General features: G+C 69.2%; 51 protein-coding genes and 1 tRNA gene (1 of these 52 running past the window's edge). 25 read left to right on the top strand and 27 right to left on the bottom strand.

Going from position 1 to position 57671, the window contains the following annotated elements:
• Nucleotides 1-651: the 5' portion of an NAD(P)H-binding protein gene (locus tag L324_RS37485; protein WP_037320236.1), read on the bottom strand. Its footprint begins 198 nt before the window's first position; the window shows 651 of its 849 coding nt (coding positions 1-651); the start codon lies at nucleotides 649-651; its stop codon lies beyond the left edge, outside the window.
• An 82-nt stretch (nucleotides 652-733) separates the two neighbouring features.
• The gene (locus L324_RS37480) at nucleotides 734-1948 is read right to left on the bottom strand and encodes an SGNH/GDSL hydrolase family protein (RefSeq protein WP_037320233.1); all 1215 of its coding nucleotides are present in this window, start codon (nucleotides 1946-1948) and stop codon (nucleotides 734-736) included.
• Nucleotides 1949-2066: 118 nt separating this feature from the next.
• Here L324_RS37480 and L324_RS37475 point away from each other — a divergent pair, with 118 nt between their 5' ends.
• Nucleotides 2067-4982 carry an ATP-binding protein gene (locus tag L324_RS37475; RefSeq protein ID WP_037320231.1) on the top strand — a complete coding sequence of 972 codons (2916 nt, stop codon included), beginning with the start codon at nucleotides 2067-2069 and terminating at the stop codon, nucleotides 4980-4982.
• Between the two features lie 323 nt (nucleotides 4983-5305).
• Here the strand turns inward: L324_RS37475 and L324_RS37470 are convergent, their stop codons facing one another.
• Complete coding sequence (locus L324_RS37470; protein WP_037320228.1) at nucleotides 5306-5701, bottom strand: hypothetical protein; 396 nt, start codon at nucleotides 5699-5701, stop codon at nucleotides 5306-5308.
• On the bottom strand, nucleotides 5694-6998 hold the full coding sequence (locus L324_RS37465) for a pre-toxin TG domain-containing protein (RefSeq protein WP_081736594.1): 1305 nt from the start codon (nucleotides 6996-6998) through the stop codon (nucleotides 5694-5696). The genes L324_RS37470 and L324_RS37465 overlap by 8 nt, the downstream gene beginning before the upstream one ends.
• A gap of 828 nt (nucleotides 6999-7826) precedes the next feature.
• On the opposite strand from L324_RS37465, the gene L324_RS43325 reads away from it, so the two are divergent.
• Together L324_RS43325 and L324_RS37460 are read left to right on the top strand one after the other, a co-directional pair.
• Entirely contained in the window at nucleotides 7827-8189 is a 363-nt protein-coding gene (locus L324_RS43325) for an isochorismatase family protein (protein WP_268871972.1), read from the top strand.
• Between the two features lie 89 nt (nucleotides 8190-8278).
• A complete protein-coding gene (locus L324_RS37460; RefSeq protein WP_152547118.1) occupies nucleotides 8279-8998 on the top strand; it encodes a DUF8017 domain-containing protein in 720 nt (239 codons plus the stop codon).
• A 277-nt stretch (nucleotides 8999-9275) separates the two neighbouring features.
• Here L324_RS37460 and L324_RS37455 read toward each other — a convergent pair.
• Nucleotides 9276-9352 (bottom strand) — tRNA-Ile (locus L324_RS37455).
• A gap of 398 nt (nucleotides 9353-9750) precedes the next feature.
• Here L324_RS37455 and L324_RS43020 point away from each other — a divergent pair.
• Complete coding sequence (locus tag L324_RS43020; protein WP_037320221.1) at nucleotides 9751-9999, top strand: hypothetical protein; 249 nt, start codon at nucleotides 9751-9753, stop codon at nucleotides 9997-9999.
• Nucleotides 10000-10023: 24 nt separating this feature from the next.
• Here L324_RS43020 and L324_RS37445 read toward each other — a convergent pair whose 3' ends face one another.
• The 8 genes from L324_RS37445 to L324_RS37410 form a co-directional block, all read right to left on the bottom strand.
• Entirely contained in the window at nucleotides 10024-10545 is a 522-nt protein-coding gene (locus L324_RS37445; RefSeq protein WP_037320219.1) for a hypothetical protein, read from the bottom strand.
• A 65-nt stretch (nucleotides 10546-10610) separates the two neighbouring features.
• A complete protein-coding gene (locus L324_RS37440; protein WP_051174347.1) occupies nucleotides 10611-11387 on the bottom strand; it encodes a polyphosphate polymerase domain-containing protein in 777 nt (258 codons plus the stop codon).
• Nucleotides 11384-11968, bottom strand: coding sequence for a DUF4956 domain-containing protein (locus tag L324_RS37435; RefSeq protein WP_037320216.1), 585 nt, complete (start codon nucleotides 11966-11968; stop codon nucleotides 11384-11386). The genes L324_RS37440 and L324_RS37435 overlap by 4 nt, the downstream gene beginning before the upstream one ends.
• Before the next feature lie 57 nt (nucleotides 11969-12025).
• The gene (locus tag L324_RS37430; protein WP_037320214.1) at nucleotides 12026-12691 is read right to left on the bottom strand and encodes a response regulator transcription factor; all 666 of its coding nucleotides are present in this window, start codon (nucleotides 12689-12691) and stop codon (nucleotides 12026-12028) included.
• Nucleotides 12688-14079, bottom strand: a complete 1392-nt coding sequence (locus L324_RS37425; RefSeq protein ID WP_037320211.1) for a sensor histidine kinase — start codon at nucleotides 14077-14079, stop codon at nucleotides 12688-12690. Before L324_RS37425 ends, L324_RS37430 begins: the two co-directional genes overlap by 4 nt.
• A gap of 15 nt (nucleotides 14080-14094) precedes the next feature.
• A complete protein-coding gene (locus L324_RS37420) occupies nucleotides 14095-14361 on the bottom strand; it encodes a hypothetical protein (RefSeq protein WP_037320209.1) in 267 nt (88 codons plus the stop codon).
• Between the two features lie 69 nt (nucleotides 14362-14430).
• Entirely contained in the window at nucleotides 14431-15579 is a 1149-nt protein-coding gene (locus L324_RS37415) for a N(5)-(carboxyethyl)ornithine synthase (RefSeq protein WP_037320206.1), read from the bottom strand.
• An 82-nt stretch (nucleotides 15580-15661) separates the two neighbouring features.
• Nucleotides 15662-16489 carry an NAD(P)H-binding protein gene (locus L324_RS37410; RefSeq protein ID WP_037320204.1) on the bottom strand — a complete coding sequence of 276 codons (828 nt, stop codon included), beginning with the start codon at nucleotides 16487-16489 and terminating at the stop codon, nucleotides 15662-15664.
• Between the two features lie 147 nt (nucleotides 16490-16636).
• Here L324_RS37410 and L324_RS37405 point away from each other — a divergent pair, with 147 nt between their 5' ends.
• From L324_RS37405 to L324_RS37380, 6 genes are all read left to right on the top strand, one after another.
• Nucleotides 16637-17782, top strand: a complete 1146-nt coding sequence (locus L324_RS37405) for a CaiB/BaiF CoA transferase family protein (protein ID WP_037320202.1) — start codon at nucleotides 16637-16639, stop codon at nucleotides 17780-17782.
• A 59-nt stretch (nucleotides 17783-17841) separates the two neighbouring features.
• Nucleotides 17842-19020 (top strand): FAD-dependent monooxygenase, encoded by a 1179-nt coding sequence (locus L324_RS37400; protein WP_037320266.1) that lies wholly within the window; start codon nucleotides 17842-17844, stop codon nucleotides 19018-19020.
• Between the two features lie 157 nt (nucleotides 19021-19177).
• Nucleotides 19178-19759 carry an RNA polymerase sigma factor gene (locus tag L324_RS37395; RefSeq protein ID WP_037320200.1) on the top strand — a complete coding sequence of 194 codons (582 nt, stop codon included), beginning with the start codon at nucleotides 19178-19180 and terminating at the stop codon, nucleotides 19757-19759.
• On the top strand, nucleotides 19750-20319 hold the full coding sequence (locus L324_RS37390) for a hypothetical protein (RefSeq protein ID WP_037320198.1): 570 nt from the start codon (nucleotides 19750-19752) through the stop codon (nucleotides 20317-20319). Before L324_RS37395 ends, L324_RS37390 begins: the two co-directional genes overlap by 10 nt.
• Nucleotides 20309-20716 (top strand): Asp23/Gls24 family envelope stress response protein, encoded by a 408-nt coding sequence (locus L324_RS37385; RefSeq protein WP_037320195.1) that lies wholly within the window; start codon nucleotides 20309-20311, stop codon nucleotides 20714-20716. The genes L324_RS37390 and L324_RS37385 overlap by 11 nt, the downstream gene beginning before the upstream one ends.
• The gene (locus L324_RS37380) at nucleotides 20713-21018 is read left to right on the top strand and encodes a hypothetical protein (protein ID WP_037320193.1); all 306 of its coding nucleotides are present in this window, start codon (nucleotides 20713-20715) and stop codon (nucleotides 21016-21018) included. The genes L324_RS37385 and L324_RS37380 overlap by 4 nt, the downstream gene beginning before the upstream one ends.
• A gap of 76 nt (nucleotides 21019-21094) precedes the next feature.
• Here L324_RS37380 and L324_RS37375 read toward each other — a convergent pair whose 3' ends face one another.
• Nucleotides 21095-21772, bottom strand: a complete 678-nt coding sequence (locus L324_RS37375) for a fasciclin domain-containing protein (protein ID WP_037320191.1) — start codon at nucleotides 21770-21772, stop codon at nucleotides 21095-21097.
• Between the two features lie 89 nt (nucleotides 21773-21861).
• Nucleotides 21862-23427, bottom strand: coding sequence for a molybdopterin-dependent oxidoreductase (locus L324_RS37370; protein WP_037320189.1), 1566 nt, complete (start codon nucleotides 23425-23427; stop codon nucleotides 21862-21864).
• A 344-nt stretch (nucleotides 23428-23771) separates the two neighbouring features.
• On the opposite strand from L324_RS37370, the gene argG reads away from it, so the two are divergent.
• Nucleotides 23772-25220 carry an argininosuccinate synthase gene (gene argG, locus L324_RS37365; RefSeq protein ID WP_037320186.1) on the top strand — a complete coding sequence of 483 codons (1449 nt, stop codon included), beginning with the start codon at nucleotides 23772-23774 and terminating at the stop codon, nucleotides 25218-25220.
• A gap of 94 nt (nucleotides 25221-25314) precedes the next feature.
• Here the strand turns inward: argG and L324_RS37360 are convergent, their stop codons facing one another.
• Together L324_RS37360 and L324_RS37355 are read right to left on the bottom strand one after the other, a co-directional pair.
• Nucleotides 25315-26607 carry an SON protein gene (locus L324_RS37360; protein WP_235783767.1) on the bottom strand — a complete coding sequence of 431 codons (1293 nt, stop codon included), beginning with the start codon at nucleotides 26605-26607 and terminating at the stop codon, nucleotides 25315-25317.
• A 118-nt stretch (nucleotides 26608-26725) separates the two neighbouring features.
• Nucleotides 26726-27919 (bottom strand): PQQ-dependent sugar dehydrogenase, encoded by a 1194-nt coding sequence (locus tag L324_RS37355; RefSeq protein ID WP_037320180.1) that lies wholly within the window; start codon nucleotides 27917-27919, stop codon nucleotides 26726-26728.
• 285 nt (nucleotides 27920-28204) lie between these two features.
• Here L324_RS37355 and L324_RS37350 point away from each other — a divergent pair, with 285 nt between their 5' ends.
• Nucleotides 28205-28555, top strand: coding sequence for a helix-turn-helix domain-containing protein (locus L324_RS37350; protein ID WP_235783766.1), 351 nt, complete (start codon nucleotides 28205-28207; stop codon nucleotides 28553-28555).
• Nucleotides 28556-29189: 634 nt separating this feature from the next.
• Here L324_RS37350 and L324_RS37345 read toward each other — a convergent pair.
• Entirely contained in the window at nucleotides 29190-32213 is a 3024-nt protein-coding gene (locus L324_RS37345) for an AfsR/SARP family transcriptional regulator (protein WP_063624630.1), read from the bottom strand.
• 291 nt (nucleotides 32214-32504) lie between these two features.
• Between L324_RS37345 and L324_RS37340 the strand changes: the two genes are divergently transcribed.
• On the top strand, nucleotides 32505-33647 hold the full coding sequence (locus tag L324_RS37340) for a CDP-glycerol glycerophosphotransferase family protein (RefSeq protein WP_051174343.1): 1143 nt from the start codon (nucleotides 32505-32507) through the stop codon (nucleotides 33645-33647).
• 314 nt (nucleotides 33648-33961) lie between these two features.
• Here the strand turns inward: L324_RS37340 and L324_RS37335 are convergent, their stop codons facing one another.
• Nucleotides 33962-35992 (bottom strand): tetratricopeptide repeat protein, encoded by a 2031-nt coding sequence (locus L324_RS37335; RefSeq protein ID WP_051174341.1) that lies wholly within the window; start codon nucleotides 35990-35992, stop codon nucleotides 33962-33964.
• 899 nt (nucleotides 35993-36891) lie between these two features.
• Between L324_RS37335 and L324_RS37330 the strand changes: the two genes are divergently transcribed.
• Entirely contained in the window at nucleotides 36892-38043 is a 1152-nt protein-coding gene (locus L324_RS37330) for a thioester domain-containing protein (protein WP_037320174.1), read from the top strand.
• Nucleotides 38044-38096: 53 nt separating this feature from the next.
• Here L324_RS37330 and L324_RS37325 read toward each other — a convergent pair whose 3' ends face one another.
• The gene (locus tag L324_RS37325; protein WP_037320171.1) at nucleotides 38097-38840 is read right to left on the bottom strand and encodes an AraC family transcriptional regulator; all 744 of its coding nucleotides are present in this window, start codon (nucleotides 38838-38840) and stop codon (nucleotides 38097-38099) included.
• A 54-nt stretch (nucleotides 38841-38894) separates the two neighbouring features.
• Here L324_RS37325 and L324_RS37320 point away from each other — a divergent pair, with 54 nt between their 5' ends.
• The 3 genes from L324_RS37320 to L324_RS37310 all read left to right on the top strand — a co-directional run bounded on the left by L324_RS37320 (nucleotide 38895) and on the right by L324_RS37310 (nucleotide 42459).
• Entirely contained in the window at nucleotides 38895-40079 is a 1185-nt protein-coding gene (locus L324_RS37320; protein WP_037320255.1) for an MFS transporter, read from the top strand.
• 89 nt (nucleotides 40080-40168) lie between these two features.
• Nucleotides 40169-41479, top strand: a complete 1311-nt coding sequence (locus L324_RS37315; RefSeq protein WP_037320168.1) for a lipase family protein — start codon at nucleotides 40169-40171, stop codon at nucleotides 41477-41479.
• Nucleotides 41480-41814: 335 nt separating this feature from the next.
• Complete coding sequence (locus tag L324_RS37310; RefSeq protein WP_235783765.1) at nucleotides 41815-42459, top strand: TetR/AcrR family transcriptional regulator; 645 nt, start codon at nucleotides 41815-41817, stop codon at nucleotides 42457-42459.
• On the opposite strand, the gene L324_RS37305 is transcribed toward L324_RS37310, so the two are convergent.
• The 3 genes from L324_RS37305 to L324_RS37295 are packed head-to-tail and all read right to left on the bottom strand — an operon-like array spanning nucleotide 42456 to nucleotide 45690.
• Nucleotides 42456-43304 carry an SDR family NAD(P)-dependent oxidoreductase gene (locus tag L324_RS37305; RefSeq protein ID WP_037320166.1) on the bottom strand — a complete coding sequence of 283 codons (849 nt, stop codon included), beginning with the start codon at nucleotides 43302-43304 and terminating at the stop codon, nucleotides 42456-42458. The genes L324_RS37310 and L324_RS37305 overlap by 4 nt on opposite strands.
• Entirely contained in the window at nucleotides 43301-44200 is a 900-nt protein-coding gene (locus tag L324_RS37300) for an alpha/beta fold hydrolase (RefSeq protein WP_037320164.1), read from the bottom strand. Before L324_RS37300 ends, L324_RS37305 begins: the two co-directional genes overlap by 4 nt.
• The gene (locus L324_RS37295) at nucleotides 44197-45690 is read right to left on the bottom strand and encodes a flavin-containing monooxygenase (RefSeq protein WP_037320161.1); all 1494 of its coding nucleotides are present in this window, start codon (nucleotides 45688-45690) and stop codon (nucleotides 44197-44199) included. The genes L324_RS37300 and L324_RS37295 overlap by 4 nt, the downstream gene beginning before the upstream one ends.
• An 88-nt stretch (nucleotides 45691-45778) precedes the next feature.
• On the opposite strand from L324_RS37295, the gene L324_RS37290 reads away from it, so the two are divergent.
• Entirely contained in the window at nucleotides 45779-47023 is a 1245-nt protein-coding gene (locus L324_RS37290; protein ID WP_037320158.1) for a PucR family transcriptional regulator, read from the top strand.
• Between the two features lie 5 nt (nucleotides 47024-47028).
• On the opposite strand, the gene L324_RS37285 is transcribed toward L324_RS37290, so the two are convergent.
• Nucleotides 47029-47796, bottom strand: coding sequence for a GH12 family glycosyl hydrolase domain-containing protein (locus L324_RS37285; RefSeq protein ID WP_152547117.1), 768 nt, complete (start codon nucleotides 47794-47796; stop codon nucleotides 47029-47031).
• A gap of 192 nt (nucleotides 47797-47988) precedes the next feature.
• Nucleotides 47989-48321, bottom strand: a complete 333-nt coding sequence (locus L324_RS37280; RefSeq protein WP_037320246.1) for an effector-associated constant component EACC1 — start codon at nucleotides 48319-48321, stop codon at nucleotides 47989-47991.
• Nucleotides 48322-48446: 125 nt separating this feature from the next.
• Between L324_RS37280 and L324_RS37275 the strand changes: the two genes are divergently transcribed.
• Nucleotides 48447-49226: an isocitrate lyase/PEP mutase family protein gene (locus tag L324_RS37275; protein ID WP_037320156.1), complete on the top strand. Its 780-nt coding sequence runs from the start codon at nucleotides 48447-48449 to the stop codon at nucleotides 49224-49226.
• 533 nt (nucleotides 49227-49759) lie between these two features.
• Here the strand turns inward: L324_RS37275 and L324_RS37270 are convergent.
• The gene (locus L324_RS37270) at nucleotides 49760-51541 is read right to left on the bottom strand and encodes an AMP-dependent synthetase/ligase (RefSeq protein ID WP_051174339.1); all 1782 of its coding nucleotides are present in this window, start codon (nucleotides 51539-51541) and stop codon (nucleotides 49760-49762) included.
• Nucleotides 51542-51617: 76 nt separating this feature from the next.
• On the opposite strand from L324_RS37270, the gene L324_RS37265 reads away from it, so the two are divergent.
• The 5 genes from L324_RS37265 to L324_RS37245 all read left to right on the top strand — a co-directional run bounded on the left by L324_RS37265 (nucleotide 51618) and on the right by L324_RS37245 (nucleotide 55359).
• Nucleotides 51618-52259: a TetR/AcrR family transcriptional regulator gene (locus L324_RS37265; protein WP_037320154.1), complete on the top strand. Its 642-nt coding sequence runs from the start codon at nucleotides 51618-51620 to the stop codon at nucleotides 52257-52259.
• A 74-nt stretch (nucleotides 52260-52333) separates the two neighbouring features.
• A complete protein-coding gene (locus L324_RS37260) occupies nucleotides 52334-53263 on the top strand; it encodes an SMP-30/gluconolactonase/LRE family protein (RefSeq protein WP_037320152.1) in 930 nt (309 codons plus the stop codon).
• 304 nt (nucleotides 53264-53567) lie between these two features.
• Nucleotides 53568-53735 carry a hypothetical protein gene (locus L324_RS37255; RefSeq protein ID WP_037320149.1) on the top strand — a complete coding sequence of 56 codons (168 nt, stop codon included), beginning with the start codon at nucleotides 53568-53570 and terminating at the stop codon, nucleotides 53733-53735.
• Entirely contained in the window at nucleotides 53732-54082 is a 351-nt protein-coding gene (locus L324_RS37250; RefSeq protein WP_037320148.1) for a VOC family protein, read from the top strand. The genes L324_RS37255 and L324_RS37250 overlap by 4 nt, the downstream gene beginning before the upstream one ends.
• Nucleotides 54079-55359, top strand: coding sequence for an MFS transporter (locus L324_RS37245; RefSeq protein ID WP_037320146.1), 1281 nt, complete (start codon nucleotides 54079-54081; stop codon nucleotides 55357-55359). Before L324_RS37250 ends, L324_RS37245 begins: the two co-directional genes overlap by 4 nt.
• A 68-nt stretch (nucleotides 55360-55427) precedes the next feature.
• Here the strand turns inward: L324_RS37245 and L324_RS37240 are convergent, their stop codons facing one another.
• Nucleotides 55428-55847, bottom strand: a complete 420-nt coding sequence (locus tag L324_RS37240; protein ID WP_037320144.1) for a histone-like nucleoid-structuring protein Lsr2 — start codon at nucleotides 55845-55847, stop codon at nucleotides 55428-55430.
• Between the two features lie 435 nt (nucleotides 55848-56282).
• On the opposite strand from L324_RS37240, the gene L324_RS37235 reads away from it, so the two are divergent.
• A partial coding sequence (locus L324_RS37235) for an XRE family transcriptional regulator (protein ID WP_037320141.1) occupies nucleotides 56283-57671 on the top strand: 1389 nt, incomplete at its 3' end.

Here is a 57671-nt window from a genome sequence, read left to right as displayed (position 1 = left end):
CCGGAGCGGGCGGTCGAGCGCTTCGGCCAAGAGCGCGATCTGCTCCGCGTGGGTCAGCGATTGCGGGCCGGTGACCGGGTAGGTCCGGCCGGCGTGGGTGTCGTCGGTGAGGGCTTCCACGGCGATGGCCGCGAAGTCGGCGGGGTGGATCGGTGCGCCGGCGGCCTGGGCGTACGGACCTCGGACGACGTCGCCTGCCCGCACCTGCCCCGGCACGTCGAACGCCCACTGGATGGGGTTGGCAGCGGACAGTTCCAGGCGCAACATCGTCCACTCCAGACCGGACTCGCGGAGCTGCCGCTCGATGTCGTGGTGGAAGGCGGCGACGGCGTGGGGCTGCTCGGCCGCGGTGTCGTCCACCGAGCCCGAGGACTGGAAGACGATGCGCCGCACGCCCGCTTCCTTCGCGGCGGCCAGGAACGCCGGTGCGAAACCAGGTACGACGGCCAGCAGGAACACCGTCGACACACCGCGCATCGCGATCGCCAGGGACTCGGGGTCGGCCAGGTCACCGGCGACGATATCGGTGGTGGCCGGGAGGCCGGTGTTCTCCGCGTCGCGGGTCAGGGCGCGCACCGGGTGGCCGGCGGCGGTGAGCTGGCCGACGATCTCACGGCCGACGGGCGCGGTGGCGGCGGTGACGAGGATCATGATGGTTCTCCTTCTGAGTGAACGGGATCGGTGAGGAAGGGGACGCGACACGTGGGCGGGTCGCGTCCCCGCGAAACTCGGGTCAGAGGCTGGAAAGGTCGATGGCGTCGGCCATCGCCTGCAAGCCGGCGTCGTTGGGGTGCAGCCGGTCGCCGGCGTCGAACTCGGCCCGCAGCGCGGCCGGGTCGGCGGGGTCGGCCAGGACGGCGGCGAAGTCCACCACCGCGTCGTACTCGCCGCCCGTGCGGATCCAGTGGTTGACCTCGCCGCGGACCTGTTCGCCGCGCGGGCTGTCCAGCATCGAGCCCTTCATCGGGGTGACGGTGCCGCCGATGATCCTGACGCCGCGGTCGCGGGCGGCCCGGATCAGCTTCCGGTGCGCCTGGATCAGCTCGGCGCTGGTGACCTCCGGGTCGAAGCCGATGTCGTTGAGCGCCTGGGTGACGACGACGCTGCGCACGCCCGGCTGGTCGAGGACGTCGCGGCGGAACCGCGACAACGCGCTGTCACCGCAGCAGTCGGAATCATCGAGCACCCGGTTGCCCGCGATCCCCGCGTTGAGCACCGCCAGCGGCACACCGGACGCGACCAGCCGTTCGGCCAACTGGTCGGGATAGCGGTTGTCGGCGTTCTTGGTGGCGCTGACGCCGTCGGTGATCGAGTCGCCGAACGTGACGACAGAGGACCGGGCCGGGCCGCCCGCGATGTCCACACCGGACAGGTAGTACCAGGAGTGGCTCTCGGCGGTGTACGCCCTTCCGGTGGCGTCGAACCGGTGGTCGCCCTTGGTGCGGTACGTCGTCGCGGTCGCCGCCTCGTGGAAGGTCGCCGGTCCGGTGGGCTCGGCGAAGTACAGCGTGACCGCCAACCGGTCCAGTGCGGACGTGGGCAGCAGCGTCGCGTCGCTGACCGCCTCCGAGCCGACCGGGACCACTGTGGACTGCGAGCGGTCGAACCGCAGTGGGCGGACTGTGCTCGGCCGGATCGACGCGCCGTCGCCCGCGGTGGCGACGGTGGCGCCCGCCAGGCGCAGCGGCGAAGTTCCGTAGCGGTTGGACAACCGGATGCGCACCTGCGTGCCACCCCGGCTGATCCGTACGACCTGGCGGACCGACTCGCCGGCGAACCCGTCGAGCGACCAGTTCGCGCCCTGCCAGGTCGCGCCCATGGGGCGCTGCATCGAGGTGGTCCAGGTGCCGGTCCACCGGTTGGCGGGGGCCGCGGTGGCGGGGGGTGCGACGAGGGCGCCGGCGACACCGGCGGCTGCGAGGACGAGGCTCAGTTCCTTGGTTCCCATGCCGACAAATCTCGTTCAAGCACCCCCTCGGCCACATCGGGAGAACTGTCCTTATCGACCGGTCGGACTCTTTACGCGCCCGCCGCCACCTCTTTACGCCCCTGCGGGTGGTGGCATCATGGCGTCAGTGAACGTGCATGGGGTCGGGTCGGTCCTCGTCGGACGCGACGCCGAACTGGCCGCGTTGGGCGAGGTCTGCGAGGTCGCTGTCGCAGAGGGGGCGGCCGTCGCGGTCGTGGCGGGTGAGGCGGGCATCGGGAAGTCCCGGCTGGTCGCCGAGTTCACCGGCCGGCTCGGTACCGCCGCCCGGACGGTGCGCGGCGAGTGCCTCGAACTCGGCGCGGACAGCCTGCCGTTCGCGCCGTTCACGGCGGTGGTGCGACGGTTGCGCCGCGAACTCGGCGGCGACTCGATCCGGGACCTTCTGCCCGCCGGTCGGCTGAGCCTGGCGCGCTGGTTGCCCGAGCTGGGCGATCCTCCGGCCGACCAGGACGCGGCGCAGGGCCGGTCGAGGCTGTTCGACGAGATGGTGACGCTGCTGGAAGGCGCCGCGGCGCGGCACCCGCTGGTGGTCGTCCTCGAAGACCTGCACTGGGCCGATTCCGGCAGCCGGGACCTGCTGGCCTATCTGGCGCGCAACCTGGAACAGCCGGGGCTGCTGCTGGTGGGGACCTACCGGTCGGGCGAGGTCGGCGGAGCTCACCCGCTGCGTCCGCTGGTGCTCGACATCGCGCGCAGGCCCCGGGGCCTGCAGTTCGAATTGGGCCCGTTGGACCGGGCACAAGTCGGCCTGCAGCTGGCCGGGCTGCTCGGTCACGGACCTGACCGCGCGCTGGTGGCACGCGTGCACGAGCGCAGCGACGGCAACCCGCTGTTCGTGGAGGCGCTGGCCGCCGATCCGGCGAAGGGCACCCCGTCCTCACTGCGGGATCTGTTCGCCGCGGTGACCGCGCGGCTGCCTGAGACCGGGCGGTCGGTGCTGCGTGCGGCCGCGGTCGTGGGTCACGAGGTCGGGCACGAACTGCTCGCGCTGGCCTGCCGGCTGCCGGACGAGGAGCTGGAACCCGCGCTGCGCGTGCTCGTCGACCGGCGGCTGCTGGTCGTGCGCGAGGACGGGTACGCCTTCCACCACGCGTTGCTTCGCGACGTCGTGTACGGCGACCTGCTGCCCGGCGAGCGGCGCAGGCTGCATGCCCGCTGCGCCCAAGCGATCCACGACAACCCGGCGCTGGTGCCCGAGGGGCGGGGCTCCGTCGAGCTGGCCGCGCACTGGAACGCCGCGGCCGACCATGCGCGGACACTGGAAGCGTCCTGGCGGGCGGCGGCCGACGCGGGCCGCGCCTACGCCTACGAACAGCAGCTCCGGCTGCTCGACCGGGTTCTCGACCGCTGGGAAACGGTTCCCGAGCCCGCCGCCCGCCTGGGTGTGTCCCGGGCCGTCGTGCTGGACCACGCCGCGAGGGCGTGCGTCCACACCGGGGACTTCGAGCGGGGCATCGCACTGGCGAGCCGGGCGTTGGACGAACTCGACCCCGCGACCGACCCGCAGCGGCCTGCCCGCGTCCTGGCCATCCGCGGTCTGCTCAACCGCCGTGCCGGCCGCGACGGCGACGCCGACCTCCGCACCGCCCTCGCCACCATGCCCGCCGACGCGCCGCCCGACCTGCGCGGCCAGACGCTGGCCATGCTCGCGGTCACCGTGGGGCTGCGTGACCCCGACCAGGGCGGGCGCTACGCGCGGGAGGCACTGGAGCTGAGCCGCGATCACGGGCTGCCCGTCGTCCAGGCCACCGCGCTGATCGCGTCGGCCAGGGTCGCGGCGGTGCGGGGCGACGAGGATCGAGCGCTCGCCCTGTTCCGGGAAGCCGCCACGATCGCGGAGGCCACCTCCGACCACTACAACGTGCTCACCGCGCTGCTCGGCCAGGCGTACCTGCTCATGGGCACCGGCGACTACGGCTCGGCCGCCGTCGTCGCGGCGAAGGGCCGGGCGACGGCCCATCGTGTGGGACAGGCCCGGTCGCGAGGCGCCGACCACACAGGCGTTCTGGCACAGGCGCTCTGGCTGCTCGGCCGGTGGGCGCAGGCGCGAGAGGTCGTCGAAGACGCGTTGGCCGACGAACCGCCTGCCATGACGACCGCGGTGCTGACCACGCTCTTGGGCGAGGTGCTGTTGGCCCAGGGCGACCTGAACGCGGCGGCGGAGGTCGCGGCCGGTTCGCCCGCCGATCCGACCGGGCAGGGGATACCGGTGTTCGCCACCGCGTTCCGGTGCCGGCTCGCGGTCGCCCGGCGTGACCTCGACGCGGCTGACCGGCTCCTGGTCGACGCCCTGAACGACCCGGGCCTGCTCGGCCCTCGCGGCGACCCGTGGACGCTCCTGCGCGCGGGCACCCGAGTACGGCGAGCGCTGCTCGACGCGGCAGGCCGCGACCAGCAGCGGCGCGAACTGGTCGAGCGGCGCACTGAACAGCTCCAGGACGTGGCGACGCGGGTGACCGCTGACCGCCCGGTGCCCGCGGCGCACCGGGCGGCGTTCCACGCCGAGATCGCGCAGAACGATCCACAGCTGTGGGCCGCCGCGGTGGCGGCGTGGCGTGGCCGGTCCCAGCCCTACGAACTCGCCCAGGCGCTGTTCGGCGTCGCCGAGTCGGCGCTGTCGGCGGGCGACCGCGCCGCCGCGCAGGACCCGCTGCGGGAAGCCGCGTCTCTCGCCGACGATCTCGGCGCCGGGCGCCTCCGCCGCGAGATCGACCTGCTCGCGGCCCGCGGCCGCGTCGACCTCGCCTCGCCCGAACCCGCACCCTCGCTACCGCCTGCCGATCCGTTCGGCCTGACCTCCCGGGAACTGGACGTGCTGCGTCTGCTGGCCGATGGGCTGACCAACAGCCAGATCGCCGCGTCACTGTTCATCTCCGCGAGCACAGCGGGCGTGCACGTTTCCCGGATCCTGACCAAACTCGGTGCCGGCCGCCGCACGGAGGCCGCCGCCATCGCCCATCGCGCCGGCCTGCTCCGCCATCTTGACGATTGACGTCCGCGATCGTGCGCGTCCTCGGCCGGCCGCGCCGCGATGTTCCGTTACAGAGATCGATTCGCCGAGCGGGTTCTGTGTGCGGCATGGGCTTGCGGCAGCCGCTCAAGGCACGTGCCCGAGAGGTCTCGCACACGTCGACAGAACGCGGCATAGTTCGACATAGGTGATGGTCGGCGACCAGCCGTCGAGTTCCCCCGGCTCACGATGCCCACCATGGTCACCAGCCCCGGATGCACCTCGCCTGCGAGTTCTCGAACTGGATCACCCTGGCCTTCACCCGCTGACCACACCCGCACTCATTCCTGCCTCGACCGCAATGCTCATCGGGCCCGCTGGTCCCCTTTAGGGGTGTTCGACAGCCAGCACAGGCTCCCCTGAGGTGACCAATCGACTGCCTGGCAGTCGCGGATGACCCGTTCCACAGTGTCCTCAATGGACGACGTCCACGGCTCAAACCCCGTGTCGCCGATGTCTCCCACGATCATCAGGCCTTCGCGGAGCAGGTAGTCGAGCACGGTGGCGAAGAATCCCGCGAAGCGGTCGCTGTCCTCGGGGACGACCTGGATGGCGTTCCAGATCAGGGTGTCGACCGGGACCCAGTCGTCGAGAGCCCTGTCGAGCGTCGGCGCCACGGCTCGTTCGATCTCGAACAGTTCCGGCGTGGGGGCCACGGCCAGTTCGATCTCACGCAGTTCCCGCGCCCGCGGGTCATCCATCGAGATGCACCCTCAATGCATTCTTGCCGCTTGGGAAGATGTCGATTGTCTCGCCACCCGTCTTGGACGTCTGGCGCCACTGCATCGTCGTGCCGTCTTGCAGCGTGAACACGTCGGGAATCTTATCCCCCCGGCCCGGAAGCCGCTGCGCACCTGTTGTCCAGTGGTCGAACAGTGTCCGCAGGTCGACGACGGTCGACACGGTTTTGACGCCGCTGTTCTTGCCTTGGGGCAGCGCGTCGAACGAAGCACGCCAACCTTTGGCACCGTTTTTCGCCGCGAGTTCGATCGCGCGCGAGACCTTGGTCGCTCGTTCCGCGGCGAGGAGCTTCTTGAGTGCGCCACCGGCCACCGGGACAGCGGCCATGCCGTAGAGGGCGCGTTCGAACCCGTCGAGTTCCTGCTGGGTGAACGCGTCCTTCCCTACGATTGCCTCGACCGCGCTCTTCATGCTGCCGACCCCGGGAATGAAGTCCGTCACCGTCGACAGGACCGCCGCGACGTCCGGGTTGAGCGAGCCCGACTGAGTCGGGTGGCCGAAGGCTTCGTCGAAGTCGAACTTGATGCCCTTCAGTGACAACCCACCCACCGGCATCCACGGCGTGGACGTGAACTTGTCCAGGGTCCGGTTCGCCTCGGCGAGGATCTTGTTCGCCGACTCCAGATCACGCTTGGCTCCGGCGAAATCGCGGTCGGCTTTGGCCATGCCGGCGCGGATCTGGATGGCACTCTCGTTCAGCTGAGCTGCGGCCAGCGCGATACCGGCCGCGGTGGCTTCCAAGCCGCGGTTGTTGGCTTCCAGCGCGGCCACGTCGACGTGGATGTCCAGCTCCGGGAACGCTTTGACCTGCGCAATGGCGTCCTTGGCGATCGCGACCAGCTTGGGCAGCGACTTCACCACCACCGTCGTCGCGACCACCGTGTCGCGCACCTGCTGCAGTGACTCTTCGAGCTGGTCGACGGCCTGATCCACCTGGGCGGCGTCTCCGGAGTCGATCGCCTTGCCGACCGTCTCCAAGGTCTGGGTGGCCTGCTCGAGCGCGTGCCCGGCGACCTGGTCGATGCCCTGGCGCAGGTGCCCGAGCACCAGGGCGCCCAGTTCGGTGCGGGCGAGCGACTTGCCCACGGCAAGCGCCGCCTTGGCCCGGTCGGCGGCCTTGCACACCGACAGCTCCGGATGCCGGTCGCAGATGCCGGCGGCCTGGGCAGGAGCGGGTAGCGCCACTAGCATCGTGACGATCGCGGCGATGAGACCGACGATGCCCCCTCGATGCGTGGCCTGAGCACGAAAACGCACTGTTCTCCTTTGATTCCTGATCAGCGGAGAAGACGGTAAGACACGTCCACGGAAGCCCGGCGGCCAACTGGACGATTTGTGTCGGCGGGCACAAGTATGTAACGGAAAGCCAAGGGGCGGGCATTGTGAATGAAATGCAACAAATCTCGCGTGAAGAGCGCCGGACTGACCTCGTTTCCCCGCAATGCGAGCAATTGGAGAAGTTCCGGCACAATCGCTGCCAGTGTTCAGGCTGCTTTCGTGCGCGACTCTGAGACAAGAGAAGGACGACGGTAACTGGAGACGGGCGACCTGGGAGAGGCCGCTTCGCAAGGACGAGTAGCCGTGGTGATCGAGAACACGGACACCGCCGAATCCCTCGCCCAAGCGGGCGAGGAACCGGTGATGCTGCTCCTGATCGAGCTGTATCTGCGAACGAACCGGCCCCCTTGGATCGTGTCCGGAAGATGCTCAGCTCCGAACACGGCTGATGAGTGACATCGTCCGCGCCACCCTCCTGCGCCTCCACATTCCGGGGGCCAGAACATGGTGTCGCGTACCCGCAGCGGCCGATACCCGGTCGGGCTGGATTCGATCGCTCGACGACAAATTCGGAGTTGCCGACACTCACGTGAGGGAGTTCGTTATCGAGTATTCGTGCTGGCTCACCGCGGGCACCTCATTCCCGAGGTGGGAGCGGCCGAGAAGGAGTGGAAGCGGCAGGTCATGGGCTGTCGCGCCTCAGCGGGATGACGTCGTACTGGACAAGACCCGGGCCGGCTTCTCCGACTACACCGAACTCGATCCGCTGCTTCACAACCTCGGCGTCCAGCGACTCATCGTGGCGGCCTGCAGACGAACGTGTGCGTCGAAGCCACCGCCCGCGCCGCGCTGGCCCGCAACTTCGAGGTCGCCGTCCCCCGAGACGCGGTGTCAACACCTGCGGACGCCGATATGCGAGACCTCGGCTTGTTGGGAACGACTGGAACTGGCCGGGCCGGCAAGCCGACGGCAGCGTCGTCGAGCCCGCGACATCTGTGGACGTGCCGATGGCTGCGCGTGTCGACTTCGCCGTGGGAGCAGTTTGTCGCAGCCATACCGGAACCGCCGGAGGAGCAACGGGTGTTCGTCGGAGGCGACGAGATCATGGTCGTCTTCTCGCACGAGAAGACGCGTGACATCGGCTTCGGCGACTCCGCACTCCTTCGATAGTCCAGCTACACCTTCGTCGGCATGGCAAGACGTTGGCAGGATGCGGACAGCAGCGCCGGAACCGCGTGCCGGAGGGCTAGCCTGCGCTCGTGGAGCGACAGGGGCAGCAGCAGTGGTTTCCGGATTTCCCGTCCCAGCCCGGTTACCCGGCGCCTTCGCCGAAACGGCGTCGCACGGGGATGATCGCCGGGATCACCGTCGGCGCGCTGGTGGTGATCGCCGGTCTGGTGGCCGGGCTGCTGGTGTTCCTGAACAGCAGAGACGACAACGCTGCCTCACCCTGGCCTATCAGCGAGAGCAGTACCTCCCGAACCCCGTCGGCGCCCGGCTGGAAGACGCTGGAACTCGGGCTGGGCGTGTTCGTCGAGGTGCCACCCACCTGGCAGCCGGTCGATGGAACCTTCATCCCGGACGTTCGAACCCGAGGCGCGCGGTACAAACCGGGCTACTGCGCAACGAATCCGAAAGCCATCCTCGGCCAGCTGTACCTCGACCGGGCGCGTACCGCCGATCCGATGGCGGCCGCGGCGGACGCGTTGATGTATCGGGGAACGCGGGCTTTCCGCAGCGGCGGTGAGGTGTCTTCCGGCCCTGTCGGACGCCGCCCGGACGGCGGGGCACAGGTGCAGGGCACGGTCACCCCGCACGGCAGGGACGACTGCGACCCGCCGTCGACCACCTACCGGGTGGTCGCCTTGCCCACCGCGCAGGGGACGCTGCTGGTCGTGGTGTGGGGTGACCTGCAGATGCCGGACTCACCTGCCGAAGAGGACCTCACCAGGATCGCGGACAGCGCGCGCCTCGGGTGACCGGGCTCCGCCTTTCCCTTGAAAAGAACGACTCAAAACGCTCGCGCCAGTGCCGGTTCAAGATGCGCAGTGCGAAGGTGAAACCGTGGACGTCTCTGGCCTTCCGCTCGAGAACACAGAGAGGACGTAGCAAAGCTGCTACGCCACCAACCGGCGCCACAGAGCATTTCTCCTGCAATCAGCACACCGGAGCAAACGGAGCCCAGTCGCGATTGACGCCAAGGTGAAATTGCCGCCGAAGGACCGATAACTCTGCAGGTCGGCAGCGACGTGAATGTGGTGGGCCGGGTCGGGCTCGAACCGACGGCCAAGGGATTATGAGTCCCCTGCTCTAACCAACTGAGCTACCGGCCCCAACGGTGTCCCGGAACCTCCACGGGAGCCGTCACCGGCCCGCCAGCAGGTTTGCTAACGCACAGAAGTCCCAGTTCGCTCCAAGTTATCACAGCGCTCACCTGCTTCGATCGTCCAGGCCGTGTCCTGTAAGTCTGTTCGATGGGCTTCGTGATCCAGGTGGTTCCTGGCGGTGCGGGCGGATCGGCCTCGTACCGGGTCGTACTCGGCCGCATCCGCCCGTGCCGTCAGGGACCGCCTGGGCGCGAAGACCGCAAACAAGACTTGCAGGACACGGCCTAGGCCAAACAGCTGGTTTCCGCCGCGGGACGACACCGGCTCGTCTAGGTTGCAAGGACCAACGCCGAGTGCGGGCGGGGACGGTGATATCCACGCCTGCCTTTCCAGCCGCACCACGAGTGCACCGAACCTGGTGGCTCGCGCTCGGGGACACGCTGACCATCGGGATGGGCCTGAGGTATCTCGCCCGTCAGTACAGGGAGGCGCTCGTGGCGAATTTCGTCGCCATCGGGCTCGGTGTCGTGGTGGCCGTCGGCGCCGCGTTGCTACTGAGGGCAAGCGTTCGGATACTGCGGCGGGCCGGTCTGCGGATCGACGCGATCCTCGCCGACGAACTGCGCGACCGGCCCTCACCGCGACCCCGGTGACGGATTACCGTCCTCTTTGGACGGTCAGCTCCCCTGGGCCGAACCGCCGCCCGGCGGAGTTTCCCCAGTAGGCGTGAAGGTCGTCGTAGGCGGCGGCGTCGTCGTAGGCGGTGTCGGGGCCACCGTGGTGGACGGAGGAATCGGTGTCGGCGTTTTCGTCGGAGTGGGAGTCGGGGTCACCGGCGCACCGCCATAGGCCGCATAGCTGAACCAGATCGACCCGCCCACCTTCGGCGTGGTCTGGTTGAACATCGCCCGCACCTGGAACGTCGTCGCCGTGTACGACCCCTGCACGGTGTTCAGCATGTACGCGTTGAACTGTCCCGGCGTGTTCGCCGAGACGACGACCACCGCGGGGACGGCGCCGAGCCCGTGCTGCACCGTGCACATCCCCGCGCTGTCGGTCACGCACGACGTCTCCGCCGCCTGCACGAGTGGCGCCGGAGACGGCCCGACGGCACCGGACGTCCCGGCGAACACCGTGCCCCCGGCCGCGGCGACGGCCAGCCCCGCCACGGCGAGTACGGCTTTCTCCCTGGTCTTCATCCTCGTCCTCCCTCGGTTCGGGCCGGACGGCCCGAAAGCAGGGGTCGGTTGCCCCGCCCCTGGCGTTACGCCACCCCGAGCCGCCGCAGCGCCGGACGCCACCGGTTACCGCCGGTCGCCAGCCCCAGCGCCACCAGGCCCGCGCAGTACTTGCTCACCGACTGCTCCCGGATCCGCAGTTTCGCCAGCGCCTCGGTGACGGCGTTGCGCTCGGTCGCCGACTTCACCTCCACCAGGACGAGGTCGCTCCCGGCGGCGAGGTCGCGGGCGCCGGAACGCCAGATCAGCGACGTGTCGCAGGTGATCCGCGTGCGGCGGTCGGCGGTGACCAGGGTGGTCCGCCGGTAGTCCGTGATCAGGGCCGGGGTCAGCGGCCGGGGCGCGGGGCGGCCGTAGGCGGCGGTGAGCGCGTCGTCGAGGAACGTCAGCGCGGGTGACGTCAGGCCGTGCGCCGCCTCGGCCGGATGCGGGCGGCGGACCTTCACCGTTTCGTCGCGGCGGCCGCTGACCTTCAGTTCGCAGTACGTGTCGGCCGAGTCGGTGTAGGTGCGTGTGCGGATCTTGAACCGGCGGCGCCGGTCCTGCCGGTGTGCTCGGTAGATCGCCAGATCCGGCGTGTCGAAATAGGTCGACGAGTAGCCGAACGCCCGTCGCCCGTCGATCTCCAGGCAGTGCAGCGACGGGCCGATGGCGTCGGCGACGGCCAGGAAATCGTTCAGCCGCAGCACGTACTTGCGGTCCGTCCGGCTCATCAACCCGCTCGTGGCGACGACCTCGGCGAGCGAAAGCGCGGGCAGTCCCTTGGCCACGGCGGTGACGGTGGCCGTTCCGCGGGCGCTCATCGGTGCGCCGCCGGCGCGCCGTGGACGACCGGGCCGGGGTCCGGCCGGAACCGGACGTCGACGACGGTGACCTCGCGGACATAGTCCACTTCGGACACAGTGTGCCGCACGACGGTTCCGCCGAGGCGTGCCCGCAGTTCCATCAGCATGGTCTGCTCGTCGGGGTACACGGTGTCGAGCACGACCGTCCGCCGCTGCGGCCCGCGCGTGCGCGACGGGTGATCCGCGACGTACATGACCGCGAGCAAGAGGACGTTGAAGACGGCGACGACCCGCCAGTCCGCGGATGGCAGCCCGTTCACCAGTCCCAGTACCAGCGCGACGAAGTAGTACGCGACCTCCTGCTGGCTGATCGAGTCGGACCGCAGCCGGATGATCGACAGTACCCCGAACAGACCGAGCCCGAGCGCGCTCGCGGTCGACACCGAGAGCAGGACGGCGACCGAAACACAGACACCCACGTTCAGCGCGAGATAGGCGCAGGCGAGGTCACCGCGGTGATGGCGGCGGGCGTAGATCCCGTAGGCGAGGATGACGGCGACGACGAGGTCGACGGCGAGATGAAGCAGTGTCGTGGTCATGGAAACCACTGTGGTGCCTGGAGAAGAGACCGTCGTGAGAGCCGGATGAGAACCGTCTCATCCGGATTCACCGAGCCGGTATCCCATCCCCCGCACGGTTTCGATCCGTTCGGCGCCGATCTTCCCGCGCAGGTACCGGATGTAGACGTCCACCACGTTCGACCCGGGATCGAAGTCGAATCCCCAGACACCGCCGAGCAGCTGCTCCCGCGACAGGACCTGGCCGCGGTGGCGCAGCAACGTCTCCAGCAGCGCGAACTCGCGAGCGGTGAGGTCCTTCTCCTCCCCCGCCACCGACGCCTTCCGCGTGCGGAGGTCCAGTGAGAGGTCTCCGGCACGCAGCACCGCCGCTTCCAACGCCGGATTTCCCCTGAGCCGCAACCGGATGCGGGCCAGCAGCTCCTCGAACGCGAACGGTTTGGCCAGGTAGTCGTCGGCGCCGCCGGACAGCCCGGCGACCCGGTCGACGACGCTGTCCCGCGCGGTCAGGATGATCACCGGCACGGTCCGGCCCGCCGCCCGCAGGGCACGCAACAGATCGGCGCCGTCGAGGTCCGGGAGCCCGAGGTCGAGGACGACCAGATCGTGCGCCCCGGTCAGGGCCTCGGTCAGGCCCTCGGCACCGGTCCGGACCCAGCGAGTCGCGAATCCCTGCGCCCGCAGGCCTTTCTCGACGAACGCGCCGATCCGCGCGGAATCCTCCACCACCAGCACACTGGTCACCGGTCCATACCTCCTGCGACGGGGATCTCGATGGTGAACCGCGCGCCCTCACCGGGCACGGTGTCGAGCAGGACGCGGCCACCGTGTGCTTCGGCGATCGCGGCGACGATGGGCAGACCGAGCCCGGCGCCGTCGTCTCCGCTCGAATTGCTGCCGCGTTTGAACCGTTCGAAGATCCGGCTCCGCGAGTCGGGCGGGACGCCTTCGCCGGTGTCGCGGACCCAGAGCCGGGCGGTCGAGGCGGTGACCTCCGAACCGAGGGCGATCTCCTGCCCCGGCCCGGTGTGCCGGACGGCGTTGGAGACCAGCTGCAGCAGGGCCTGCGTGAGCCGTTGCCCGTCCGCGCGGACGACGACCTCCGCGACCGCGTCGAGCCGCCAGGCGCGTTCGGCCAGCGGACGGGATTTGGCGAGTGTCTCCACGGTGAGGTCGGCGAGGTCGACGTCGCCGGGCGTGACGAAGTCGGGGCTGCCGGATTTCGCGAGGATCAGCAGGTCGTCCACGATCCGTTGCATCCGGCCGAGTTCGTCGAGGACCAGGTGCCGGGTGGCCGCGTTCTCCTCGGGATCGTCACCCATCAGTTCGAGATGACCGCGGACGATGGTGATCGGCGTGCGCAGTTCGTGCCCGGCGTCGTCGATGAAGTCACGCTGCCCGGCGAAGGCGTGTTCGAGCCGGTCCAGCATGGTGTTGAAGGTGCGCCCGAGCGCGGCGACGTCGTCGGAGCCGCGGACCTCGATGCGGCGGGACAGATCGGTCTCGCCGATCTGCTCGGCGGCCAGCCGGACCTCCCGCACCGGGGCGAGGATGCGGCCGGCGACCAGCCAGCCGATCAACCCGGCCAGTACCAGCGCCGCGCCCGACATCGCGGCCATGACGCCGATGACGTCGTTGATCTCGCCCGCGGCGTGGTCGACGAACTCGACGATCACGAAGGCACCTCGTCCTGGCGAGCCTTCGATGGTCACGGGGATCACGCCGTAGCGGGCGGAGCCGACGGCGGTGGTGACCGTGCCGTACGCGGGGCTCGTGGCGCGGGCCAGTTCGGCGACGAACTTCGGATCGGTGTCGAGCCGGACCGGGGGTTCGATGGCGCTCCGCCTCGACGCGGTGCCGTCGATGATCGAGAAGAAGGTCTCGTACTTCTCCGGCAGGTTCCGTTCCAGGTGACGGCCGAGGACGGCCTCGACGGTCACCGGGCCACCCGCCGGACGGGCGTCCGGGGTGGCCAGGAAGGCGCGGAGCTTGCCTGCCTCGTGCGCGATCTCGTTGTCGAGCCGCTGGTCGAGCTGGTTGTGCAGCACCGTGCGGGTCGCCAGCAGCGACCCGGCGAGCGCCAGCAGCACGACCAGCAGGACCCACGCGAGGATCCGGGCGCGGGCGCTCATCGGCGGCGGCCCCGCTCAGTCGTCGAGGTCGAGGTCGAAGTGGTCGTCCGCGTCATCCGGGTCATCATCGGGGTCGTCGTCGTGCCCGGCCAGCCGGGGCGGCACCACCGCCGGCGGGGCACCGCCCTCACCGGGCCCGCTGACGGCCTGCCCCGCGGGGGCGACGACCGCCGGGCCGAGGTCGGGCGGGGCGGCCGCGGTGGCCGTGACCACGGCGAACGTCCCGGCGGCCGCCACCACGACGGTGGCGGCCCCGGCCAGCAGGAGGATTCGGGTTCGCATGCCTTCAGCGTGCCCGGCGGGGGTGAGCCGCCGATGAGGGTCCGATGAGAACTTTCTCATCGGACCGGCTCACCGCCGGGAGTGCGGATACTCCGGCTCACGGTTCTGGAAGGACAGGATGTCCGGGTTCCGGATCGTGCCCTCGCTGATCTCGACGGCCCGGTCGAGCGTCGGATCGGTGGCCCAGGCGGACGGGCCGCCCAGCACCTTCTCGAGATGCGGCAGCAGGGCACCGCTGATCTCCCACGTGGCCGAATCCCAGAGGTAGGAGGGACTGTGGTCGACGGCGTAATAGGTGAGGCCGCCGACGTCGAAGGTCGGCTCCGTGAACGTCGTCGGCTTCGCCCAGCTGAAACCCATGGCCTCGTCGCAGGAAACGTCGACGACGAGGCTGCCGGGCTTGAACGCCGCGAGGTCCTCTTCGCTGAGGAACGTCAACGGTGCCTTCGGATCCTGCAGGACACAGTTGACGACGATGTCGTGCCCGGCGAGGAAGTCCGCCAGCGGTACCTTGCCCTCCTCGGTGATCGCGTGACTCCGGCGGAGATCGGCCGGGCCCTTCAGATCGTGGTCGAGATGCACGATGTTCGCCGAATGGATCGGTGAACCGACCGCGGTGACGCCCCGATGTGTGAGCACGTGCACGTCGTGGATACCGTGCGCGTTCAACGCGGTCACCGAGCCCCGCGCTGTCGCCCCGAAGCCGATCACGACGGCACGGAGACGGCGGCCGTAGTCGCCGGTCGAGCCGATCAGCTGCAGCGCGTGCAGTACCGAGCAATAACCCGCCAGCTCGTTGTTCTTGTGGAACACGTGCAGACCGAAAGAACCGTCGCTCCGCCAGTGGTTCATCGCTTCGAAGGCGATCAACGTCAGCTTCTTGTCGAGGGCGAGCTGAGTGAGCTTGTCGTCCTGGACGCAATGCGGCCAGCCCCACAGGATCTGCCCGGGCCTCAGCTCGGCCAGGTCGTCCGCCACTGGTTTGGCCAGAAGGATGACGTCACAGTCGGCGATCAGTCGTTCACGGGAGCGCAGACCGGCGACGAGCGGTATCAACTCCTCGTCAGAGATGCCGAATCGCTCCCCATAGCCGTCTTCGAGGTAGATATTTCGCCGCAGAGCGGGGTCGATCCGCTCGAGATGGCGCGGATGGATCGGAAGCCGTCGCTCGTTTTCTTTGCGCGAGCGGGAAATGACGCCGAGAGTGAGCTGGTCCACTTGGGGCCCCTTAACTAGACCTCAGTCTAAGCACAACCGGTTCGGACGGCGTCGGGTCAGGGGCCCCGGAGTGGTGTCCGGCTCAGGTGAACGCCGCCGCGTTCCGCGCCGCCCATTCGCCGAAGGTCCGCCCCGGACGGCCCAGTACCCGTTCGACGTCGGGGCTGACCCGCCGCTCGTCCGCGGTCGGCGAGCCGAGAATGGCGAGCGTGGCCTCCACGACCACCGGCGGCATGAACCGCGACATCTCCGACCTCGCTTCGTCTTCGGTCAGCTCGGTGAACCGCACCGGCTCCCCCAGCGCCGCGCCGAAGGCCGCCGCCTGCTGCCGCGGCGAGATCGGCTCGGGCCCGGTCAGCACGTAGGTCTGTCCATTGTGGCCGGTTTCCCGCAGTGCGACGGCCGCGACGTCGGCGATGTCGAGCGGGTCGATCACCGGCAGCGCGGTGTCCGCGAACGGCGCGGCGACGACACGGTCGGCGCGGATCGACGGCGCCCACTGGAAAGCGTTGGAAGCGAAGCCGCCGGGACGTAGCACCGTCCACTCCAGACCCGACTCCTTGACCGCCGTCTCGAACGCGGGCGCGTGCCGTCCACTGCCGACGCCTTGGGACGACAACAGCACGATCCGCCGCACCCCGGATTCGCGCGCCGCCGAGACTACGTCCGCGACATTCCCGCCCGCGGCCATGAAATCCCCTGACGTCAGCAGGAAAACGCGGTCCGCGCCGTCGAACACCGTCTTCAGCCCGGCCGGCTCCGCGAGGTCGGCCTGGGCGGTCCGCACACCCTCGGGCACGTCCGCCGCCGAGATCCGGCGCGACACCGCGGTCACTTCTTCGCCTGCTGCGGCGAGGGTCTCCACCAGCCGCCGTCCCACGTTCCCGGTCGCTCCGGTCACCACGATCATGGTCTCTCCTTGGTCCGTTCTCCTTGACGGGACCGAAGCTACCTTCCTGGGGATAGTAGGTACCTAGAGGAAAGTAATGGGAAATCAGGCCATTCGTGACCGCGATCACAACTCGAAAGCCCTCGGCGGCCACCTAGGGTCGGGCTCATGCCCGACACCGCACTCGGCCCGCTGCGCGTCCTGGACTTCTCCCGGGTGCTGGCCGGCCCGTTCGCCACCATGCTCCTGGCCGACTTCGGCGCGAAGGTGGTCAAGGTCGAGCGGCCGGGTACCGGCGACGACACCCGCAGCTGGGGCCCGCCCTACGACGCGTCCGGCCAGGCGACCTACTTCCAGTCGGTGAACCGCAACAAGACGAGCGTGGCGCTGGACCTCGGCGATCCCGGCGACCTCGCCCAGGCCCGGGCGCTGGCGCTGGCGGCCGACGTCGTGGTCGAGAACTTCCGGCCCGGGGTGATGGACCGCCTCGGGCTCGGACCGGACGCGCTGCGCGCGGCCAACCCCCGGCTGGTCTACTGCTCCATCACCGGTTTCGGTTCGGGCGGCGGCGCGGCGCTGCCCGGGTACGACCTGCTGATCCAGGCGGTCGGCGGCCTGATGAGCATCACCGGCGAGCCGGACGGCGAGCCGCAGAAGGCCGGGGTCGCCCTGGTCGACGTGCTGGCCGGGCTGTTCGCCAGTGTCGGGATCCTCGCCGCGCTCCGCCACCGCGACCGGACCGGCGAAGGCCAGCGCGTCGAGATCGACCTGCTGTCCAGCCTGCTCGCCGCGCTGGTCAACCAGGGCAGCGCCTACACCTCGGGCGGCACGGTCCCGGCGCGGATGGGCAACCGGCATCCGAGCATCGCGCCGTACGAACTCGTTCCCTGCGCCGATCACGAGATCGCCCTCGCCGTCGGCAACGACCGCCAGTTCGCCGCGCTGTGCGAGGTCATCGGCCTGCCGGAACTGGCGGGGGAGGACCGTTTCGCGACCAATCCGGCCCGCGTCGAGCACCGCGCCGAACTCCGCACGCTGCTGGAAGAGCACCTGAGTCGCCGCCCGGCCGCCGACTGGGCCGCCGAACTGAGCGCGGCCGGGGTACCCGCCGGGGAGGTCAACGACGTCGCGGGCGCCTTCGCGCTCGCGGAGCGACTCGGCCTGAACCCGACGGTCGAACTCCCCCGGCCCGACGGCACGCCGGTCCGGCTGACCCGTAACCCGATCGGGTTGTCCGCGACCCCGGCCCGGTACGAGACCGCACCCCCGGCCGACCCCGGGCAACTCATCCTGCCCCTGCCCGGCTGGGACTGACGAACGACGGTCAGCGGCTCGTCAGCCCTTCGTCAACGGTGGCCGCGAAGCTCCCGGTCATGACGAACAAGACAGTCCTCATCTCCGGCGCCGGCATCGCCGGGCCCGCCCTCGCCTTCTGGCTCGCCCGGCAGGGCTACGCGGTCACCGTGGTCGAACGATCCGCGGGAGCGCGCACCGGCGGCCAAGCGGTCGACTTCAAGGGAGCCACCCACCGCATGGTGCTGGAACGGATGGGGATCCTCGACGAGATCCGCCGACGGCAGACCGGTGGCCACGACCAGACCATCATCGACGCCGAGGAACGACCACTCGCCGTCCTGCCCGGCGAGTTCACCGGCGGCGACGTCGAGATCCGGCGCGGCGATCTGGCCGCGATCCTCTGCGAACTGACGGATCGAGACTGCGAGTACGTCTTCGGTGACTCCATCACCTCGCTGACCGAGACCGCCGACGGGGTCGACGTCACCTTCGAACGCGGCGCCCCGAGGCGGTTCGACCTCGTCTTCGGCGCGGATGGCATCCACTCCACCGTGCGGCGGCTGGCGTTCGGTCCCGAGGCCGACTACGTGCGGTACCTCGGGCATTACTACGCCCTGGTCGAAACCGGCGAGCACGACGACTTCCGCGGCGCGGGCGGCCTTTCCCTGATGTACAACGAGCCCGGCCGCATGGCCGCCACCGGCGGGCCCAAGGCGCCCGCGTTCTTCGTCTTCGCCTCCCCCGAACTGACCTACGACCGGTACGACATGGAGCAGCAGAAAGAGATCATCACCACCGCGTTCGAAGGCGGCGGCTGGCGGCTGCCCGAACTGATGGAGGCGGTGAAGCGGTCGGACGACGTCTACCTGGACTCGCTCAGCCGGGTCGTGATGGACGGCTACCACACCGGCCGGGTCGCGCTCCTCGGCGACGCGGCCTACGGCAACACGCTGGGCGGTTTCGGCACCGGCCTCGCCGTCGTGGCCGCGTATGTCATCGCGGGCGAGCTCGCGGAGGCGGACGGGAACCACGAGGTGGCGTTCCGGCGGTACGAGGAGAAGTTCCGCGGGTACGCCAAGATCGCCCGCGGCGCCAGCGCGGGCTCGTTCCTCGCGCCGTCGACGAAACTGCGGATCGCCCTGCGCAACCAGATGTTCCGCCGCCGTCTGATGCTGCGCGGGATGCTGTGGATGACCGACAAGCTCGCCACCGACATCGTCCTCGACGACTATCCCGTGCTCGCCCGTCGCGGCTGACCCAGGGTGACTTCGGGGTGCGCGATCCGGCAGGCCGTGATCGGCTGGTCCGTGTTTCCCGCGTGACGTTTCCGGGGAAGCCGTGTCTTACAGATGCCACCGGACGGGGGTGGCGTGAAGGGAGCTTCGCCATGGCGCCACTGCACAGGTGCGCTGGATGACGACGTCGGCGAGAGAGGCCGCGCCCGCGGCCGGCGAAACGGTGCTGGACGACGCCACGCTGGTGGCGCGGGCCCGTGACGGCGAGATCCGCGCGTACGAGCAGCTCGTCCTGCGCTTTCAGGGGAACATGTACCGGCTGGCGCTGCGGATGCTCGGGAACAAGGGGGACGCCGAGGACGTCGTCCAGGAGGTGTTCCTCACCGCCTGGCGACGACTCGACCAGCTCCAGGAGGACGCCGCGTTCGTCGGCTGGCTCTACCGGATGACGACCAACCGGTGCCTGAACGTCATCCGCGCCAGGAAACCGGTGGCCGACGTCGAGCTGGACCAGCAGGAGTCCGCCGGTTCCGCCGGACGGCCGGACCGCACCGCGGAGACGAACGCGCAGCTCACGGCGTTGACCGGGGCGCTGGACGGGCTGACCGCCGAGCAACGGGCCTGCTGGCTGTTGCGCGAGGTCCACGGCCGGTCCTACGAGGAGATCGCGAAGGCGATCGGGGCGACCACCACGGCGGTGCGCGGACGCATCGCACGAGCACGAGCACAGTTGGCGGAGGTGATGGCGCCATGGCGATGAACCACGCGACTCAGGACTACCTACTGCCGTGCGGCCGGGACGTGGAACAGGTCTGGGAACGACTCGACGAGGTCGACGCCGGACGGGCGGACGCGCACGAACTCGGCTGCCCGCACTGCCAGGCGACTCAGGAGAGCCTGCGGATACTCCGCGGGCTGACCAGGGAATTCGCCGAGGACGACACCGAGCCGTCGCCGGATCTCGTCGGCCGGATCATGTCGGCGGTCCGCGCCGAGGTGCGGCGCCGCGACCTGGTGCCGCTGGCCAGCCCCGAACCGGGTGAGGTCCAGGTGAGCGACCAGGCCGTCGCCGCGGTGCTGCGGTTCGCCGCGGACACCGTCGACGGTGTCCGCGCCCGGCACTGCCGGGTCCGCCGGTCGGCGGAAGACCCCTCGGACGCGCCGGGCGTGGACGTGGAATTGAGCCTCGCGATCGCGCACGATTTCGACGGCGACTCGCTGAGCGTCGTCCGCGAGCGAGTCACCGCGGCCGCGGGCGCGCGCGTCGGCATCCGGCTCGCCCGGCTCGACCTGGTGGTGGAGGACATCTATGACGCGTGAGCAGCCATCGGCCCCGGCCGGGCAGCTGGTCGAGACGGTGATCGCCCCGCCGGTGATCGCCGCCGTCGCCGCGCACGCCGCGGCGAAGGTCCCCGGCGTGGCACGACTGGAACCCGGCCTGCGCGGGCTGGCCGGTTCGCTGACCCGGATCGCGCGGCAGCGCATCAAGGGCCTCGAACCGGCGCCGACCGAAGGGGTCCGCGCGTTCGTCGAACACGATCCGCCGGACGTGCGGGTGGAGATCGATCTCTCGGTCTCCGGGCTCGACCAGGCCGCCGCGACCGCGCAGGCGGTCCAGCGCGCGGTCAGCCGTGCCGTCACCGAGGCGACGGGGCTCGTCCCCTCCGCCGTCTCGGTGACTGTTTTGGACATCGAAATCCGTGGAGGCCTGTTGTGACCGCCCGTTCCGAACTGACCGCGTCGCTGCTCAGCGCGCTCCGCGACGTGCCGGGGCTGCGTCCGGCGACGCCGTCCACCACGGCCGCCGCGGCGAACCTGCCCTGGGACCTCGACGTGATGGCCGTCGACATCTCCGAGGACGTCGTCGAGATCCGCGTCGTCGCGCTGAGCGTGCCGATCCCGCCGCTGACGGAGACCGCGGGCGCCGTCCTGCGGGCCGTCCTGGCCGGAACCGCTTGGGAGAACGCGAGTCTGCGGCTCGTCGTGACCGATGTGGACGCCGCCGCGCTGACCCCCTGACAGTCGGCCCCTGGCAAAGGAAAAATCGCGGTGGCCGCACCCGAGGGTGTGGCCACCGCGATCATGGGGGTGGGGACTAGTTCTTGTTGGTGCCGGGGGTGAGCACCTTGTCGATCACGAAGACGGTAGCGTTCTTGGTGGGGATGTTGCCGCAGAGGACCTTGGCGCCGTTGACGGTCATGTTCTCGCCGGAGCCTTCGATCTTGACCGGGCCACCGGCGGTGTTCAGGCTCTCCACCGACTTGGCCGACTCCAGGCCCTTGGCGTCGTAACGCTTGCCGACGACGTGGTACTGCAGGATCGGGGCCAGCTGGTCCGGCTTGCCGGCGAGTTCGTTGAACTTCGCGTCACCGAGGGCGGCGAAGGCCGGGTCGGCCGGGGCGAACACGGTGATGGCCTGCTGGCTGTTGAGCGTGTCGACCAGGTTGGTGGCCTTGACCGCGGCGACCAGCTTGGTCAGCAGCGGGTTGGTCGAGGCGGCGCTGGCGACCGGCTGCGGGCCCATCGAGTCCAGCGAACCCGGCTCGCTGCCCTGCGGCAGCTTCGAACACGCCGGGCCGAACACGTCGGCGTTGGTGGTGACGCCGTCACCCGAAGCGGCGCTGGACATCGGGGCCGACATCGAGGAGGACGGGGCGGGCGCGGGGGCACTGCTGGAGCTGCCGGACGAAGCGCTGTCGTTGCTGCTGCAGGCGGCCAACGCCAGCGCGGCGACCGCGGTGAAACCGATTCCTGCGACGCGAAGCTTGCTCACGGAAAATCACTCCATTTGTTTTTTCGGGTTCTTGCCGGGTATTCGGAACTGCTACGGAATCGGATTGCCACTCTTTCGAGTGACGCCGATCACCGGGTGGTGAAAGTGATGGTGTGCCAGCCCGTCGCCCCGTCCGGAACGGTTCCGGCGCGGGCGTCGGTCTGTGTGTAACCGGATTTGTCGACCGCGCGGACGACGGCCTGGTGACTCCCCGCCGGGAGGTCGAATTCGGCCCACCACATCCGCCAGGTGTTGACTCCCACCTCACGGGAAAGCGTTGCGGGTAACCAGTTCCCGGTACCGACCCGGACCTCGACCCGGTCGATGCCGGTGTGCTGGGCCCAGGCGACACCCGAAATACGGACCTTGCCCGCCGGTACCGTTTCGAATCCTTTCGGACTGTCGATCCTGGACTGCGTTTTGATCGGGGCCTGTTCACCCCAGCCGCGGTCGAGCCAGTACGCCCGGCGCGCTTTCCAGGTGGTGATCTCCAGATCTTTGACCCATTTGGTCGCCGACACATAGCCGTAGAGACCGGGGATGACCAGCCGGGCGGGGAAACCGTGTTCGACCGGCAGCGGTTCCCCGTTCATCCCGATCGCCAGCATCGCGCCCCGCTCCGGATCGAGCGCGGCGGCGACCGGACTGCCGGAGGTCCAGCCGTCGACACTGGTGGAGAAGATCTGCTCGGCACCCGGGAGGACCTCCGCCTCCCGCAACAGATCGCCGAGATCGATGCCGATGAAGTTCGCCGTGGACACGTAGGTGCCGCCGACCTCGTTCGAGACGCACGTCATGGTGATCGTGCGCTCGATCAGCGGCCGGTCCCGGATGTCGGAGTAGCTGTACCGCGTCTCGTTGCGCACCATGCCGTGCAGGCGGAGGCTCCAGTCCTCGGTCCGGACCTGCGGCACGGACAGCGCCGTGTCCACGCGGTAGAAGTCGCGGTTCGAGGTGAGGAAGGTCGGCGTGCCCAGTTTGGCGAAATCCGCGTCGGCCGGGATCGGCGGCGCCGGGCGGACCGGCACGAGCCGACCGACGGCCGCCCGCGAGGACTCGGCGTCGCGACTCCCGGCGAGAAGCTGTCCTCCCGCCCCGGCCGCACCGGCGGCGACGACGGCCCCGGCCCCGGCCAGCAGCACCGACCGGCGCGACGGCGATGCCTCACCGTCGGAGGCCTCGTCCGTCGCGAGCACCCTCGCCGTGGCCAGGCGGTGCAGCCAGAAGAACACGGCGACCCCGGCGATCAGGCTGGCCAGCGGCGCCAGGAGCGCGGCCGTGGAGAGGTCCGGGCGCTGGGAGACGGCGAAGCCGCCCAGAAGGCCGAAGGCGGCGATCAGCACGAGCCCCGGAACGGGTGACCGGCGCGAGGCGATCCCGGCCGCCGCGGCGGCGAGCACCATCACCACGGCCATCCCGCCGAGCAGGACGAGCTTGTCGTAGACACCGAACGTCCGGACTGCGAAATCCTTCAATTCCACCGGCGTCAGATCGATCGCCCCGTTGCCGACCGCCAGGTACGGCGAGGCGTTGGCGCTGATGAACCCGGCGACCAGATGCCCGGCCGCCAGTGCCGCGGCGAGGGCCACGACGCCGAGCGCCGCCGCCCCGAGCAGCGGGAGGCGTCGATCCTGGCTCGCTCGCGAAGTCTTCATGTGAGGTATTCGCGACCGACATCGTCACGGACTGGTTTTTTCTTTTCCTGCAAGGGAAAACGCGTAGCCACAGAACGCCTCGTGGAGTATTCGAGGCGGGCACGCCCGCGGACAGGTCACGAAACGGACACGGCCGACAGCCGCCGAGCCCGAGCCGGTCGCGAGGATGGAAGCCGAAGGGCCCCTTCCCCGCATCTCACGCGGTGAAGGGCGCTTTCCTCGCATCGCATGCGAGGAAAGGCCCCTTCAGCACCGTCTCCCCGCCGGCACCCGCGCCACCCACCCGAGTTGCGCTGCCCACCCCGGCTTGCATGGTCATACACACCTATGCATATACTTCCATCATGTCCAAGGTACTCACCTCTCTGCCTGTCGGCGAACGCGTCGGGATCGCCTTCTCCGGCGGCCTCGACACCTCGGTAGCGGTCGCGTGGATGCGCGAGAAGGGTGCAGTGCCGTGCACCTACACCGCTGACATCGGCCAGTACGACGAACCCGACATCGCCTCGGTCCCCGGCCGCGCGAAGGCCTACGGCGCCGAGATCGCGCGCGCCGTCGACTGCAAGGCCGCGCTGGTCGAGGAAGGGCTCGCGGCGCTGGCCTGCGGCGCCTTCCACATCCGCAACGGCGGTCGCACCTACTTCAACACCACCCCGCTCGGCCGCGCGGTCACCGGCACGCTGCTGGTGCGCGCCATGCTGGAGGACGACGTCCAGATCTGGGGCGACGGCTCCACCTTCAAGGGCAACGACATCGAGCGGTTCTACCGCTACGGCCTGCTCGCGAACCCGTCCCTGCGGATCTACAAGCCGTGGCTGGACGCGGCGTTCGTCAGCGAGCTCGGCGGCCGCAAGGAGATGTCCGAGTGGCTGCAGGGCCACGGGCTGCCGTACCGGGACAGCACCGAGAAGGCCTACTCGACCGACGCGAACATCTGGGGCGCGACCCACGAGGCCAAATCGCTGGAGCACCTCGACACCGGCATCGAGATCGTGAACCCGATCATGGGCGTCCGGTTCTGGGACCCCGAAGTCGAGATCGCGCCCGAAGACGTCACGATCGGCTTCGAGCAGGGCCGCCCGGTGACGATCAACGGCAAGGAGTTCGCCACCGCGGTCGACCTGGTCCTGGAGGCCAACGCCATCGGCGGACGGCACGGGCTCGGCATGTCCGACCAGATCGAGAACCGGATCATCGAGGCCAAGAGCCGCGGGATCTACGAGGCGCCGGGCATGGCGCTGCTGCACGCGGCGTACGAGCGGCTCGTCAACGCGATCCACAACGAGGACACCCTCGCCAGCTACCACAACGAGGGCCGCCGTCTCGGCAGGCTCATGTACGAAGGCCGCTGGCTGGACCCGCAGGCGATGATGCTGCGCGAGTCGCTGCAGCGCTGGGTCGGCGCGGCCGTCACCGGCGAGGTCACCCTGCGGCTGCGGCGCGGCGAGGACTACTCGATCCTCGACACCACCGGCCCGTTCTTCAGCTACCACCCGGACAAGCTGTCGATGGAGCGCACCGAGGACTCGGCGTTCGGCCCGGTGGACCGGATCGGCCAGCTCACCATGCGCAACCTCGACATCGCCGACTCCCGCGCCAAACTCGAGCAGTACGCCGGGCTCGGCATGGTCGGCGGCAGCCACCCGACGCTGATCGGGGCAGCGCAGGCGGCGTCGACCGGGCTGATCGGGGCGATGGACGCGGGCGGCGCCCAGGCGATCGCCTCACGCGGCAAGGCTTCGGGCGACGACGAACTGCTCGACCACGCCGCCATCGAATCCGGCACGGACTGACCCGAACCACCGGGACGCGGAAGCGCCGGGCGCGCGGCATCGAAGCCGTTCGCCCGGCGCTGTTTCTTTCTCCGGTCCTCCTCTGGCCGGACGGCTACTTGCCGCCGACCTTCGACCGCCGCTCCGCCAGTTCGTCGACCAGCCGGGTGATCTCCACCTGGCCGATCGCCTCGGCCAGCACGGAAACCGCCGCGATGCTCTCGATCTGATACTGGACCGGCACGCCACCCGAAGCCCGCGACCGCGCTTCGGCGTCCGCCTTCTTCTCCGCTTCGACGGCCGTGAAGACGCCGCCCGCGCCGGCGTTGACGCAACTGATCGAACCCGAGCCGTTCAGCGGCAGCGTCGCCGTGTTCCGGCAGCTGCCCGCCGAGCGGCCGCCGATGGTCACGTTCGCGGTCATCGTGGCGTTGACCTGGCCGGTGACCTTCCCGCCGCTGTTCGCCGACGCGGAGCTGGACACGTTCGCGGTGACCGTGCAGCCCGCGGCACCGCACGCGACCGTGGCCGCGCCGTCCATGTCGAACCGCACACCGGTGTCGACCGCGCCGGACAACTTCCTGGTGTTCGACATCAGGTCCTCGTAGACCGCGTCGGTCTCCTGAGGTGACAGAGCGTCCACATCGGACTCACCGAGACCCGCGCCAGGAGGCAGCTGGGGCCGGGACTCCGGCCCCGGCATGGTCGGCAGCCTCGGAACGGACGGCATCCCGCCGGGCACCTGCACCGAGTACCGCAGGAGCCGGTGCGGCGCCTCCTTCGAGACGTACAGGTCACCGGCGGGCGTGCTCGCCTTGATCGCCGGGACGTCGCGGACGGTCTCGTTCTGGTCGGCGGGGATCTCACCCGCCCGCTTCAGCGCCTCGCCGAGGCGGGCGGCGAGTTTCTCCGGCGTCTCGAACTGCTGCAGGACCGGGCCGAACAGCGCTTCCTCGCCGGTGATCCACCGGTCCTTGAGGTCTTCCGCCGCCGAAGAGTCCACTCGTGCCCCGGGCAGCATCCCGTCGGGTGCCTTGAAATAGACCTTGCCGCCGACGACCAGGATCTCGATGTCCCGGCCCTGGAACGACATCGTGCCGGACGTCTCGCCGTACGCCGTGGTCTTGACGTCCGTCTTGATCATCCCGCCGACCGCGGAGGTGCTGTTCCGCACCGCCGGCGCCGAGGAGAGTCCGGCCAGCGCCTGTTCGAAGGGTTCGCGGCTCGCCTTCGACGGCCACAGGAGCCAGGTCGTCAACCCGGCGAGAAGCACCACCACGAGTCCGGCGATACCGCCGAACAGCAACCACCGCCGGGGTTTCCGGGCGGGCGGCGCCGGATCCGGCTGGGGAACCCAGCCCTGCGGCGGCGGCCACTGCGCGCCTTCGGGTGGGAATGCTTGCTCCACGTCGCCCTCCATCACTGAATTCACCAGACGGCCTCACGCTAGGGACGGATGATGAAAACTTGATGAAACGCGGGCCGGGTCCTCGGCCGCGCCGGGCGGACGCGGCCGGGGACCGGGCTCATCCCTTGCGGGCGAACGAGATCCGGTGCAGCCTGCCGGGCTGTTCGTCGGCCAGGTACAGCTCGCCGTACTGGTCGGTGCCGAACGTGGTGGCGTCGAGCGGGAACTCACCGATCCGGGCGCTTTCGTAGGTCCCGTCGGCCTTCTTGCGCACGGCCCAGGCGGTGCCCTGGCAGAAGTCGGTGGCGAGATAGGTCCCGCCCGCCAGCGCGGCGTACTTCCGGCCGCGATAGACGTGCCCGCCGATCACCGCGCAACCCTCGGCGCCGGAGATGTAGTGGAAGATCGGATCGGTGTAGGTCACGCCTTCCTTGCACCGCTCCTGGTTGAACACGACCGGCCCCTCCTTGCAGGACCAGCCCAGGTTCGCGCCGCCCTTGCCCGCGGCGAGATGGTCGACCTCCTCGAACCGGCCCTGGCCGACGTCACCGATCCACAGCGAGCCGTCGGCCGGGTCGAAGGAGAACCGCCACGGATTGCGCAGGCCGTACGACCAGATCTCCGGACGCGCCCCCGCGACGCCGGCGAACGGGTTGCCCGCCGGGACGCAGTATCGCAGCGGACGGCACGCGCGGCTGACGTCGATGCGCAGGATCTTGCCCAGCAGCGTGTCCAGCCGCTGCCCGCTGGCCAGCGGATCGGCCGCGCCGCCGCCGTCGCCGATCCCCCAGTACAGATACCCGTCCGGCCCGAACGCCAGCTGCCCGCCGTTGTGGTTGGGATACTCGGAATGCGACTGGGTGAGCAGCTCGGTGAGTTCACCGGTGTCCAGCCGGACCCGCGCCAGCGTCACCGCGCTGTCGGCCTTGCGGGTGTAGGCGACGTAGGCCCGCCGGTCCCTGGCGATCGCCAGTCCGAGCAGCCCGCGTTCGACGTCCGCGCCGTTCACCTTGTCGCTGATGTCCAGCACCGGTTTGGCGGCGAGCCCGGTTCGCGGATGGTAGGCCCGGACGACGCCCCTCTTCTCCACGACGAGGATCCGGCCGCTTCCGTCGTTGAGCGCCGTGATTGCGGTCGGATTCACCAGCCCGGTCGCGACCTCGGTCGCCGTGGCGGTCAGTTCGCTGAGCGGAACACCCCGCGCTGCCTGGGGTTCCGCGGGTTCAGCACTGCTCGCGGTCGGGAGGAGGGACCCGGCCAAGGCGAGCCCGGCCACCAGGGACAAGCCCCGGCGAAGGTGCCGTCGCGTCATGTGGACTCCAATCACCGTTGAATGGTCTGGTCCAATTCAACAGCGGCTGGAGCAGTGGTGGTACCTCCGGATGCGAGCTTCTTGTCGGTTTGTTTCCCCCGCGCACGGGGCCGCACGTCACCCCACCTGCCGGTGAACCTGCTTACAACCGGCCAAGTACACACATCCAGCGGTGTGACACTGCGATGACATGTCGTTACCTGGAATGAACGGAGAAGGCCCGGACGGCCGGGCTTGCTTTTGTCAGAGAAGAACCGATCAGCTGTGCGGGGCGGCGATGATCCGGTGACCGATGACAGCGTGGGCGACGATGCTGCCCATGATGCGGCCGAAGACACCCGCCCGATCTCGACCGGGGAGCTTGTCCGCCGTTACCGCGAGGGCGCGACGATCGAGGGTCTCGCCGAAGACCTCGGAATGAGCTATCGAAGGGTCCGGACCACCCTCCTGGAAGCCGGTGTCGTGCTCAGGCCCGCCAAGGTGCAGCGGCCTCCTACGCCGCCCGGACTCGTCAACGCCTATCTGTCAGGCCGAAACATTCGGCAGTTGGCGGAGGCCTACGGCATGAGTTACAGCCAAGCACGGCGGATCCTCCTCGCGGAGGGCGTCGCTCTCCGCCCACGAGGCCGGCCTTAGCCGCTCCTCGCCCTGGTTTCTCCGGGCGACCTGTTCGCCCGGAGAAACCAGTACGGCACGTCGCGAAGACTAGCGCTGCCGCAACATGCCGTAGACGATCCACCAATCCGCGTAGTTCTGCACGGGTTGATCGCTCCTTTGCTGGTCTGAGATACGGGAAGCCTCGTCAGGCGCCTGGATGGGCCCAATCAAAAAGCTCTGAAAAAAAGGCCGGGTTCACCGGCGAGCGTTCGACCTGCCCTATGTGTGAGGCGACGAGAACGACAGCAGCGTAGCGGGCGCGAACCACCCGGACGCGCCGCCCCGGCTTCCCCGAACACCGCCAAGGTCATCGACACGCCACACGATGGCCTGAAGTGCGGCTTTGTGTTGCGCAGCCGGATTATCCATGCCGCAAGCACCGCCTGATGGCGGTCAGTATGCGCCTGCCGATCACAGGCTGCCTTCGACCCCGCGGGGGAAGACGGCCGCGAACTCAGCGGACTGTGACGAGCCAGCCTGGCTGGGCACAGGCAATCCAGCCCAATGAGTGTCGCCGTCCAGTCAGAAAACTCCCTAAGTAGCAAATCGTCCGGAGAGAACACACCATCCAGCGATTACCAATCAGTATTGTTGCGCGACAGTGCACGTCGCCTCAGGAGAACCTCCTCCCGGTGAGGCTGCGGAGGTGAGGAGAAGGCATCGCCACGGTGTCTCCCACGTCTTCCCGAGCCGCCGGCACAAGTGGCCCGGCCGCGTCCAACTCGGCCAGCACCGTCTCGATGGCCGCCGCCTTCGCTGATCGCGCCCGCCCGCGGTACAGCTCGGCGGCCTCCCGCCACAGCTTTCGCGCGTCGTCAGGATTGCCGTGGTCGCAAACGATCTGAGCAAGGACGGCCAGTGCCCTTGCCTGGCCGGTCGCGTTTCGCGACCTGTCAGCCAAGGCGACCGCTCGGTGAGCATGACGCAGCGCCGCCCCGTCGTCGCCTTGAGCGTGCTTCAACTGGGCGAGTACGGTGTTCAGCTTCATGACCACCGGAAGGTCCTGACTCTCGTCGATCAGCGTGGAGGCGGCGGCGCACTCCTTCGCCGCTTCGGTCAGTCGTCCCAGCTGAACCAGCAACTGACTGAGCGCGACGTGCGTCCGGATCCGTACGGTGGCATCGCCGGTCTCGCCCCGGCGCCGCAAAGCCTCTCGGTACAGGTCGAGCGCTTCCTGCTCGTGGCCTCCCATGCCGACGAGCGCGTCGGCGAGCCGGTGCTCCGCGCTGGCACAGAGATTCGGATCGCCCGATTCCCGCGCCAGAGGTAATGCCTCTCGGTACATTTCGGCCGCTTCGGCGGCCCGCCCGGCATGGAAGTGCACGCGCGCCAGATTCATCATGACCGTGATCCTGCCGATCGCGATTCCGTGCGCGTCCACCAGTTCCATCGCCCGCAGCAGACATTGCTCGGCTTCGCCGTCGTCACCGGCCAGCATGTGCACGACCGCGAGATCGTTCAGACACGATGCCCAGGGAGCTATCGCCCCTTGCGCCTTCGCCGCGCGAACCGCGATGTGCAAGCCTTCGACGGCATCCGGGAAATTTCCCTGCATGAGGAAGAACTCCGCGGTCAACGCGGGAGTGGTATAGGCGATGGCATACATCTGAAAATATTCCGCCGCGGCCGCTATGGCGGTCAGTGACTTGTTTTCCCGGATGACCCACTGTCGGGCCTCTGCCGCGGTCCGCAGGACAGGTTCCGTCGACGGCAACACCATCGAAGGCAAGTCGGGAAGTCTTTTGTGCGGATATTGCAAGCGATACGCGTCGAACGCCGTCCGCAGATAGAACTCGAACATCCTTCTTCGGCATTGCTCCACATCGGACAGTCGCTGAGCAAGAGAGGCGGAGAAGAGGTGCAGAAGATCGTGGATGCGATAGCGATCCAGGTCCGCGGGATGTTCGACGAGATGGGCGGCGACCAGGATGTCGAGTGACCGTCGCACCTCCCCCACCGGGCGACCGTCGGCCGCGGCGATCGCGTCCCCGGTCATCTCGGTGCACGGATGCAGGCCGAGCAAGGCGAACACGCGCCGCTCGGCCGGCCGCAACACCTGATAGGAGAGGGTGAAGGCGGATCGCAGGCTCGTACCCGGCCAGTCTCCCTCGTCGCCGAGGTCCAGCAGCATGTCGGCCGTGCGCAACTGATGCGCCAGGGTCCCGATCCGCGTGCCCGCCCGTGAGCTGGCGCGTTCGGCCACGAGGGTCAGTGCCAACGGGTTGCCCCGGCACAACCGCACCAGTTCTTCGACGCCCTCCGCCTCGTCGCGCGCGCGGGGACCTATCCGCCGGGTCAGCAGGGAGGAGGAATACCGGTCTTCGAGGGGGCCGACCTCGATCACCGGCGGGGTCAGCTTCGCCGACAAGGACTTCAGCCGCCAGCGGGAAACGATCAGCACGGTGCACGACGACAGGACGCCCAGCAGCGGCGCGACCTGGTCGGTGCTGCGCACGTTGTCGAGGATGACGAGCATCGAGCGCCGGGCGAGCAGCGCGCTCAGTTTCGCCGCGCGCGCGATCGGGTTGACCACTTGGTCGACCGGGAAATCGAGCAAGGACAGGAGGGTGTCGATGATTTCGCCCGCGTCGGCGCGCGCGGCCTGGCTGTCACCGCGAAGGTCCAGCATGACCGCGCCGTGCCGATAGCGTCGTTCGGCGCGATGGGCCCACTTCGCGACCAGCGTCGTCTTCCCGACTCCAGGACCTCCGTTCACCACCACGACGGCACGCCGCGGCGCACCCGCCGTGTCGGTCGTGCAGGCGTCGAGCATGGCGAGCAGATCGGTTCTTCCCGCGACATCGTCGATATCCGGGGGCAGATGCCGGATCACGTGCTCGCCGGAATCCGGGGTGGGCTGCTTTCGCCGCGGAATCGTCCGGTCGGGCCGGATGAGCACTTCCTCGTTGACGGCCCGCAGTTGTTCCGCCGCCCTTGTCTCCCCCGCTTCCCGGTACCGGGCATACGCCGCACGGAAGAAGTCCGCGGCTTCGGCGGGTTGATCGGCCTCCGCCAGTGCGCGAATCTTCAATTTCGCGAAGCTCAGTTCCATCGGATGCGCCTGTTCCAGTTCCGCGAGTCTCCGCACGGCCGCCTCGGCTTGGCCGATCGCCAATTGTTCGGTGACGACGAATGCGTTCGCCGGAATCCACTCACCGCGGATCCAGCTGGTACGCCATCCCTCGGCTCGTTCGGTACGCAGATCGGACAAGGCGTCGTCCCGCCACAACCGGACGGCCGCGAGCGCCTCGATCAGCGCGCGATCGTGTTCCCCCGCCTGACGGAATCGAACGGCCTTGTCCATGGTGGTCCGGAATCCGAAGTGGTCGATCAGCGCCGGGTCGATCTCCAGCAGACAGCCCGCTTTTCCGACACTCACCTGTGCGGGCACGGATTTTTCGTGGAACGCCTGGCGGAGCCTGGCCGCGTACTGGTGCAGCGTGGAATGCGCGTTCAGCGGGGGATTTTCGTGTTCTTCCCACACCCAGTCCACGACGACGTCGAGTGGCATCCGCCGGTTCGGCGCGGTCAAGAGCGCGGTCAGCACCTGCCTCGGCCGGGGGCCCGCCCAGTTCACGTCCACATTCCCGTGCATGAGCATGGCCGTTTGCCCGAGAATTCCGAATGCGATTTCCACGAGTACTCCCCTTCCCCATGGCGAACCGGGTTCGCCACCCCTGTCCCGCCGGATCATTTTTCCACCCGGCGGCACATAAGGCCAGGTCATCGAGGTATTTGTCAAACATCGGCGATCACCGTTGATCACTTGTCAATGATCTGGCAACCGGCCGAAGCCGTTTTCTTCACGTGCACTCCCATGCTGGCTACGGATACCGAAGATCCGGCGAGGGGAAATGTCATGACCGAGTTATCGTGGGTCCGTAGTCCGGCGGGAAGTCGTGATCAGCACTGGGCGACACGCAAAGGCGTGAAATCCGTACTGGTGATGGTCCCGTACATAGTCGCCGGAAACCGGCTCCTCGATCTGCTTCCGCTCCTGGAGGCGGATCACCGGCTCCAGGTGATCTTCACGATCCCGGAACCCTGGGAGTCCTGGCGCGCCACGGACGATTTCGTGGCCGCCCAAGGCGGCGTCGTCCTGCCATGGGCCCAGGCACGGCGCGGCGAGTACGACCTCGTCCTGGCCGCCAGCCAGCGTGGCATCGACGAGGTCACCGGACCGGTGCTGCTGATCCCGCACGGCGGCGGGTTCGCGCAGTACCGGCCGTGGCGGCCGCCGGACGCCGGCCATGGCTGGAGTCCCCAGGTCGGGCTCGGCGCGGGCCAGCTGATGCGGGAGGGCCGGGTGCGCGCCGATTCGATCGTGCTCGTTCACGACCGCGAGATGGACGTCCTCGCCGAGGCCTGTCCCCAGGCGGTGCCCGCCGCGATCGTAGCGGGTGACATCGCGCTGGACCGGCTCACCGCCGGCCTTCCCTTCCGCGAGCACTACCGGCGGGGACTGGGCGTGCCCACCGACCGGCGTCTGGTGATGGTGACCTCGACCTGGTCCGATCGCTCGGCCTACGGCCGTCATCCCGATCTGTTCGAACGGGTTCTCGACGAACTCCCGCCGGAGCGGTTTCAGGTCGTCGGTGTCCTTCACCCACAGATCTGGTCACACCACAGCCTTTGGCAGATTCGCTCGTGGCTGGCCGACAGCCTGCGGGCCGGGCTCACCCTCCTCCGCCCCGAAGGAAGCTGGCGTGCCGCCTTGATCGCCGCCGACCACGTCATCGGCGACTACGGCTCCGTGACCGGCTACGCGGCCGGCATCGGCAAACCCGTTCTCCTGGCCGTGAACGGCACGCAGCCGCTGTTGCCCGGCACACCCAGCGCGGTCGTCGCCGAACACGCGCCGCGATGGGATCCCGGCAGTCCCCTGGTGCCCCAGCTGTTCTGCGGGGACACGGCGGACGTCGCCTCGCGCGTCAGTGCTCTCCTGTCGTCGCGTCCGGGCGAGGCCGCGGCGATCCTGCGCACCGAGATGTACCGGCTCCTCGGCCTGCCCGAACCCGTCAGGGCGATCCCGGTGTCGCCGGTGCGGATGGCGGAGGTGCTGCCGTGCTGACCCCGTGGACGCGGCTGCGCGTCCTTTCCTCGGCGCACCAAGGAATCCATCGCGTCGGCGCCGGTGAGATCTCGTTCCTCCTCGCCACGGCCGGTGACGGCGTACCCGCTTCCCTCGCCGACGTGCTGGTCCACTCCGGACCGCGTCGTGCCGCGGACGCCCGTGCCGTGATCGCGAGCGCGTTCGACCGCCTGCCCGGTCTCACGATCGCCGCCGTCCCGTGCCCGCCCGGGTACTGCCTTCTCGGCGACCGCACAGGGGACCTGGTCCTCATCCCTTGCGAGTCCGCCGCACTGGCCGGCGCGGGCGCGTATCTATGGTCGCTGGGCCGTCGCCGACTCCGGCGGCTGAGGTCGATCAGGTGGTGCGCTCAATGCCTCCAGCCGGGCCTGGACCCGGTCCACCAGCGGCCCGCCGACCGGACCGCACAGCTCGAGCGCTCGGGTCAGCCGGACGCGAACGGCATCGAAATCGCCTTCGAGTTCGGCGACCTCGGCGAAGGCGACCTGCACCTCGGCCTGATAGACGGGCGAGCCTGACTCGGCGAACACCGCGGCGGCGCGCTCCAGTTCGCGCTTCGCCGCGGTGATCTCGCCGGCGCGCGCCCCGATCAGCGCCAGCGCCACGCAGACCCGGGCCTCGGCCTTCCCGTCACCGATCTCGAGGAACATCTCTTGCGCGAGGCTCAAATGCCGTACGGCGTCGGCGGTCCGGCCCGCCTGGAGCAGGGCCTCACCGATCCGGCGATGCCTCAGCGCCACGCCCCGGTCGATCCCGAGTTCGCCTTCGATCACCAGGCTTTCGCTGAAGAATTCGACCGCCCGCTCGAAGTCGCCGAGCCCTTGGGCCGCCATGCCCAGCTGGTCCAGTGCCACGGACTCGTTGTGCCGGCTTCCCGCCCCTCGTGCCAGTTCCGCCGCTTTCGAGCATTCGTGTTCAGCGGCTTCGAACCGTTCCAGATCCAGATAGGCGCGGGCGAGCTGGCAGCGCAGCCGCGCTTCGGCCACCGCGTGGGAGCACCGGTGTGCCGCGGCGATCCCGATCTCGTGCGTCCGGATCCACCGCTGATAGTGCTTGCGGTACATGAACAGTTCCCAGAGGGCTTCGCACAGTTGCCAGGTCAGTTCGTCGTTCCCCAGCGCGAACGTCTCTTCGAGAACCTCGACGATGTCCGGCAGCCGTTCGTCCAGCCAGCGAAGGGCTTCCGCGCCCGTATCGAACAGGGGCGGCGAACCTTCGTATCGGGCGCGCACGGTGCTGACCCGCCATCTCATCGGGATCACCACCATGTTCGCCCGGGTCATCCGGTGCAGATACCAGTCCGCGATCCGCGGGACGACGTCGAAGCGTTCGTCGTCGGGCAGCGACTTGGCGTGCAACCGCACCAGATCGTGGAAGCGGTAGCTGCCCTCGCCGACCTCTTCGAGGAGGCTCGCGTCGGCCAGCACCTGCAGCCCGTCCGCGGCCTCGTCTTCGGGGACCCGGACGGCCGCGGCCGCGACCCCCACTTCGACGGCCTGACCCGGATGTTCGCTGATCAGCCGATAGAGCCGGGCCGCGTGCGGGGGCAGGGCGGCGTACGACGAGTCGAAGGTCGCCGTCAACGACGCCTCTCCCACCGGCGAGAGTTTCGCCAGCCGCACCCGTTCGTCGCGAAGCTCCGCCACCATCCGGGCCACCGGCCACTTCGGCCGCGACGCCAATCGCGCGCCCGCGACCCGGAGGGCGATCGGGAGGCGGCCGCACAAGGTCGCCAGCGCCGTCACGTCGGACAGTTCGGCGGCCACGCGCGATTTCCCCACCGAGCGCTCCAGCAGCTCGACGGCGTGTTCCTGCGGCAGCGGCGCCATGTCGACGAAGCGCGCGCCCTCCGCGTGCAGGCCGTCCAGCCTCAGCCTGCTGGTGACCACCACGACGCACCCCGACGAAGCCGGGATCAGCGGCCGCACCTGGGCGGCGGAGATCGCGTTGTCCACCACCAGCAGCAGCCGCAGCCCCGCCGTGATGGTCCGGAACAACGCCGTCTGCTCGGCCAGGCCGATCGGTACCCGTTCCGGCGGGACGCCGAGCGCGCGCAGGAACGCGCCAAGGGCGTCCTCGGGCGGGAGGGCCGTCTCCGGCGAGAACCCTCGCAAATCCGCGTACAGCTGGCCCGCCGGGAAACGCCCGGCGTTGCGGACCGCCCAGGTGATGGCGAGCGCGGTCTTGCCGACCCCGCCGGGGCCGACCACGACGGTCACCGCGGGCGACCGGTCGAGCGGGTCGCCCTCCTGGCAGGCGGCGGCCGAGTCGAGTGCCTCGAGTTCGGCGACGCGGCTGGTGAAATGCGCGGGTACCGGAGGCAACTGCCGGGGAATGGGAGGACTCGAAGGCGATCGCACGGCGGTTGACGACGACGCCGTACCGAAATCATCCCCCATGACCGCACCCCGAACGGTCGCCGGACGGATCCGATTTGCGTGGCCGCCATTCTTCTCGGATGAACACCGCATTCAGCGATGCCCGAAAACGCGGTTTTCCCGATGGCGCCCGCACTGAAGAAAGCATGCTCGTGATCCCCCCACACGACCGTATTCTCTTGTCCGCACACCACCCGGACACGGACCCACATCGTGCCGTACCGCCACGTCTCATCCGAGAACTCCCGACAAATCCCCGAACCTCCCTGTCTACCTCGCCGAACACGACCAACTACGGCGAGCCCGGTACATCCACCCGAAAGAAGCAAGGTTATTGCGCGATCGGAAGGTGCGGATACCCCTGAATGCAGGAGGGCCGAGTGGTATCACTACGTACTGTGATCTCGCGCACTTCGTCCCCTCATCACCGCTTCGACGGCCGCCATTGCCCACAATCCACACCTACGGCGCACTGGATAGGGACCGGAAAAAGAGAGACTACCGGAACCTTTTCACAAAGCACTTCGGACAGGCCGAACGATTTCTTTCACAGCGGGAATTCCGCCCGAATACCGTCGGCGGGGTTCGGGACGGCCGGGCCCGCGGCACGGGCGGCCGTGACACCGAGTCATCTACTCACCCAAGATCGTTCTCGTGGCGTTCACTCTTCTTTTGGGGCAATTCGGACATCGCCCCTACCCCGGAGTAGTCGGTTGTGTGACGTCGGTATGCTCCGCTCTCGCTCGATGGGATTACTGATCCCCCATGTGAGCGAGCCGTTGCGGTCGGGGCCTGTGGTCGCACACGGCGCTGGCATTCGTGGTCCGTATTCGGATGGGAGACACATGCACGGCAGGTCAGTTCTGGTTCGCGGCGGGATCGCGGTCGCCACCGCGGCCGTCGCGCTGACGATGGCCGCTCCGGCCGCCCTCGCCGACGACGGCGCGGCGCGGGGCCGGGTCGTCGAAGGCGCAGGTACCGAGGGTTTCAGCGTCAACTTCACAAGCGGGCAGCACTACGTCACGAAGCTGTTCGGCCTGAAGCTCTCCGATGGCAGCAAGCTCAAGATGTACTGCGTGCAGGTCGAGGTCGGGATGCGCACCGACCAGGACATGATCGAGCGCCCCTGGAACAAGTACCCGGACGCCGCCTCGCCGTTCAACAAGAACAACGAGAAGATCAACTGGGTGCTGCACCACGGCTACCCGGCCGTCGCCGTGAAGGCGATCGAAAGCGCGCTCGGCAAGAAGGACGTCAAGCTGACCGACGGCCTGTCCGTCGAGGAGGCCGTCACCGCGACGCAGGCCGCGGTCTGGCACTTCAGTGACGGCAAGGACCTCGACCGCAAGAAGCCGCTGCCCTACGAGAGCGCCGAAGAGTCCGCCGACGTGCTGGCCCTCTACGACTACCTCACCGGCAAGGACAACACCGGTATCGGACAGCAGCCGAAGCCGACCCTGGACATCGGGCCCGCCAAGGCCGAAGGCGCCACCGGCACCCGCGTCGGGCCGTTCAGCATCGCCACCACCGGTGACATCACCGAGCTGACGAGCAAGCTGCCCGAAGGCGTCAAGGTCACCGACGCCGACGGCAAGGAGATCAAGGCCGCCAACATCAAGGACGGCACGAAGGTCTTCATCGACGTTCCCAAGGACGCCAAGGACGGCTCCGGCTCCTTCGCGCTCAAGGTCAGCGGCCACCTCGACACCGGCCGTCTGTTCGTGGGCGAGAACTACGCCAAGGTCCCCGCCCAGTCACTGATCGTCGCGGAGTCCGAGAAGACCTCGGTCGTCGCGAACGCCACCGCGAGCTGGAAGCAGGGCGGCGCGCCCGCCACCCCGGCCCCCACCACCCCCGGTGGCGCCGAGTCGGGTGGCGGCAACGAGCTGGCGAACACCGGTGCCTCCGCGACCATGCCGCTGGTCATCGGCGGCGCGCTCCTCGGCGCGGGTGTGCTGATGGTGCTGCTGGTGCGCCGTCGCCGCAGCGAGGCGTAAGCACTCTGACGAAGAACGGGGCCGGTCCTTTGTGGACCGGCCCCGTTTTCTTTTCACCGGCGGTAGTGCGCGCCCGGCGTATGCCCGAAGGCGCGGCGGAAGACGTCGATGAACGCGCTGGTGGACGCCCAGCCGCAGGCATGCGCCACCGCGGTCACCGGCGTGTTCTCGGCGAGGAGCACCAGCGCGCGGTAGAGCCGTAACTGGGTACGCCATTGCGGGAACGTCATGCCTAGGTCTGCCTTGAAGAGCCGGGCCAGGGTGCGGTCGCTGGCCCCGACCCGGGCACCGAGGGCGGCCAGCGTCCGGTTGTCGGCCGGATCGGCGCTCAGGATCTCGCACAGCGCGCGCAGCCGCGGATCCTCCGGCGTCGGCAGGTGCAGGGGCCGCTGTGGTGAGGCGCGAAGCTGATCGAGCAGCACCGCGCGCAACCGCCGTCGTTCCGGGGTGTCCTCGCGCGGCGGGCCGGTGTAGGCGCGGATCAGCTCACGCAGGAGCGGGCCGACGGCCAGCACGCTCGGTCCGTCCAGCCGCAACGGGTTCTCGGTCGCGGGCAGGCCGACCAGGTGGAGTTCGAGGTCGCCGTGCGCCTGATGGGCGTGCACGGTCCCGGCGGGCACCCAGACGGCCCGGGTGGCCGGAGCGACCCATGAGCCCCTGTCGGTGGTGATGGCCAGTACGCCATGGGCGGCGTAGACGACCTGATGATCGTCGTGGCGGTGCGCGTCGACCGTCGTGCCGGAGGCCAGGGACCGGACCTGCGTCGGCGCGGCGGGCAAGTGGCGGATTTCCGTCATCGTTTGTCATTTTATCGGAAGCGCGACACTGTGACCGCCGACGAGCATGGCGGGATGCCGAAGAACAAAGCGATCATCCTGCTGGCGGCCGGCCATGCCTGCGTCGACGTCTACCAAGGTTCGGTGGCCGCGCTGGTGCCGTTCTTCGCCGCCGAGCGGGCCTACGGGTACGCCGCGGTGTCGGGCATCGTGCTGGCCGCGTCCCTGCTGTCCTCGGTGGCGCAACCGCTGTTCGGCGCGCTGACCGATCGATGGGCGATGCCGTGGCTCCTGCCGGTGAGCACGGTCCTCGGCGGAGCCGGCATCGGACTCGGCGGGTTCGTCGATTCCTACCCGCTGACACTGGTTTTCGTGGCGGTGTCCGGGATCGGGGTGGCCGCCTATCATCCCGAGGCGGCCAGGGTCGCGAGGAGCGCGAGCGGTGGCGGCCATACCGCGATGGGCTGGTTCTCCCTCGGCGGGAACATCGGGTTCGCGGCCGCTCCCGTGCTCGTCGCCGCGGTCATGACCCTCGGCGGCCTGCCCGCCTCCCCCTTGCTCGTCGTCCCGGCCCTGGCCGGCGCGGTGCTCTGCCTGCCCGTGCTGCGTCTGCTCGCCAAACCCACCGGCACCGGCGGGCGCACCGCGGGCGGCGTGGGAACCGACGACTGGAAGTCGTTCGGGAAGCTGTCGCTGGCCGTCGTCTTCCGCTCGATCGTCTTCATGGGGCTGAGCACCTTCGTCTCGCTCTACGCGCAGGAGCGGACCGGCGGTGGCACGACGACGGGCAGTGCCGCGCTGTTCCTGCTGTATCTCGGCGGGGCCGGGGGCACGCTCCTGGGCAGCAGGCTGGCGGGGCGCTGGGGCCGGGTCACGCTCGTGCGCTGGTCGTATCTGGGCACCGTCGTCGCCGTCGCGGGTGTCGTGTTCGTTCCCGGACCGGCGTTCTTCCCCTTCGTCCTGCTGGCCGCGGTGGGCCTGTACATCCCGTTCTCGCTGCAGATCACGCTCTCCCAGGACTACCTTCCCCGCCGCGTCGGGACCGCCAGCGGGGTCACGCTCGGCCTGACCGTCAGCATCGGCGGCCTCGCGAGTCCCGTCATCGGCACGATCGCCGACCACACCTCCCTGCGGACGGCGCTGATTCCCCTGATCGTCCTGCCGCTTTTGTGCTGGATCACAACCCGGACCCTGCCGGAGCCGTGCTCCGTCCAAATCGGAACGCCGCGCGAAGGAAAACTGTCAAATTCGCGGGGATAAATGATGTACGCCCCTGTACATCGTCAGTTACCGGCTGGTAGGTTCCGGAACATCCCACTGTGATCCACTTCATGATTCAAAGGGGAGTCATGACCCGAAAGCCCGCTCGCCTGCTGGCCGTCGCGATCGCGCTCGTCCTCACTTTCGCCGCCGCGCCCGCCGCTTCCGCCGCCACCACGACCGATCCGTTCTACAGCTATGACGGCAGCGAACCGTTGTCGTCGTACAGCCCGGGAACCGTGTTGAAAACCCGGACGCTGAATTACCACGTCCTCGGTATTTCCACGCCGCTCAAAGTGACCCAGCTGCTCTACCGGACCACCGACGCGCTGGGAAAACCGTCGGCCAACGTCACTTCGGTGCTCCGCAGTCTCACCGGTGACAGCACCAAAGCCGTTTCGTACCAGTCATTCTACGACTCCCTCAATCCCGAGCACGGGCCGTCGAGGGCGATCGCCGGTGACGTCTCGTTCGGCGGCCTGATCGCGAACGCGGAATCCCTCTTCATCGCGCCCGCGCTGCTGCTGGGCTACAACGTCGTCATTCCCGACACCGAAGGCCAGGACGCGAACTTCGCGGCCGGGCCGGAATACGGCACCAACACCCTGGACTCGGTCCGCGCCGCGATCCGCGCCCCGGAAACGGGAATGAACGACGGGACGCGGTTCGGTCTCATCGGTTATTCGGGGGGCGCCATCGCGACCGGCTGGGCGGCGGCACTCGCGCCCGAGTACGCGCCCGACGTCAACAAGAATCTCGTCGGTTTCACCGAAGGCGGGGTGCTCGTCAAACCCTCGCACAATCTCAAGTACGTCAACGGAAGTATCGCGTGGACCGGCGTCATCCCGATGGCGCTCATCGGCGTCTCCCGGTCCTTCGACATCGATCTCAAGCCGTACGCGAACTCCTATGGCCTGCAGGTGCTCAAGGATCTGGACAAGGCGTCGATCGCCGACGCGCTCGGCCGCTATCCCGGGCTGACGTGGGAGAAGTTCGTCAAACCCGAGTACGCCAACCCGAACACGGTGCTCCCGTACGTCGAGGCCGTGAACAAGGTCAATCTCGGCTCCGCGCCGACGCCCACCGTGCCCGGTTTCATCGCGCAGGGCAACAACGGTGTCGTGGAAGGCACTTTCGGCAATCCGCCGGGGATCGGGACCGGTGACGGGGTGATGGTCGCGGGTGACGTGCGCGCCCTCGCCCGGCAGTACTGCGCCACTGGCAACAAGTCGATCAGGTACGACCAGTACAACACGCTGAGCCACGTCGGGGCGGCCGTCGCCTGGGCGCCGCTGGCGATCGGCTGGCTCAACGACCGGTTCGCCGGCAAGCAGGCGCCGACCAGCTGCGGGAAGATCGCGCCCGGCAACTCGCTGGCGCCGGAGGTCCCGGCAGCCTGACCGCACAGGTCCGTGAAGGCCTCCTTCCCTACTCTCAAGGCAGGGAAGGAGGCCTTCATGGATTCCGCTGGTCAGGCGGGCCGGGACCCAGGCGCCCGTTTGGGTAAGGCGCACGGTTTCGTCGCAGGCCCGCGTCTTCGGCCCCACATGGCCACTCGCTGCGGCTGCGGCGCGCAAGTGTTACCGCCAGTGAGGGGTGTGTGGATTTAGGGACGTTGAACGTCCCTAAATCCACACACCCCTCACCTCGGTCGCTGTCCTGGGAGCGGCACGAACCAGTAGTTATGCGGCTTCGCCAGGCCCAAGTCCGGGTCAGTGACGGTACGGTGCCGCACGTGACCGAGCACCGCAAGCTGCCGAAGGGGCCGCACAAGCTCAGCCGCGACGAGGTCGCCGGCACCCAGCGTGCCCGGCTGATCGACGCGGTTCTGGAGAACACCGGCAGACGCGGCTATGTCGCCACCACCGTCGGCCACATCACCGCCACCGCGGGGGTGTCACGGACCTCGTTCTACGAACAGTTCACCGGCAAACAGGACGCCTTCCTCGCCGCCTATCGCGAGATCACCACCGAGTTCATCGCGCAGGGGGTGGCCGCGGGCGCCGAGGCCGCGACCCCGCTGGACGCCGTCGCGGCCTGCTGCGATTTCCTCGTCGACTACGTGCACCGGCGCCCCACCGCCGTCCGCGCCGCCCTGCTGGAGATCTACGCTCTCGGCGACGCCGGGCTCGAAGCGCGCGAGACCACCTTGCGCGCGGGCGAGGCCGTCTTCGACCGGACGGCGAAATGGTTGCGCGCCACCGATCCCACCCTGCCCGCCCCGCCGCCGTTCACCGCGCGGACGGTCGTCGCCGCGACGATCGAGTTGATCACGCAGGCCATCTGGAACGCCACCGAGGACGCCTACGGCCAGGCAAGGGAAGCCGTCCGCTACACGTGGCTACTCGGGTTGTTCGGACACCGCGGCATCGACGTCTAGCGGGCGAGACGCCGCCGCTCGAAGTCGACGATCAGTTTCGGGTACCGGCGCGGGAGCAGCCGGACGAGCCTGTCGACCAGTTTCGCGTCGTTCCCGACGAGCACCCGGGGCTTCCCCGCCTCGACCCCGTCGAGGATGATGCGGGCGGCCTGATCGGCCGGCATCTTCAGCAGTTTTTCGTTGTACACCCGGACGCGCTCCCGCTGTTCGGCGGTGGGTTCGATGCCGCGGGCCTCGGCTTCCTTCAGCGCCGCCGAGGCGATACCGGTTTTGACGCCGCCCGGGTGGACGACCGTGACCCGCACCGGATGCCCACCCGCGATCATCTCGGTGCGCAGCGCTTCGGTGAATCCCCGGACGCCGAACTTGCTGGCGCAGTAGGCGCTGAGCGTCGGCTGGGCCATGAAACCGTTGAGGCTGGAGATGTTCACGACCTGGCCGTCGCCGGAGTCGATCAAATGCGGCAGGAAGGCCTTGGTGCCGTTGATGACGCCGAACAGGTTGACCGCGAGCGTGCGGTCGTACAGCTCCCATTCGGCCTCGAGCACGGTCTGCCCGCCGCCGGCGATCCCGGCGTTGTTGTAGATCTGGTGGACCACGCCGAACTGCCCGGCGACGGTGGCCGCGTACTCCTGGACCGCCGCCCGGTCGCTGACGTCCAGCGCGGCGCCCTGCACCTCCGCGCCCAGGGCCTTGACCTCGGCGACGGTCTCGGCCAGCCCGGTTTCGTCCACATCGGACATCGCGAGCCGCGAGCCGCGCCGCGCGAGTTCGAGGGCCAGCTGACGGCCGATGCCGGAACCGGCGCCGGTGACGACGGCGACCTTGCCACGGACACTGCTCATCGGGTTTCTCCTGCCGGATCGAGGGCCACTTCGGCGGTGAGCCCGACGAGCCTGTCGACGAGGTCCGGGGCGATGTGATGCCCCATCCCGGGGATTTCGACGTAGCGGGCACCGTTCACGGCTTCCGCGGTCGCGCGCCCGCCACTGTGGTGGACCATGCGGTCGGTGTCCCCGTGGACCACGACCGTCGGGCAGGTGATGCGGCGGAGTTCGGCGGTGCGGTCGCCGCTGGCCTGGATCGCGCCGATCTGGCGGGCGATGCCGCTGCGGGCGCGCCGTCCCCCGGCCCGTTCCCACAGTCCCTCGGCCCAGGCCGTTTCGACGTCCTTGTCCAGGGGGAAGGTGGCCGAACCGAGGTGACCCATCAGCGACAGGTGCCCGGTCACCGATTCCTCGACCGTCCGGGCGGGCCGCCTCGCCATGCGCAGCAACGTCGACCGCGCGGGCTGGCCGACCCGGCGATGGCCGGTGGTGGAGAAGATCGACGTCAGCGACAGGACGCGACCGGGGTTCCGGGCGGCGACGGTCTGGGCGATCATGCCGCCCATCGACATACCGACAAGATGCGTCTTCTCGATGCCCAGGTGGTCCAGCAGGCCGACGGTGTCGGCGGCCATGTCCCCCAGGTCGTAGGCGCCGGGGAGCGGTTTGGCCAGGAGCTGCCGGAGCTTGCCCGGATTCGGCGCCTTGATGCGATCCGATCGGCCCGCGTCGCGGTTGTCCAGCCGGGTCACGCGGAAGCCGCGGCCGGTGAAGCCCTCGATCAGCTGCCGCGGCCACGACGTGAGATCCAGGCCGAGGCCGGCGATCAGCAGCAGGGGCACCCCGTCGGCGGGGCCGTCCTGGCGGTAGCAGATCCGCGGGCCGCCGGGCAGGTCGGCGAACTGGTCGGTCACGAGCTCACCGCTTCCCGGACCTCGGCGCGGGAGAAATGCAGCTCGGGATCGGTGATGTCGTCCGCGCGCAGCAACTTCATGTCCGAGTGGTAGCTCATCGAGGTCAGCCACGGCATGCGGTCGCCCTGACGCGGAAGCTGGTCGAGAGCGCGCTGGACGTACCCGGCGGCGAAGTCCAGGAACGGCCGCGTCGGCATGTCCGGGTCGGCGGGGACGGGACGGCACACGTCGTGGCCATGGGCGTCCATATGCGCGAGCAGACGGCAGAAGTGCTCGCACAGCAGGCCGATCTTGAGCGTCCACGACGAGTTCGTGTAGCCGATCGCGAACGCCGCGTTCGGCACGCCGGAAAGCATCATTCCCTTGTAGGCGACGGTTTCCGGCAGGACGACGGGTTCGCCGTCGACGCTGAGCGTCGCCCCGCCGAACACCTGGAGGTTCAGTCCGGTGGCGGTGACGATGATGTCCGCCGCCAGCTCCCGCCCGGATTCCAGCAGGACACCCTGTTCGGTGAAGGTCGCGATCTTGTCGGTGACGACGTCGGCCCGCCCCTTGCGGATGGCGGCGAACAGATCACCGCCGGGCACGGCGCACAGCCGCTGGTCCCACGGGTCGTACGGCGGGTTGAAATGCTCGTCGACCGGATAGCCCTTGGGGAGCTGCTTCTTGTTGACGTAGCGGATGAGCGAGCGCGCGGTCTTGGGGAACTTCTGGCAGAACTGCCAGACCGCGAGGCCCTTGCGGATGTTCTTGCGGCGGGTGAGCGCGTAGGCCCGTTCCTCGCCGAGGATCTTGCGGAGGCCGTTGGCGATCTTGTCCTCACGCGGCACCGGCATGACGTACGTCGGGGTGCGCTGCAGCATCGTCACGTGCGCCGCCGTCCCCGCCATCGCCGGGATCAGGGTGACCGCGGTGGCGCCGCTGCCGATCACGACCACGCGCTTGCCCGCGTAGTCGAGGTCGTCCGGCCAGTGCTGCGGATGCACGATCGTGCCCTGGAAACGGTCCCGGCCCGCGAAGTCCGGCGTGAAGCCCTCGTCGTAGCGGTAGTACCCGCCCGCGTTGAACATCCAGCCCGCGCTCAGCCGGGTGCGTTCACCGGTGTCGGTGCGTTCGATCTCGAGCAGCCAGCGGGCCTCGTCACTCGACCAGGCGGCCGAGAGCAGCTTGTGGTGGTACCGGATGCTGGGTTCGAGGCCGTTCTCGGCGACCGTTTCCCGCAGGTACGAAAGGATCCGCGGCGCGTCGGCGATGGACTGCTTGTCCCGCCACGGCTTGAACTCGTAGCCGAAGGTGTGGAGATCGGAGTCCGAGCGGATGCCGGGGTAACGGAACAGGTCCCAGGTGCCGCCGGACGCGCCGCGTGCCTCCAGGATGGCGAACTTCTTGTGCGGGAGTTCGGTCTTCAGGTAGCGCGCGGCCCCGATCCCGGAAATCCCGGCGCCGATGATGACCACGTCGAGGTGCTCGACGGGCGTGCTCGTCGTCATGCGGTACTCCAGCTCGTCTCGGTTCCCCCCACGATGCGGGTCCGCCGGGGGATTGCGCTAGCACTATCTGCACCATCATCATGGGCCCATGGTGCAAAGTGCCGCAGCGCGGTGGCCGACCCTGTCCCCCGAGGTACGGGATCTCTTCCGGCGCGGCGCGGAGATCGTCCTGCATCCGCGCGCCGAATGGATCGAGGAGCTGCACGAAGCCTCGCTCGGCGGGGACAGTATGCGCGCGGTCGCCGAGGACCCCGTGCTCACCGAGGGGACCAAACGCGCGAACCTGGCGAACCTGCTGCACTGGGCGGCCGCCAACGTGCAGCATCCGGGCAGGCGGGTGCCGGCCAATCTGAACCAGGAGGTGCTCGACGGCGCCCGGGACATGGTGCGCCGCGGCTTCGACTCCGGCGGCCTCGACGCCTACCGGCGGGCGCAGGGGGTGGCCTGGCGCCGGTGGATCGAGATCTGCTTCGACCTCACCGCCGACCCCGTCCTGCTCCGCGAACTGCTGGACGTCTCGTCGCTGTCGATCACCACGTTCATCGAGGACACGGTGGCGGCGGTGTCCCAGCGGATGGCCGCCGAACGCAGCGAACTGACCAGGGGCGCCCATGCCGAACGGCGCGCCGCGGTCACCCTGCTGCTGGAAGGCGCGCCCATCAGCCGGTCACGGGCCGAAGCCCAGCTGGGCTACCCGCTCGCCGGGCTCCACACGGCCGCGATCGTCTGGAGCGGCTCGGCCACGCCGTCGTCGCAACAGCTCGAGACCGCCGCCGAGACGCTCATGCGCGCCAGTGGCGCTTCGCACCGGCTGACCGTCGTCGCCAGCGCCGCCGCCCTGTGGGTCTGGCTGCCCGGCCGGACCCCGCCCCGGGCCGACCGGCTCGCCGAAGAACTCGCTCCGCATCCCGACGTCCGGGTGGCGTTGGGACGGCCCGGCAGCGGGATCGACGGTTTCCGCCGCAGCCACCTCGACGCCGCGGCCACCCAGCGGATGCTCGCGCGGCTCACCTCACCGCAGCAGATCGCGCGGTACCAGGACATCCAGCTGCTCGCCCTGCTCACCGGAGATCCGGCGCAGGCGGGCGAATTCGTCACCGACACCCTCGGGGACCTCCGGCACGCCGACGCCGAGACGCGGGAGACCGTCCGGACCTACGTGCGCGAACTAGGCAACACGACCCGGACCGCCGAACGGCTCTACACCCACCGCAACACCGTCGTGCGGCGGCTGGCGCGCGCGGACGAGCTGCTCCCCCGGCCGCTGGCGGAGAACGCGGTGAACGTGGCCGTCGCGCTGGAAACGTTGCGGTGGCTGGGCAGCGGGGCGTAAGCCGCTCAGCCGGCGGAACGGCCGGTGATGTCGGCCGAGAACCGGTTCACCGCAAGGCCTTCACCGCCCTGCCACGGCTCGAATCCGGCCTGGATGCTCGTCAGGTACCAGGAACCGTCCACCCGGGTCCGGGCGTCGACGTCGCGGACGAAGTCCATCACGTCGAACGACCACGACGACATCGCGGACGGGGCCACATAGGACACGACGTCGTTGCCGCCGTTGTTGCCCTGCCACACCTGCCAGGACCGCCCGCCGATGGTCGTGTAGCCGACCGCGCCGCCCACCGGCTGGACACCGCCCTGGCGGTGGAACCAGATCATGATCTCCATCTGGTTGACGCCCGTCCTTTTCGGAGTCGGATCCATCCAGATGTCGTAGGCGGCGTCGAAGATGCCCCCGGCGAAGCCGTATTCGATGGACGACGACGCGCGGCCGATCTGGCCGAGCTGCTTCGGCAGGTTCGTCCCGGGCGAGCAGCTGTCGTAGTGGCAGCCGGCGTAGACCGCCGGATACGACAGCGGCGCGCCGTTGGTGGCGGTGGATCCCTTCTGTGACGCGATCCGGAAACCGGAGTCGTGCACCGAGATGCACTGCTCGGCGTTGCTGCCCCAGCGGTTGTTCATCACCCGGTACTTGCCCTGGATCGTCGTCGCGCCGTACTGGTCGCAGATCAGGGTGTCGGCGTGCGCGGGTGCGGCGCCGGTGAGAGGGACGGTGAGTGTCGCGGCGGCCGCGAGCATCAAGGCGGCCAGGGACCTCGTCAGCTTCATTGCTTCCTCCGCCACGGTCCGGCGCCCCACTTTCTGGGAGCGCTCCCAAAGAGACCCACCGAGGAAACCACGACGTGACCCGTTCGCAAAGAGCCCAAAGAATGAGGCGACATCTATCGTTACCGGTTCGTTATTGACGACTCCGGCGTGCACCACTGGCGGTGAGTCCTTTGTGGACAACGACGAAACGCCTCATCCGCCGTCCTCCGGCCTGCCCAGCGGGAGGTCCAGGTTGCGGAGCATGGCGTCCTGTTCGGCCGTCGGTTCGCCGTCGATCGTGATGGTGAACGGCGGCGTTTCTTCGCGGGAGCGCAGGAAATTCCCCCACGCGATGCCCAGGTTGGCCAGTCCGGTCAGGGAACCGATGGACATCCGGATGACCTCGAAGGCGCCCCGGTCCCCCGAATCCCACGACCCCGCCGTGGTGATCGTGGCGGAGCGTGTCACGTCGACGTCGCCGCGGAGCCAGTCACAGAACTCTTTCAGCGCTTGTTCGTCGCCACCGGCGTTGATCGTCAGCTCCACGAGGCCCTCCACTCGGACGTGACCCCCTACAGATCGTGGCGTGGGCTCAGCGCGTAACAGGAATTCCGTCTTGTGATCTGACCGGTGCCCGCGCCGAGGCCGTTTCCGTCGTTCTAGGGTGAGGCATGGTTTCCACCGCCGAGAAGGCCACCAGGCTGCAGGAGCTGCACGCCGCCCCCGATCTGCTGCTCGTCGTCAACGTCTGGGACGCGATCACCGCGAAGGTCGTCGCCGAGACCCCCGGCACGCAGGCGCTCGCCACGCCGAGTCACGGGATCGCCGCCTCGCGCGGCTATCCCGACGGCGAGAAGATCCCCCGCGACGAGATGATCGCCGAGGTCGCCCTCATCGTCCGGACGGCGGGTGATCTCCCGGTCACCGCCGACCTGGAAGCGGGCTACGGCGATCCGGGCGGCACGGTCGCCAGGGCGATCGAGGCCGGCGCGGTCGGATGCAACCTCGAAGACCAGATGAAGCCGCTGGCCGAGTCGGTCAAGGCCGTCGAGGCCGCCGTCGCCGCGGCGCAGTCCGCGGGCGTGGACTTCGTGCTCAACGCGCGCACGGACGCCTTCCTCAAGGCGGGCGACCGCGACCCCGAAGAGGTACTGGCCGAGGCGATCACCCGCGGCCGCGCCTACCTGGACGCGGGCGCGTCGAACGTCTTCGTGCCGGGCAGGCTCGACGAGACGCAGGTCGGCAGGCTGGTCGAGGCGCTGGGCGAGCGCAAGGTGAACCTGATCGGCATCCCCGGCTCGATCCCGCTGGCGACCGCGCGGGAACTCGGCGTCTCCCGGGTCTCCTACGGCCCGTGGAGCCAGAACGTCGCCCTCACCGCCCTGGCCAAGCTCGCCGAGGACGTCTACGCGGGCGGCGGCCTGCCCGCCGACACCCGCAAGCTGAACTGACCGGAGTCGTGAGTGGTAATGACGGTTCTAACCGTCATTTCTTTAGGCACCTGCTCGTAGCCTGCGGCTTTGCTCGCGCCGAAGTACATGATGGCCCCCTTCCTTGCGCCTGGCGCAAGGAAGGGGGCCATCATGTACTAGGCAAGGTGTGAAGGTCGAGTTTCCTCGGCTGAGCCGCGTGAAGGGGACCTTCACGCGCTACCGCTGTGACTGATGGTGCCACTGAGCCCGGTGGTGATGGTCCGAGCCGCCAACGAACCTATCCCCGGCAGGTACCTAAACACGACGGTTCTATTGAGGGGTAGGGCAAATGTGTCCCCAATGTGCCATTGGAGACGTTCAAGGTCTCCAATGGAACATTGGGGACACCGGCTCCGAAACACGGGCCCGGATCCCGTTCTGAAGGGAACCTTCGAAACGCTCCACGTCCGAAAGGGGGCCTTCAGGACACCCCAGGCCACGAAAACCCCACCCGGCCCAGGGCGCACCCCCCGGCCATGTTCGCCTTACCTCTCAATAACCGTCATTACCACTCACGACGGGGTCCGGTACAGCGCGTCGATCTCGGCGGCGTAGGTCTCCGCGATCGACGCGCGCTTGAGTTTCATGGTCGGCGTCAGTTCGGTGCCACCCGGCTCCCAGTGGACCGGCAGCACGGTGAACTCGTTGACCTGTTCGACGCGGGATAGCCGGGCATTGGCCCGCTCGACGACGTCGGCGATCTCCCCGCGGAGCACCGGGTTCCCGGCCAGCACGGCGGGATCGGCCTTCAGTCCGTGCCGTTCGGCGAAGGCCGCCGCCGCGTCCGGGTCGAGGGTGATCAGGGCGACCACGCAGGGCCGCCGGTCACCGATCGCGACGGCCGAGCCGATCAGCGCACTCGCCGACTTGAGGGTGTTCTCGATATTCGACGGCGACATGTTCTTACCGGCCGCGTTGATGATCAGTTCCTTCTTGCGGTCCACAATGGACACGTAACCGTCCGCGTCGATGGTGGCGATGTCCCCGGTGTGCAGCCAGCCGTCTTCGTCGATCGCCTCGGCCGTCCGCCCGGGATCGTGCCGGTACCCGCGCATCAGGGCGGGACTGCGCATCAGCAGCTCCCCGTCGTCGGCGAGCCGGAGTTCCGCGCCGTACTGGGCTTTCCCGACCGTGCCCGGCCGGATGGCGTGCCGCGGGTTGATCGTGCCGTGGACCGAGGTCTCCGACATCGCCCACCCCTCGCAGATCGGCAGGCCGGTGGCCATCAGGAAGTTCAGCGCGTCCACCGCGATCGGGGCGGCGCCGCTGATCGGCAGCACGCAGGCGTCCAGCCCCATCCTGACGAGCAGCCGGTCGAGGACCAGCCGCCGGGCGACCCGGTGCCGCAGCCGCGACCATCGTGAAAGGGGCGTCCCGGCCGCTTGAGCGTGCACTGTGGACAGTCCGGTACCGAGCGCCCATTCCGCGATCGCCCGCCGCACACCGGGTTGCGCCGCGACGGCCTGCTCGATCCCCGCCTTGATCTTGTACCAGAGCATCGGCACGCCGAGGAACACCGTCGGCCGGACGGCGGGAAGGGCGGCCACCACGGCCTTCGGGTCCGCCACGCAGGTGATCGTCGCCGCCGAGACGATCGGGAAGTAGTGCGCGAAGTACCGGTTGGCGAGGTGGGCGTCCGGCAGGAACGAGAGCACGCGACCGCCTTCGACCGCGGCGGCGATGTCCGGCGATTCCAGCGCGGCGCCCATGCTGTAGGTGAGGTTGCGGTGCGTGAGTTCGACGCCTTTCGGCGGTCCCGTGGTGCCGGAGGTGTAGATCAGCGTCAGCACGTCGTCAGGGCCGACGGCTTGCCACGCACTGTCGAAGTCGAACCCCGGCGCCTCGATGTTTTCCAGTTCCGCGAGGGAGATCGTGCCCTCGGGAGCGCCGTCCACGCAGACGACGCGGTCCACTTTCCCCACCAGTGGGAGGAATCGCTCCTCGCAGACCACGATCCGGTTGCCCGCGTTCGCGAACAGGTACTCGATCTGTTCCGCGGAACTGGTGTTGTAGATCGAGAACGGGATCGCGCCCAGGTGGAACGCCGCCACGTCGAGCAGGTGGAATTCCGGCCGGTTGGCCAGCATGAGCGCCACGGTGTCCCCGCGGCGGACGCCGAGAGCGTGCAGCCCGGCGGCCAGCCGCCGCACTCGTTCGCCGTACCGGCGCCAGGTCAGCGACACCGCGTCATCCGGGGTCCGCAGCGCGACGACGTCGCCGGACTCCGCGACCGTGCGCTGGAAAACGTGGCACAGGCTGGGAATCTCCCGCAGTTCGGCCGCGCCGAAGCCCATCCGCCCTCCCGATATTAATACAAACGTATCAATTAAGAGTGAGACGTTAGTATCGGTTCGACCGAAGGGGAAGTCAATGACCGGCAGTCGCGGCAAGCAGCAGGCACGGAGCCGGGAGCGGCGGGAACTGCTGCTCCGGGCGGCGATGCGGCTGATCTGTGACAGCGGCGTCAAGGCGGTGACCCACCGCGCGGTCTCCGCGCACGCCGGGCTGCCGCCCGCAGCGGCCGGGTACTACTTCGCGACCAGCCAGGAACTCATCGAGGAGGCCCTGCGGTTCCACATCCACGAGCGGATCGAGATCGTGCGCGCACTGCTCGCCGACGTGGTCCGTGACGCGGAATCCGTACTGGAGGTCGGCGAACGGCTCACCCGGGCGCTGGTGGCAGGCAAGTTCGGCGTGACCGTCGCGCAGTACGAGCTGTACATGGAAGCCGCCAGGAACCCGGCGATGCGCGCCGTCGTCGACGAGGCGATGGGCGCCTTCGAAGCGTCGGCCGCACCTCTCCTCGCCTCTCTCGGCATCGCCGATTCCCGGCGCGCGGCCAAGGCGTTCATGGCGCTGCTGGACGGTTTGGCCCTGCACCGGCTGGCCAGTCCGCAACCGGTCGAAGCGGACGTCGAACTCACGAAACGCTCACTGCAGGGGCTTTTCCTCGCCTTCGCCCTGGACGCCGACGACCTGCGGCGGCAGACCAGCCTCCCGCTCGCCGATTGACACGCTCCGGACGTCTGATCGATACTCCCGTATCAGAAAATTGATACACATGTACTAGTTCGGTGGAGGCTCGTATGACCGGGCGTATCCGCGGCGTCGTCGCCGCGACGATCGTGATGGCGGCGGCCCTCACCGCACCGGGCGCGACGGCGGCGGCCGCGCCGGGCTGTGAGCCGTGGCAGGTGCGCACCGTCGCGACGGGACTCGGCCTGCCACTGGAGAACCTCGCCTTCGACGGGCGAGGCGGCCTCCTGGTCTCCAGAACGCTGTTCGCCGGCAACGGAACCGTCGAGCGCGTGACGCCGGACGGCGCCGCGAGCACCCTGCTGCCGGTCTACGGGCCGGGCGCGCTTTCGGTGCGCGGCAACGAGTTGTACGTCAACACCGGCCATATCACGACCGACGGGCTGCTCGGCCTGAAGACCGGCACCATCGACATTTACGACTTCGACACCGGGAAACGGCGGACCTGGGCCACCGGTCTCACCATGCCCGACGGCGGCACGGTGCTGCCGAACGGCGACGCGGTGATCAGCACCCTGATCGGCCCGAAGCGCGGACTCTGGCTGGTACGCAAGGAGAATCCGGCCGCACCGGAACGGTTCGGCCCCGAGCTGTTCGGCCCCAACGGCATGGTCGTCGGCCACGACGGCCGCACTCTGTACGTGGCCAACACCGGCGACCCGGACTTCCAGATCGCCGCGATCGACCTCGCGAATCCGGCCGCGCCCACGAAGAAGATCCGGCTTCAGGCGCCGTGGCCGCTGAACATCATCGACGACCTGACCCTCGGGGCCGACGGACGGCTCTACACGGCCGGTGAACACGGCATCGTCCACCGCGTCGACCCGGACTCCGGCGCGACCTGCGCGATCGCCACCGGTGTGCACCTGGGCTCGTCCGTGCGGTTCGGCGCCGGTCCCGGCTGGGACCCGGAAAGCCTGTACAGCACCGGTTTCGACGGTGCCGTGCGGCGGCTCGTCCCGCCCGGCGCGAGCGACTGACGCAACAGGGTTCCGAAGCATTGAGGTGTAGGGGCAAATGTGTCCCCAAGGTGGCATTGGAGACGTTCAAGGTCTCCAATGCCACATTGGAGACACCGGCTCCGAAACACGGGCCCGGATCCCGTTCTGAAGGGAACCTTCGAAACGCTCCACGTCCGAAAGGGGGCCTTCAGGACACCCCAGGCCACGAAACCCCACCCAGCCCAGGGCGCACCACCCAGCCCATGCTTGCCTCACCTCTCAATAAGTAAGTCTCTGTCGGCAGCGCTAGTATGCCAGCATGCTCATTTGCTAGCATGCTGGCATGACTCAGGTCGCCAAACGGCAATTCAGCGTGTATCTGCCGGCCGACCTCATCAGGCGGGTGAAGCACGCGTCCGTGGACGCCGACGAATCGCTCTCGGCGTTCGTCGAGCGCGTACTCGAGGACCACCTGCGACGGAGCCACTCCCCCAGCGAGGAACGATCATGATGCGAGTGATGCCGATCCGCTACAGCCCGGATGTCGCGGCCATGACCCGGTTCTATCAAGTGCTCGGCCTGCGGGTCGGATCGGTGTCCCGTCCCGGCGGTTGGATCGAGATGCCCGCCGAGGGTGGCATGCTGGCCCTCCACCGCTCGTCCGGCGAAGAGGCTGGCCGGTGCGAGCTGGCCTTCGAAGTCGGCGAACCGCTGGAGGACATCGCGGAACGCTTGCGGGCGGCCGGATTCGAGCCCGAGCCGCCGGTCGACGAAGGCTTCGGGTTCTCCATGCGCGTTCAGGATCCCGACGGGGTGTGGGTGCAGCTCAACCTGTACGACCGAGACCTCTACACGTGACCGGAGGCCGCCTCGCCCGGCGGACGGGTCCGCTGTTCCTCGCGGCAGGCGTCGTCACGCTCGAGTTCGCGGCCGCGGTGACCGGCTTCGTCGCTTCCAGCCTGCTTCCCGTCGTCACCGCCGACCTGGACGCGCGGGACGACCTCGGGCTTCTGCTCGCCGGTTCGACGCTGGGGTTGTTCGTCGCGCTTCCGGTGGCGAGCCGGGTGCTGCGGCGGCTGGGCACGCGCGGCACTCTGGCCGCCGGGATGGTCGCCTACCTCGGCGGGCTCGCGCTGGCCGCTTCCGCCCGGTCGGCGTGGATGTTCGCACTGGGGCAGTTCTCGGCCGGGCTCGCCAGCGGGCTCCTCGCCGTTTTCGGTGTCAGCGCGGCGATCCGGCATCTCGACGAACGGCTGCGGATCCAGGTGATCGCGGTGTCGTCGGCGATGTGGATCCTCCCCGCCCTGGCAGGCCCGGCCGCGACCCTCGGCCTGGAACAGCTGGTGGGCTGGCGCTGGACGTTGCTGCTGCCGGTCCCGTTCGTCCTTTTCGGACGGTTGATGGTGGTGCGCGCCGCCAGGGGCGATCCACCGGAAGAGGGCCCGCCACGGCCGCTGGCAAGGACTTTGCTGGTACCGCTGGGTGCGGCGGGGGTCGTGCTCGGCGGGGGATGGTGGCCGCTCACGATCGCCGGTGCGATCGTCACCGTCGCCGGGATGATCGCGATCCTGCCCGCCGGGACCGCGCGCCTGCGGCCGGGGACGCCCGCCGCCCTCGGCGCGATGGTGTTGTTCGCCGCCGGGTATTTCGGCGCGGACAGCCTGATCACCGTGCTGCTGACGAGCGGATTCCAGGTGAGCCTCGGCCGGGCGGCGATCGTCCTCGGTGCCGCGCCGCTCTGCTGGGCGGTGACGAGCCTGGTGGCCACCCGGTTCACCGCGGCACGGAGGTTCCCCGCGGCCGGACTGGGCCTGACCGCCCTCGGCACGGCCGTCTTGGCGATCGCGCTCGCCACCGGCGGTTCGTTCGCCGTGGTACTCGGCGCGTGGGCCGTGGGCGGGATCGGGGTCGGGCTCGCTTATCCCGGTCTGTACATCCGGGCGACCACCGCGGGCCCGGACGGTTTCACGGCCGCGGAACTGGCGACCGCGGTCATCACGGCGGAATGCCTCGGACAGCTCCTGGGCCGCGCCGTCGGCGGGACCTTGAGTTCGTCGGGCGGGCTTTTCGCCTCTTATGTGGTGTTCGCGGTCGCTCTGCTCGTCTCCGCGTACGCGGCGAGACGGGCGGGCTGAACACCGCTTTCAGGTCCCCGTGGTGGTCGCGCCGGGCGACCGCCACAGGGACCTTCGGTACCGTCCGCCTACTTCTTCCGGGTCGAACGCTTACGCGCCGGGGCTTCGGCGACGGGCTTCGACTTGGCGGCCAGTTCGGCGGCGTCGAAGGCTTCGTAGATCTCGTTCGGGATCCGGCCACGTTCGGCGATCGAGTACCCGTTCTCGCTCGCCCAAGCGCGCACCCGCTGGTTGCGCTCGCGGTCGGTCGGCTTTTTCGTACCGTCGGCCACGGCGGCCGTCGCCTGCCCGGCCGCGACCTTGACGCGACGTCCACCGACACGCTTGCCCGCGCCGACGTACTGCGCGAGCTCCTCACGCAACGCCTCGGCGTTCTCGTCCGAGAGGTCGATCTCGTACGAGACACCGTCGAGCGCGAAAGGAACCGTCTGAGTCGCGGTCCCGCCGTCGAGGTCGTCCACGATCTGGACGACGACTTTCTGAGCCATGAAGAGCCTTTCACCAGGTCATGCGGCAATGCCTCCGCATCAGCTATCACGATGAGCGTAGCGCGGGTTCACCGGATCGGCGGTATGACACCCGACGTCGTCACGAGGCGTGGCCCACAGGGCCCGGCCGTCGCGTCCGGTTCGGACAGGTGGTTTCTCTTGGTAGTGAAGAGATTCTCACCCTCGGACCGCGCTCGGCGATGACGCCGCTCCGGTCCGCACCGGTGGTCCATAAAGGACATACTCGTGGGCTGAAAGGGCCCTTCCCCGCATGCGATGCGGTGAAGGGCGCTTTCCCCGCGTCGCATGCGACGAAAGCGTCCTTCAGCTCCGGACCGCGGGCAGGCGAAGGGACCGCAACGTACTCACCGCCTCCGGGCCCGGGGGACCAAGGTCTCGTTGAGCGGGCAGGGGCCGGTATGGATAATTCGGCCCATGACGAACGCCGCCCGAGGCGAGAACGCCGCCACTTTCAAGGCGTTGCTGAAGGGGCATCGCGTTCGCGCCGGCCTCACGCAGGAGGAACTCGCCGAGGGGTCCGGGGTCAGCGTCCGGGCCATCAGCGACATGGAACGCGGGATCGCCAAAGGCCCCCAGCGCCGGACGATCGAATCGCTCGCCGGGCCACTGTCCTTGACCGACGAAGAACTGATCACCCTGCAGAAGGTCGCCAAGCAGAGCCGCACCCAGCCGGTCGCCGCCCCGGCGCCCGCGACGGCCGGGATCTACGGATCACCCCTGATCGGCGTCCTGCCCGCGGACGTCGACGACCTCACCGGCCGGGAGCACGATCTCGGCGCGTTGCGCACACTCGTCGCCGATCTGGGCGACGGGCGGCGCCGGGCGGGCCGGGTCGCGGTGCTGAGCGGGCCGCCCGGGACCGGCAAGACGACGCTCGCGGTGCGGACGGCCCACGACCTCGCGGCCGACTTCCCCGACGGCAGGCTCTTCCTGAAACTGCGCGGGATGTCGTCCGAACCGAACGAACCGGCGGACGTGCTGCACGTGATCCTGCGCTCGCTGGGGGTCGACGCCGTCCGCATCCCGGCGGATCTGGAGGACCGGGTGAGCCTCTGCCGGTCCCTGCTGCAGGACCGCGCCACCCTGATCGTCCTCGACGACGCGGCCGACGAGGCGCAGGTCCGCCCGCTCCTGGTCGGCGGGCCGCGGTGTCTCACCCTGATCTCCAGCCGCCAGATGCTGGTGGGACTCGAAGGCGCGAGCCGGCACAGTCTCGACGTGCTCGGCGAGGACGAGGCCGTCGCGCTGCTTTCGGCCATCATCGGGTCCGGGCGGGTCGGCCGGGAGCGGTCCGCGGCGCTCGAGCTGGTCGAACTGTGCGGACGACTGCCGCTCGCGTTGCGCATCGCGGGCAACCGGCTGGCGAGCCGTCCCACGTGGCCGCTGTCGCGGCTGGTCGAACAGCTCCGTGACCGGAGCAGGCGGCTGACGACGCTGACCGCCGGTGATCTCACCGTCCGCGGCGTGTTCGAGTTGTCCTACCGTCAGCTCACCCCGGCCGCCGCGATGGTGTTCCGGCGGCTCGCGGTCGTTCCGGCGGCCGACTTCTCCGTGGGTGCGGCGATGGTGCTCATCGAGGCCCAGGAAGAGGACGACGCCGCCCTCTTCCTGGAAGAACTGGCCGACGCGAGCCTGCTCCAGACGTCACAGGAGAACGGCCGGTACCAGTTCCACGACCTCCTGCGGGTGTTCGCGATGGAGCGGCTCACCCAGGAGGAGACCCCGGACGCCGTCGAAGCGGCGGAGAACCGGCTCGCCGACTGGCTGGTGCGCACGGCGACGGCGGCGGGCCACTACTTCCAG

The organism is Amycolatopsis orientalis DSM 40040 = KCTC 9412 (assembly GCF_000478275.1).
Classification (GTDB): domain Bacteria; phylum Actinomycetota; class Actinomycetes; order Mycobacteriales; family Pseudonocardiaceae; genus Amycolatopsis; species Amycolatopsis orientalis.
The sequence above is the reverse complement of the archived record's forward strand: the minus strand, read 5'-3'. Positions and strand labels throughout refer to the sequence as shown.

Coding starts and splice junctions, on each gene's coding strand:
- L324_RS37320 (WP_037320255.1), top strand. CDS start 38,895: ATGCCGAAGAACAAAGCGATCATCCTGCTGGCGGCCGGCCATGCCTGC.
- L324_RS37330 (WP_037320174.1), top strand. CDS start 36,892: ATGCACGGCAGGTCAGTTCTGGTTCGCGGCGGGATCGCGGTCGCCACC.
- L324_RS37285 (WP_152547117.1), bottom strand. CDS start 47,796: ATGAAGCTGACGAGGTCCCTGGCCGCCTTGATGCTCGCGGCCGCCGCG.
- L324_RS37470 (WP_037320228.1), bottom strand. CDS start 5,701: ATGGATGACCCGCGGGCGCGGGAACTGCGTGAGATCGAACTGGCCGTG.
- L324_RS37480 (WP_037320233.1), bottom strand. CDS start 1,948: ATGGGAACCAAGGAACTGAGCCTCGTCCTCGCAGCCGCCGGTGTCGCC.
- L324_RS37405 (WP_037320202.1), top strand. CDS start 16,637: ATGCCCGACACCGCACTCGGCCCGCTGCGCGTCCTGGACTTCTCCCGG.
- L324_RS37385 (WP_037320195.1), top strand. CDS start 20,309: ATGACGCGTGAGCAGCCATCGGCCCCGGCCGGGCAGCTGGTCGAGACG.
- L324_RS37390 (WP_037320198.1), top strand. CDS start 19,750: ATGGCGATGAACCACGCGACTCAGGACTACCTACTGCCGTGCGGCCGG.
- L324_RS37475 (WP_037320231.1), top strand. CDS start 2,067: ATGGCGTCAGTGAACGTGCATGGGGTCGGGTCGGTCCTCGTCGGACGC.
- L324_RS37370 (WP_037320189.1), bottom strand. CDS start 23,427: ATGAAGACTTCGCGAGCGAGCCAGGATCGACGCCTCCCGCTGCTCGGG.
- L324_RS37295 (WP_037320161.1), bottom strand. CDS start 45,690: ATGACGACGAGCACGCCCGTCGAGCACCTCGACGTGGTCATCATCGGC.
- L324_RS37400 (WP_037320266.1), top strand. CDS start 17,842: ATGACGAACAAGACAGTCCTCATCTCCGGCGCCGGCATCGCCGGGCCC.
- L324_RS37395 (WP_037320200.1), top strand. CDS start 19,178: ATGACGACGTCGGCGAGAGAGGCCGCGCCCGCGGCCGGCGAAACGGTG.
- L324_RS37440 (WP_051174347.1), bottom strand. CDS start 11,387: ATGAGCGCCCGCGGAACGGCCACCGTCACCGCCGTGGCCAAGGGACTG.
- L324_RS37265 (WP_037320154.1), top strand. CDS start 51,618: ATGACCGGCAGTCGCGGCAAGCAGCAGGCACGGAGCCGGGAGCGGCGG.
- L324_RS37425 (WP_037320211.1), bottom strand. CDS start 14,079: ATGAGCGCCCGCGCCCGGATCCTCGCGTGGGTCCTGCTGGTCGTGCTG.
- L324_RS37435 (WP_037320216.1), bottom strand. CDS start 11,968: ATGACCACGACACTGCTTCATCTCGCCGTCGACCTCGTCGTCGCCGTC.
- L324_RS37355 (WP_037320180.1), bottom strand. CDS start 27,919: ATGACGCGACGGCACCTTCGCCGGGGCTTGTCCCTGGTGGCCGGGCTC.
- L324_RS37410 (WP_037320204.1), bottom strand. CDS start 16,489: ATGATCGTGGTGACCGGAGCGACCGGGAACGTGGGACGGCGGCTGGTG.
- L324_RS37260 (WP_037320152.1), top strand. CDS start 52,334: ATGACCGGGCGTATCCGCGGCGTCGTCGCCGCGACGATCGTGATGGCG.
- L324_RS37270 (WP_051174339.1), bottom strand. CDS start 51,541: ATGGGCTTCGGCGCGGCCGAACTGCGGGAGATTCCCAGCCTGTGCCAC.
- L324_RS37275 (WP_037320156.1), top strand. CDS start 48,447: ATGGTTTCCACCGCCGAGAAGGCCACCAGGCTGCAGGAGCTGCACGCC.
- L324_RS37290 (WP_037320158.1), top strand. CDS start 45,779: ATGGTGCAAAGTGCCGCAGCGCGGTGGCCGACCCTGTCCCCCGAGGTA.
- L324_RS37240 (WP_037320144.1), bottom strand. CDS start 55,847: ATGGCTCAGAAAGTCGTCGTCCAGATCGTGGACGACCTCGACGGCGGG.
- L324_RS37445 (WP_037320219.1), bottom strand. CDS start 10,545: ATGAAGACCAGGGAGAAAGCCGTACTCGCCGTGGCGGGGCTGGCCGTC.
- L324_RS37325 (WP_037320171.1), bottom strand. CDS start 38,840: ATGACGGAAATCCGCCACTTGCCCGCCGCGCCGACGCAGGTCCGGTCC.
- L324_RS37305 (WP_037320166.1), bottom strand. CDS start 43,304: ATGAGCAGTGTCCGTGGCAAGGTCGCCGTCGTCACCGGCGCCGGTTCC.
- L324_RS37315 (WP_037320168.1), top strand. CDS start 40,169: ATGACCCGAAAGCCCGCTCGCCTGCTGGCCGTCGCGATCGCGCTCGTC.
- L324_RS37255 (WP_037320149.1), top strand. CDS start 53,568: ATGACTCAGGTCGCCAAACGGCAATTCAGCGTGTATCTGCCGGCCGAC.
- argG (WP_037320186.1), top strand. CDS start 23,772: ATGTCCAAGGTACTCACCTCTCTGCCTGTCGGCGAACGCGTCGGGATC.
- L324_RS37420 (WP_037320209.1), bottom strand. CDS start 14,361: ATGCGAACCCGAATCCTCCTGCTGGCCGGGGCCGCCACCGTCGTGGTG.
- L324_RS37250 (WP_037320148.1), top strand. CDS start 53,732: ATGATGCGAGTGATGCCGATCCGCTACAGCCCGGATGTCGCGGCCATG.